Here is a 57,671-nt window from a genome sequence, read left to right on the forward strand (position 1 = left end):
CGCCGCGCCGGCGGGCACCCGCGCCACCATGGGACTCGACCCCGGCTACCGGACCGGTGTGAAGGTCGCGGTCCTCGACTCGACCGGCAAGGTCGTCGCGACCGACACGATCTACCCGCACAAACCGCAGGCCCGTTGGGACGAGGCGACGGCGAAGCTGGAGAAGCTGGCGCGCGAGCACGGCGTCGACCTCATCGCGATCGGCAACGGCACCGCGTCCCGGGAGACCGACAAGCTCGCGGGCGACCTGGTGAAGGCGAAGCCGGAGCTCAAGCTCACCAAGATCATGGTGTCCGAGGCGGGCGCCTCGGTGTACTCGGCGTCGGCCTACGCGGCACGAGAGCTGCCGGACCTGGACGTCTCGCTGCGCGGTGCCGTCTCGATCGCCCGGCGGTTGCAGGATCCGCTGGCCGAGCTCGTGAAGATCGATCCGAAGTCGATCGGTGTCGGGCAGTACCAGCACGACCTGTCGGAGTCGAAGCTGTCCCGTTCGCTGGACGCGGTCGTCGAGGACTGTGTGAACGCGGTCGGCGTGGACCTCAACACGGCGTCGGTGCCGCTGCTCGCGCGCGTGTCGGGCATCGGCACGTCGCTGGCCGAGAACATCGTGTCCCACCGCGACGCGACGGGCCCGTTCCGCGCCCGGGCGGGGCTCAAGGAGGTCGCACGACTCGGGCCGAAGGCGTTCGAGCAGTGCGCGGGCTTCCTGCGCATCTCCGGCGGCGACGACCCGCTCGACGCCTCGGCCGTGCACCCCGAGGCCTACCCCGTGGTGCGGCGCATCCTCGACGAGACCGGCACGGGAATCCGCGAACTCATCGGCAACACGCGGGCGCTCGGCAGCGTCAAGGCCGAGCGGTTCGTCGACGACACGTTCGGCCTGCCCACGATCACCGACATCCTGTCCGAGCTGGAGAAGCCCGGCCGGGACCCGCGTCCGGAGTTCACGACCGCGACGTTCGCCGACGGTGTCGAGACGCTGGCCGACCTCGAACCGGGCATGCGACTGGAGGGCGTCGTGACGAACGTGGCGGCCTTCGGTGCGTTCGTCGACGTGGGCGTCCACCAGGACGGCCTGGTGCACGTGTCGGCGATGTCGCACAACTACGTCAGCGATCCGCGGGAGGTCGTCAAGCCGGGTGACGTGGTGACCGTGAAGGTGCTCGACGTCGACGTGAACCGCAAACGCATCTCGCTGACGCTGCGTCTGGACGACGAGGTGACACCCGCGGGCCAGGACGGCGGCGGGCCTCGCGGCGGCAAACCGCGGCAGGGCGGTGGCGACCGCGGCGGTCGCCAGGGTGGCGGCAAACAGGGCGGCCGTCAGAACCGCCAGGGCGGCGGCAAGCAGGGTGGCGGCAAACAGGGCGGCAACCAGGGTGCGAGCGGCGCGATGGCCGAGGCCCTCCGGAAGGCCGGCTACAGCGGCTGACCATGCCCGAATCACCCGGTTCCACCGCGTGTGACCTCGGCGAACACGGTCGGGGCCGGGTAACACGTGGCGAGGCGGGCACACAACGTCGACAATGTCGTAGATCGCGGCGCGAACGTCGTCGGATCACGTGAGGGAGGACCGGATGACGTCGACCGGAGGCATGAGCGCGAACACCCGTGAGCGCCTCCAGCAGGAACTGGATGCGCTGCGGCAACAGCGCGAGTCCCTGGCTCCACGGTTGGGTGAGGATCCGCTGGGCGACAGCGCCGACCAGGCGGATCTGCTGGAGCGCGCCGAGTCGGTGTCGAAACTCGACCGGCGCATCGCCGAGATCACGGACCTGTTGCACGGCGGCCCGACCGCCGAGCAGAACGAGGGCCTGCTGCCGTCGGGCACACGGGTGACGCTGAAGTTCGAGGACGGGGACACCGAGGACCTGCTCGTGGTCGGGTTCACGGCCGAGGCGGAGGACGAGCTGTCCAGCTTGACGGCCGACAGTCCGCTCGGCCGCGCCATCGCGGGTCACTCGAAGGGCGACACGATCACCTACCGCACGCCCGGTGGCCAGGTGTCGGCGGAGATCGTCGAGCTCACGCTCCCCGAGTGAGCGCTCGTAGGCACGGGTACCGATGATCCGGCCCGGTTTCCTCCGCGCTGACGCGGCGGTGGCAAACCGGGCCGGATCTCACGGCACTCCGGATCTCACAGCATTCCGGATCTCACGGCACTCCGGGCGGGACTCGCCCGCGGGCTCGGTCTCGCGCCTCAGTCGGCGCAGCTCAGGGCCGCATGTCCCCAGTCGGCATAGTCCCCGACGGACGTACCGTCGGCGTCCTCGGCGATCAGCCTGACAGTGTCCGCGCCGTCGACCGCCGCATCGACGGTCACGGCCGCCTCTCCCTGCCGGACCACGCCGCTGCGGTAGACCTCCCGGCCGTCCGCCTCGACGACGAACACGACGTCACCGGATTCGCCGTCCGGGAAGGGCCGCCGCTGTGAACCCTGCGGGATGTTGTCGTCCAGGCCCGCCTCGGCGGTCAACCGCGAGCACCGGCCGCCCGCGTAGATCGTGGCCGAGGCCGGGGCGAGCATGCCGAGGCCGTGGTCGTAGTTCCTGCCGTCGATCCTGATCGCTCCGCGGTCGGCGGGCGCAGGGCCGCCGTTGGTGCGGTCGCGCTCCACCGGACCGTGGGTGTTGCTCTCGCCGAGCAGCGGCAGGGAGGAGACACGGGGATGGCCGCTCGGGGCCTCGGCGACCGCCACGTCCAGCGACGTCTCGGCGATCTGTCGGCCTGCCCGGTCCCGTGCGGCGACGTCGATGCGCGCGGTTCCGGACGTCTCCGGCGCCTGCAGCGTCCAGGTCAGCCGCCTGCGCTCTCCCGACTTGACGGGGCCGAGGGAACGCGTCGTGTCCGACTCGGTCGTCCAGCCGTCCGGCAGGTCCAGTTCGACGGTCGCACCGCCGAGCGCTCCGTTGCCGAGCCGGGCCACCGTCGCCGTGACGTCGACCTGCCGTCCCGGCGCCACCGCTTCCACCGGGGTGTCCGACGTGAGCGTCGTCCGCCCCGCCCGGTCGACCTTCGGCACGGTCAGCTCGTTGATCACCGTCCCGTTGCGCGCGTCGCGCGCACGGACGACCGCACCGTCGGGACCGGTCGTTACCTGGATGTACTGCCGGTTCAGCACCGCTCCGGTGTCGACCGCGGTGAAGCCGTCGGGGTGGCCGCCGGCAACGTGGACCCGGTCGGCCCACCAGTCCTCGCCGATGTCGGCGTGGGTGTGCGACGAGAAGAGCACCGCCTGCGGGTGGTCGCCGAGGATCTCGCGGATCTCCTCCTCCATCAGGTGGTAACGGCCTGCGTCACCGTCCGACTGGGTGACGGTGTTCGACAGCGGGTAGTGCGTGAAGACGAAGAACGGCTTGCCGGTGCGCCCGTGGGCCGCCACGCGGTCGCGGAACCAGTCCAGCTGCCGCTGTCCGATGTGGACGTGGTCGTCGAGGTTCGCGTCCTCCCACCACATCAGCTTGTCCGGGCCGATGCCGATCATCGGAACCCCGTTCACGACACGCTCGCCGTACACCTTGTCGGTTCCGGCGAAGTCGAAGTACGTGCCGTAGAGGTCCTCGGGGGTGAAGCCGTTCGGCCAGCTGGGCTGGCACAACGTCTGCTGGTCGCACCAGGCGGGTGCGTACGCCTCGTGGTTGCCGAACGACGAAAGCAGCGGCTGGTCGCGGTCGTGGGCATCCATGACCTCGCGAACCTCGGCGTACTCCTCGGCGTAGCCGCGGTCGACGATGTCGCCGTTGATCACCGTGGCGGCCGAATCCGGTGCGGCCCTCTCGGCGTCGGTCAGGACCGCGTCCCAGTCGTCGATGTGCCCCTGGATGTCGCTGAAGACGTCGAAGGTGGTCGTGCCCGGGTCGCCGGGCCGATGGTCGGCCGGGACCGGTCCGGCGGATCGCTCGGGTCCGTCGGCCGCGGCGAGGGCGGGCTGTGCCAGCAGGGTCGCGCCTGCGACCGCGACGAGCGCTGCACGCAGCCGGGGCCGGTGTGTGCGGGTTCGGGGAGTGTGTTGCTGGGCAGTGTGTCGCTGGACCATGTGGTCAGCATGGCTAAACAACGGGACCGGTTACCGACATCGAGACGATCTCGCCGCTGCCACCGGGTGAACGAAGAGATTCGTTCCGATCGACCGGTATGCCCGACTGGCACACACGGCCGCGCCCGACCTCGACGGCGACCGTAGACTGCGCCGGTCACGAGGTCTGCACGGTCACGCTGCCCGGCCGAAGCTCCGCGCCGAGAGCCACCGATGCAGCCGCGTCGCCAGGCGCGCGGGCTGGTCGAGCTGGATGAGGTGCCCCGCGTCGTCGACGAGCTCCAGCTCGGCGCCCGGGATCGTGGCGGCGAGCCGGTGGGCCCTGTCGACCGGGATCCACGTGTCCTCGCGGCCCCAGACGACGAGTACGGGCAGGTCGAGTTCGCCGTACCGGGGCTGCACGGCATCGGTGTAGGCCTGGTCGGCCTCGGCCATCTGCCGGTAGAAGGCCCGCCGGCCGACCTCGCCGAGCCACGGTGCCACGAGCGCGGCGAGGTCGGCCTCACGCAGCCCGCGGTGACTCGCTCCGCTGATGTAGGTGCGGACGAGACTCTCGTGAATGTCCGGGGCGAGTGTCGTGAACGCCTCGGGGGTGTCACGCACCTGCCGGAAGAACTCCGACCCCCACGGGGCGAGCGCGACGACGTCGACCAGCGCGAGTGAGGCGTAGGCGGAGCCGTGCAGCAGGTGTGCCCGCAGGGAGACCGCCCCGCCGTAGTCGTGGGTGACCAGGTGCGGGCGGTCGAGGTTCCAGTGCTCGAGCAGGTCGGCGAGCAGCTCACCCTGAACGTCGAGCGACACGGGGTGCTCGGGCAGTTTCGACGACGCCCCGTAACCCGGCATGTCCCACAGGTAGACGGTGAACTCGGCCGACAGCGCGTCCGCGAAAGGCTCCCACAGCCTCGACGACCACGGTGTGCCGTGGCAGAACACCACGGGCGGGCCACTGCCGCGTGAGGCCCAGCGGACGGTGCGGTCGCGCCAGTCGAACGTCTCGGTCAGCTGCATCGGGACTCCTCTTCGAAACCACGGGCCAGCTCGGCGAAAGCGGTGTCCAGCACGGCGCACAGGTCGCTTCCCTGGCCACCGAGCCAATGTTCGTACGCGGCGAGCGCGGTGCCGAGTGCAGCGTGGGCGATCGCCTGCGGGCGCAGGTCGCCGGGGTGCGCGCCGGTCCGGCGTGCGGCGAACTCGGCGACCACCGCGCGCCAGTCCGCGTAGCGCAACGTCGAATGCGCCTGGAGCGCGGGAACCCGCAGGATCAGTTCGAGACGTCTGCGGTGCCGGTCGGTCTCGCCCTCGTCGACCCGGTTGAAGTCGACGACCACCGCGCGCAGCGATTCCATGACCGGCTCGCCCTCGGGCCGGGCGGCGAACCGTTCGCGCATGTATTCGAGGTGGTCGGTGAAGGCGCCCCACACCACGTCGTTCTTCGAGTCGAAGTACCGGAAGAACGTGCGCCTGCCGATGCCCGCGGCCTTCGCGATGTCGTCGACGGTCGTGGCGTCGAACCCGTCGCGGTCGAACAGGCGGAACGCGACCTTCTCGAGTTCGACCCGACTGGTCGAGGGGCGGCGACCCGGCCGTCCGGGTGGACTCGCGGCGGTACTCACCTGACCCCTTCCATTTGACACCGGGTGCCATTAATGTCGTGTGCGCTGTCCCACACAACGACGTGAAAGGTAGCGTGCCATGTCCGAGAACCACACGGTCACCACCGCCGAGGCGGACATCGAGGAGGACCTGCTCGTCGAGGAGGTCTCCATCGACGGAATGTGCGGTGTCTACTGAGACATTCGCCCCGGACCGGCCGTATCGACTCTCCCCGAGTGTCGCTCTGCGGCCGGAACCGTTCGGGGCGCTCGTCTACGACTTCACCACGCGGAAGCTCTCCTTCCTGAAGACCCGACTGCTCGTCGACGTCGTGCACGCGCTGGACGACGCGCCGGACGCACACGCGGCGCTGCGGTCGGCCGAGGTACCCGACGACGACCACGACCGGTACCTCGACGCCCTCGCGGGGCTCGCCTCCGCGGGCACGATCGAAGTCAGAGGTGACTGAATGAAACTCGTCGAGCATTTCCAACACGGGCTCGACGCACCGATCTGCCTGACGTGGGAACTGACCTACGCCTGCAATCTCTCGTGCGTGCACTGCCTCTCCTCCTCCGGCCGCCGCGATCCTCGGGAACTGTCCACAGAGGAATGCAAGGCGGTCGTCGACGAACTGCAGCGGCTACAGGTGTTCTACGTGAACATCGGCGGCGGCGAACCCACCGTTCGATCGGATTTCTGGGAGATCGTCGAATACGCCGTCGACCACCAGGTCGGCGTGAAATTCTCCACCAACGGGGTGCGGATCACGCCGGAACGCGCTCGGTGGCTGGCCGAATCGGACTACGTCGACGTGCAACTGTCGCTCGACGGCGCCACTCCCGAGGTCAACGACCCGGTCCGCGGCGACGGATCGTTCGACACGACCATGACCGCGATGCGCAATCTCCGTGACGCCGGGTTCACCGGATTCAAGATCAGCGTGGTCATGACCCGGCACAACATCGGCCAGCTCGACGAGTTCAAACGCATCGCCGACGAGTTCGACGCCCAGCTGCGGATCACACGGCTGCGTCCGTCCGGGCGGGGCGCGGACACGTGGGACGAGCTGCACCCGCTGCCGGAACAGCAGCTCGAGCTCTACGACTGGCTCGTCGCCCACGGCGAGGACGTGCTCACCGGGGATTCGTTCTTCCACCTCAACGCGCTGGGCTCGACGCCGCTGCCGGGACTGAACCTGTGCGGTGCGGGCCGCGTGGTGTGCCTGATCGACCCGGTCGGCGACGTCTACGCCTGCCCGTTCGCGATCCACGAGGAGTTCCGCGGCGGCAACGTCCGTGACGAGGGTGGATTCACGGGCGTGTGGCGGGGATCGGACCTGTTCTCCCGTCTGCGCGAGCCGCAGACCGGCGGCGCGTGCAGTTCGTGCTCGGCCTTCGACTCGTGCCAGGGCGGGTGCATGGCGGCGAAGTTCTTCACCGGTCTTCCGCTGGACGGGCCTGATCCCGAGTGCGTCAAGGGCAACGGCGAACGCGCGCTCGAACTCGTGGGAGCGGGCGCGCCGAAACCGACGCCGGACAAGGACCACTCCCGCACGGGCAAGAAGAAGCAGACGGGCGTGCCGGTCGCGATCGGCTGGGGGCCGCCCGAACCCGAACGACTGCCCGACCGTGCGTGTGACACGAGTCCGCTGGCCGGCATGCCCGCACCGAGGGAGGTCCGCTGATGGCCAGCACGAAGGACTGGTTCGAAACCGTCGCCGAGGCGCGCGAGCGTGCGCGCAAACGTCTGCCCAGGTCGGTGTTCCTTGCGCTGCACGCGGGGTCCGAGGCGGGCGGAACGCTGGCCGACAACACGGCGGCGTTCGCCGAACTCGGTCTGCGCCCGCGGATCGCCGACCTGCCACCCGAACGGGTGCAGGCGACGAAGGTGCTCGGCAGCGACATCTCGTTGCCGGTGATCGTCTCGCCCACGGGCGTGCAGGCGGTGCACCCGGACGGCGAGGTGGCGGTCGCCAAGGGTGCGGCGCAGTCGGGCACGGCGATCGGGCTGAGCTCGTTCGCCTCCAAGCCCGTCGAGGACGTCGCGGCCGTCAACGACAACACGCACTTCCAGGTGTACTGGCAGGGCAGCCGCGACGACATGCTCGCGCGCATGGAGCGCGCCAAGCGCGCGGGCGCGAAGGCGCTCATCGTCACGCTGGACTGGGTGTTCGCGACCGCCCGTGACTGGGGGTCGCCGCCGATCCCGGAGAAGGTCGACCTGAAGACCGCCGTGAAGTTCGCCCCGGAGGTGCTGCGTAAACCCGGCTGGCTCGGCACGTATCTGCGGTCGGGGTCGCTGCCGGACCTGACGACGCCGAACATCGTGCCCCGGGGGCAGCAGGGACCGGCTTTCTTCGGCGCCTACGGCGAGTGGATGGGCACCACGCCGCCGTCCTGGGACGACCTGGCGTGGCTGCGTAGCCAGTGGGACGGTCCGTTCGTGGTCAAGGGCGTCTACCGGCCCGACGACGCGAAACGGGCCGTCGACATCGGGGCGAGCGCGATCTCGGTCTCCAACCACGGCGGCAACAACCTCGACTCGACGCCCGCGACGATCCGCACGCTGCCCGGTGTCTCGAAGGCCGTCGGCGGGCAGGTCGAGGTGCTGCTGGACGGCGGTATCCGCCGCGGCAGCGATGTCGTCAAGGCCCTGGCCCTGGGCGCGAACGCCGTGCTGATCGGCCGTGCCTACCTGTGGGGCCTCGCCGCGGGCGGTGAGCGCGGCGTGCACAACGTGCTGGAGATCCTGCGCCAGGGCATCGACAGCACGCTCTACGGGCTCGGCAAGAAGTCGGTGCACGATCTGGAGCCGAGCGACGTGGTCGTGCCGGACGACTTCACGCGAGGTATGTGACCCGCCGTGCCGGTCGCGCTGGTGACGGGGGCGGCGCGCGGGATCGGCGCCGCGGTGGTCCGCAGGCTCGCGTCGGCGGGCTGGCGGGTCGTGGCGGTCGACATCGCCGCCGAAGCCGGCGGTGATCCCGCCACGCTGCCCGACGTCACGTATCCCCTCGGCACCCGGGAGCAACTGTCCACTCTGGCCGGCGAGTTCCCCGAGACGGTCGCCGATGTCGTGGCGGACGTGCGCGACGCCGAGGCGCTGCACTCGGCCGTCGCCACCGCCGAGGCCGAGTTCGGCGGGCTCGACGCGGCGGTGGCGTGCGCCGCGGTGATGGCGGGCGGCACGCCGCTGTGGGAGACGACCGACGCCGAGTGGTCGGCGCTGTTCGACACCGGCGTGACCGGGGTCGCCAACCTGGCGAGAGCGGCCGTGCCCGCGCTGCTGCGGTCGCGGCAGGGCCGGTTCGTCGCACTGGCGTCGTCGGCGGCCCACCACGGCCTGTGGCACCTGGCGGGCTACAACGCGGCCAAACACGCCGTCGTGGGGCTGATCAAGGGGCTCGCCGAGGACCTGCGCGGCACGGGTGTGTGCGCGACGGCGGTCTCGCCCGGGTCGACCCGCACCGACCTCCTCGACGCCACGGCGCGCCTCTACGATCTGGGGAGTATGGACGAGTTCGCGAGCCACCAACTGCACGAGCGCCTCCTCGAGCCCGACGAGGTGGCGGCGGTCGTGGCGTTCCTGTGTTCGGCGGAGTCGTCGGCGATCACGGGAACCGTCGTGCACGCGGACGGTGGGTTCCGACCGTGAAGCCCGGCACGCGGTTCACGCTGGACGTCTCCGCCCGCCGCACCGGCGCCGTCGTGATCGGCGGCTCGCCGCTGCGCCTGGTGAGGCTCGGCTCCGCGGGTACGCGGATGCTGGACCGCTGGACCTCGGGCGAGCCGCTCACCGAGTCGCCGGGCCAGCTGCGCCTCGCGCGTAAACTGGTCGACGCGGGCATCCTGCATCCGAAACCGCCCGCCGGTCCGGCGCCCGCCGACGTGACCGTGGTCGTGCCGGTGAAGGACGACGCCACGCGCGTGCGGCGGCTTCGGGAGGCGACGGCCGAGTGCGGCGGGCACATCGTCGTCGACGACGGCTCGGCCGAGCCCGTGCCCGACGCCGACGTCCGTCACGAGACGCCTCGTGGCCCGGCTGCGGCGCGCAACTCGGGAAGCCGTCGCGCGACCACGGAGTTCGTGGCCTTCCTCGACGCCGACACCGTGCCCGAGGCGGGCTGGCTCGAAGCGCTGCTCCCCCATTTCAGCGATCCGTCGGTGGTGGCGGTCGCGCCGCGGGTGCGCAGCTCCCCGGGCGACGGCCTGCTCGCGCAGTACGAACTCGAACAGTCGAGTTTGGACCTCGGCGCCAAGCCCGCCCCTGTCCGCCCGATGAGCAAGGTCAGTTACGTGCCCACGGCCGCGCTCGTGGTGCGTCGCGGCGCGCTGGCCGCGGCGGGTGACTTCGACGAGCAGCTGCGGTACGGCGAGGACGTCGACCTCGTGTGGCGGCTGCTCGACGTCGGCGCGGTGCGGTACGAGCCCGCGTCGGTGGTGCGGCACGAACCCCGCCCGACGGTGCGTTCGTGGCTGCGGCAGCGGTTCGACTACGGCACGTCCGCGGCCCCGTTGTCCCGACGGCATCCGGAACGCCTCGCCCCGGCGCGCGTGTCCGCCGTCACGACGGCTGCCTGGGCGCTGGCCGCCGTGGGGCGTCCGCTGCCGGCGGCCGCCGTCGCGGCGGGCGCGACGGCCCTGTTGGCCCGACGGTTGGCGACGTCCACGCGCGACGTGCCCACCTCCGAGGTCGTCCGGCTCGCCGCCCGCGGCCAGCTCGGCGCGGGCAGGCTGCTCGCGGCCGCGTCACGCCGGGTGTGGTGGCCCCTGCTGTTGCCGACCCGGCGCGGCCGCCGCGTGCTGGCGGCCGCGTACCTGCCGTTCGCCGCGCAGACCGGCTCACCGGGACGGCTGGTGCTGCGCATCGCCGACGACGTGGCCTACGGCGCGGGCGTGTGGACCGGATGCGTGCGACACCGGACGGCCGCTCCCCTGTTGCCCCAGTTCACCGAACGGCCGTTCGCCCAGGGACGCGGCCGGTGACGAACGGTGCATCCGGCGGCAGCGAGCCCGGCGCCGAGCTGGGCCGGGCACGCTGGCCGGAGGTCGGCGGGTCGGTGCTGGCCGTGCCTCTCGGGGCGACCGAACAGCACGGACCGCACCTGCCGTTGGACACCGACACGGCGATCGCGGCCGCGCTGGCGCGTGGTCTCGCCGCGCGGGTTCCGGACGTCGTCGTGGCGCCGGCGGTGCCGTACGGCGCGAGCGGCGAGCACGCGGGGTTCCCCGGCACACTGTCGATCGGCACGCGGGCGCTGGAACAGGTGCTCGTCGAACTGGGCCGGTCGGCGGACAGGTTCCGCGGCGTCGTGTTCGTCAACGGCCACGGCGGCAACGTCGACGCGCTGCGCGCGGCCGTGCGGCTGTTGCGCTCCGAAGGACGCCGAGTTCTCGCGTGGGCGCCGTCGGGGCGGCCGGACGACAGCCACGCGGGCCGCACCGAGACGTCGGTCATGCTGCGACTGCGACCGGACGACGTGCGTCTCGACGTCGCGGAGGCCGGCGCCACCGCACCGCTGCCGGAACTGCTGGACGCACTCCGCGACGGCGGGGTCGGCGCGGTGAGCGCCAACGGCGTGCTGGGTGACCCGGCGGGGGCCTCCGCCGACGACGGCGCCCGGCGCCTCGACGGCTGGTCCGACGACCTCGCGTCCGCCGTGCGCGACTGGCTGACTCACGACGAGTCCTGAACCCGAGCCGGCGCCGCTTCGAGTTCGGCGGCGCGGGTGAGCAGCCGCGTCGCCACGTGCTGCAGGTTGTCGCCCAGCGCGCGCAGTCCGGCTGCGGGCAGCTCCCCGTCGTCCTGATGAGCGCACAGCTCGACGACGGCCTCGCCGACGCGCGTATTGACGGCGGAGAGGTGTACGAGCAGTTCCCTGTCACGACGGATCATCCGGCCCCCGGTTCCTCGGGCCCCGATCCCTCAGCGCCTTCTGGTGCGGCGATCGGGTACGGCGACTCGTCCACGTCGGCGTCGGCACGACGACACGGGCGAAGCCGTGGCAGTTCGGGGCTCAACTTCCGTCGAACACTAACAGAGCGGAGCGACGCGGTGTAGCGCGGCGGACTCCACACGGGTGGCACACCTGCTTGCTCCGGATGCGACGATCACTCCGACGAGGGAGGCGACGTTCCACGGAACCGGACGCCGCACCGAGGCTGAGACGACGGTGGAGGCACAGTGAGCGCAGAACCCGACGACGCGCTGCGCGCGATCAACGAGAGCCTGGACAAGCCCTCCGCGGCTCGGATCTACGACTACTTCATCGGCGGCGAGACGAACTACGCGATCGACCGCGCCTTCGCCGAGAAGGCCCGCCAGCGCATCCCCCAGCTCGGCGAGTACTGCCGCACCAGCAGGCAGTTCCTGGGCCGCACGGTGCGTTGGTGTGCCGCCGAGGCGGGGATGCGCCAGTTCGTCGACCTGGGCTCGGGGCTGCCGACCGTGGGCAACGTCCACGAGGTCGCCGACGAGGCACGGCCGCAGTGCGACACCCGCGTCGTGTACACCGACAACGAGCCGATCGCGCTCACCCACTCGGAAATGCTGCTGGCCGACACGGCCGACAGCGACCGGCACGTGGCGATCGCCGCCGACCTGATGGAGCCCGACGAACTGTGGTCCCGCGTCATGGCCACCGGGCTGATCGAGCGCGAGGAACCCGTCGTACTGCTGGTCAACGCGGTGCTGCACTTCATCAAGGACGAGGCCGGCCCCGACCGGCTGCTGGGCTTCTACCGCAAGCAACTGCCACCGGGCTCGCTGCTCGTGCTGTCGCAGATGACCAACGAGAACCCGGCGAGCGAGGCCGAACGCAAGGCGCTCGACGACCTCGTCGACTACTACGAGAACACGACGAACCCCGGGCAGCTGCGCACGTCCGAGGACTTCGTCCGGTTCTTCGGCGACTTCGAACTCGTCGACCCCGGGCTTGTCTACGCGCCCGCGTGGCGCCCCGACTCCGACACCCTGTTCGCGCAGGTCCCGTCGGAGTCCCGCGTCATCGGAGGCGTCGCCCGCAAGCCCGCCTGACCCCGTCCCGCGCTGTGTTGCGCCCTCACGGGCTCGTGTTGCGGGTTCCGGGGCTCGTGTTGCGCCCGCGGGAGGCCGTGTTGCGGATCCGGGTGGCCGTATTGCAGGTTCCGGTACGCCTCCGTGCCCGCGCTCGGCACCGCAGAGGCGCGAAACCGCCGCGTGAGGGCACGTCCGCCACGCCCCGTTCCTCCGAGTGCATGACGCGAACTGGCAGGGCACGGCTTTCGGGGCCATGATCGGGGTATGCGCTCCAGTGGTGCCGCCGATCCGACGGGGTCCGCACACGCCGAGCTCGCCACCCACAGCGGGTACGCCCGGCGCGTGACAGTGCTGCGCGACGAACTCGCGGCACTGCCGGCCGACGAACCCGTGCGGCTCACCAAGCGCACGTCGAATCTCTTCCGCCCACGAGCCCGGGCGGGGGCGGGACTCGACGTGTCGGCGTTCGACCACGTGCTGTCGGTGGACCCGGTCGCCCGCACGGCCGACGTCGAGGGCATGGTGACCTACGAACAGCTCGTCGACGCCACTCTGCCCCACGGGTTGATGCCGCTCGTCGTGCCTCAGCTCAAAACGATCACGCTCGGCGGCGCGGTCACCGGCCTGGGGATCGAGTCGTCGTCGTTCCGCGCCGGGATGCCACACGAGTCGGTTCTGGAGATGGACATCCTGACCGGCGACGGGGACATCGTCACGGCCACACCCGACGGCGAGCACAGCGACCTGTTCCTCGCGTTCCCCAACTCCTACGGCACGCTCGGCTACGCGCTGCGGCTGCGGATCGAACTCGCGCCGGTGCGCCCTTACGTCCGGCTCGAGCACGTGCGGTTCTCCGATCAGCGGGCGTTCTTCGACCGACTCACCCGCGCCTGCCTCGACCGCGAGGCGGATTTCGTCGACGGCACCGTGTTCTCGCCGAGCGAGCTGTACCTGACGCTCGCGTCGCTGGAGGGTGAGCCCGATCGCGTCAGCGACTACACGTGGCTCGACATCTACTACCGCTCGATCCGCGAGCGCCCCGTCGACCACCTGCCGATCCGCGACTACCTGTGGCGCTGGGACACCGACTGGTTCTGGTGTTCGCGGGCGTTGGGCGCGCAGCACCGCCTGGTACGTCTGCTCGCCGGTCCACGGCTGCTGCGGTCCGATGTGTACTGGCGAGTGGTGAACACCGTGCGGCGCCACGGCCTGCTCGCCCGGTTCTCTCGCGTACTCGGCAGGCCCGAACGCGAATCGGTGATGCAGGACGTCGAAGTCCCGATCGACCGGGCCGGAAGGTTTCTGTCCTTCCTCCACCGGGAAATCCCGCTCAGTCCGATCTGGATCTGCCCGCTGCGGCAACGGGACGATCGGCGGTGGCCGTTGTACGAACTGGACCCGGGCGAGTTGTACGTCAACTTCGGCTTCTGGGGCACGGTGCCGCTCACCGGCGGCGAGGCGCAGGGGTCGCACAACCGGCGCGTCGAAGACGTCGTGACGGCGCTCGGCGGGCGGAAATCCCTCTACTCGGAGAGCTTCTTCGACCCGGACACGTTCTGGCAGCTCTACAACGGGTCCGCGTACCGCGCCGTCAAGCAGCGGTACGACCCCCGCGGGCGATTGCTCGACCTCTACGCGAAGTGCGTGCAAGCGAGGTGATGACACCATGGCGGCGACCCGTCCCCTCTCCGCGGTGCCCGCGCCCGCGCGGGCGTCCGAACGCGGCGGCGCGTCCGGCGCCGGACCACCGTTGACCGCGCTGCTCACCCGGCTGGTCGGCGACGATCCTCCGGTGACCGTGACGGCCTACGACGGCACCGTGGTCGGCGATCCGGAAGCGGAGCTGCGCATCCACGTCCGCACCCCGGAGGCCCTGAGCTACGTACTGACGGCTCCCAACGAACTGGGTGTCGCCCGCGCCTACGTCACGGGCAGGATCGACGTCGACGGCGACGTGTACGCCGTGCTGCGGGCGGTCGACGACATGTCGCTGAGCGTGGCCGACAAGGCGGCGCTGGCGCGGGAGCTGGCCGGTCACGCGCGTGAACTGCTGCGGCCGGTGCCGATCCCGGTCGAAGAGGCGCCGTCTCGGGCGCGCCGCGTGCTGCACGGGCTGCGGCATTCGAAGCTGCGCGACAGCGAGGCGATCTCCCGCCACTACGACGTTTCCAACCGCTTCTACGAGCTCGTGCTCGGTCCGTCGATGGCCTACACGTGCGCCTGCTACCCCGGCGAGGACGCGAGTCTCGAGGAGGCGCAGTTCCACAAGTTCGACCTCGTCTGCCGCAAGCTCGGGTTGCGGCCCGGCATGCGCCTGCTCGACGTCGGGTGCGGTTGGGGCGGCATGGTCGCCCACGCCGCCGAGCACTACGGCGTGGAGGCGCTTGGCGTGACGCTGTCACGGCAGCAGGCAGACTGGGCGCAGCGGGATCTCGCGGCGCGGGGCCTGGCGGGCCGCGCCGAGGTACGCCACCTCGACTACCGCGACGTCACCGAGACCGGCTTCGACGTGGTGTCGTCGATCGGGCTGACCGAGCACATCGGGGCGAAGGCCCTGCCGTCGTACTTCCGATTCCTGTGGTCGAAGCTGCGTCCCGGTGGCCGGCTGCTCAACCACTGCATCGTGCGACCGCACACCTACGATTCGCATCGCACGGGGCCGTTCATCGACCGGTACGTCTTCCCCGACGGCGAACTCGAGGGCGTGGGCACGATCGTCTCGGCCATGCAGGACAACGGGTTCGAGGTGCGGCACGCCGAGAACCTGCGGGAACACTACGGCCGCACCCTCGCCGCGTGGTGCCGCAACCTCGACGCCCGCTGGGACGAGGCGGTCGCCGAATCCGGCGTGCAGCGCGCCCGCGTGTGGGCGCTGTACATGGCCGCCTCGCGCCTGGCGTTCGAACGGCACCGGCTCGAGTTGCAGCAGGTTCTGGGCGTGAAGGTCGGCGAGCACGGCGACGCGTCGATGCCGCTGCGGCCGGACTGGGGAGTGTGAACCGTGCGCGTCCCCGCGCCCGAGGCCGGCGCCGCCGACTACGCATCGGCGTTCCGCGCGAGCACCGACGTGGCGCGGGCGCGGTCACCGCGCGAATGGACGCGCGTCGTGTTCGAGGGTGCACCCGCGCCGCAGGCCGTGTTCGTGCGGTTCGGTTGGCGGCACGTGCTCCGGTTGCGCCTCAGCGACTCACCCGCGTCGGTGGCGGGCTGGCGCCTCACCGATTGCGACGAGGACTCGGCGGTACTCGAAGCGCACTCGCCGCTGCTGGAGGCCCGAAACGTGGCTTTCATCGACGACCATGGCCTCACGTGGGCGACGTACGTGCGGTTCCACGGCCGTCTCGGGCGCGCAGTGTGGACGATCGCCGCGCGTGTGCACCACATCGTTCTGCCGCATCTCCTGCTCCGCGCCGTGCGGCGGACCGAGCGTTCGCTGCGCCGCGGAGGAGTGAACGCGATGTCGGTGCCGTGGGCTACCGTGCGGACGTGATCGAGTACCTGAGCATCCCCACGTCCGCGGGCGTTTTCGACGCGATCGGGGCGGGCCCGCACGACGGTCGTCCGGTGTTGCTGCTGCACGGTTTCCCCGAGGCGGCCGTGGAATGGGAGCACCAGGTCGCACGCCTGGGCGACGAGGGTTACCGCGCCGTGGCACCCGATCAGCGCGGCTACTCACCCGGGGTCCGGCCGGCCGACGTCGCCGACTACGAGATGGACCACCTTGTCGACGACGTCGTCGCGTTGGCCGGCGCGCTCGAGTGGTCGCGGTTCGACCTGGTGGGCCACGACTGGGGCGGTGCCGTCGCGTGGTGGGCCGCCGACCGGCACCCCGACCGCCTGCGCACGCTCACCGCGGTGTCGACGCCGCACCCGCGGGCGCTCGGCGACGCACTCGCGGGCGACGAGGACCAGGCGATGCGCTCGCAGTACATGCGCGACTGGCGCAGCTCCGACACCGAGAAGCGCATGCTCGCCGACGGCGGTGAGCCGCTGCGCCGCATGTTCGAGTGGAAGGTCCCTCGCGGCCGCGTGGACGACTACCTCGCACGGCTGTCCGAGCCGGGCGCGCTGACTGCGGCTCTGAACTGGTACCGGGCGGGCAGCCCGAAAGCCGCGATCGAAGCGGTGACGGTGCCGACCCTCTACGTCTGGAGCACCGAGGACGTCGCGTTCGGCTCGACGGCGGCGCTGGCGACCGAGCAGTGGGTGAGCGGGCCGTACGAGTTCCAGATGCTCGAGGACATCACGCACTGGGTCCCGGAGGAGGCCCCGGAGCAGCTGACCGCGCTGCTGCTGGACCACCTGCACCGGCACTGACAGGCCGTCCCCGTGCCGCCGCCCGGGTGAACCGGGCCGGCTTTCACCCGGCGTACGGCCGATCACGCCGGTTCACCCTTGCGCGACCGGACCCCGACGCCGAGAATTCGAAACTCATTCACGTTTAGTCGGCGGGTGGGTGACGGATGGCGGGTGGGTGACGGATGACGAAACGCGCGTTGGTCCTGGCCGTGGCGTTGCTTCTCGGGGCGTCCTTGCTCACCGCTCCCGCCGGTGCGACCCCATCCGACGGGGAGGATTCCGTGGACGAGGGCTCCGTGGACGCTGCCGAGCCGTACCTCGTGGGACGCGGCATCGCCGACGCGACGGGCGAGATCGCCGAGGTCGGGCTGATGGGCTACGGCCGTCTCGACCAACAGGCCGCGGGTCTGCACAACCGGCAGCGTTCCCGGGCGTTCGTCATCGCCGACCGCGGCACCGGCGAGCGCGTCCTGCTGGTCGTGGTGGACGCGCCGATGATCTTCAACAGCGTGCGCCAGGAGGTGCTGCGCAGGCTGGCGGAGCGCTACGGCGACACCTACACCGAGCGCAACGTGATGCTGACCGCCACGCACACCCACGCGGCTCCGGGGGGCCATTCCCACCACCTGCTGTACAACATCACCACGCTGGGCTTTCACAGGAAGACCTTCGAGGCGGTCACGTCCGGCATCGTCGAATCGGTCGACCGCGCCCACGCCGATCTGGCTCCCGCGTCGCTGACGCTCACCCACGACGAGCTCACCGGCGCGAGCGCCAACCGCTCCCGCGAGGCGTTCGACCGCAACCCTGCCCGCGACCGGCAGCACTTCCCGGACGCCGTCGATCCGCAGACGTCGCTGTTGCGGATCGAACGCGGCGGCAGGCCCGTCGGGGCGATCAACTGGTTCCCGGTCCACGCGACGAGCATGTCCGGCGACAACCGGCTCGTCAGTTCCGACAACAAGGGCTACGCCGCCTACCGATGGGAACGCGACGACGCGGGTGTCGACTACCGCGCCGACCGGGCGCCCGCGTTCGTCTCCGCGTTCGCCCAGACCAACGCGGGCGACCTGACCCCCAACGTCGACCTGACCCCACCCGGCACCCCCGAGGACTTCCAGCGCACCACGGCCAACGGTGAGCAGCAGTACCGCGCGGCGAAACGCCAGTTGGACGCCGACGGCACCGGCCTCGCGGGCGGTGTCGACTCCCGCCTCGTCCACGTGGATCTGTCCGATGTGGAGGTGAGGCCGGAGTTCACCGGCGACGGGCGGACCCACCGCACCTGCAAACCCGCCGTCGGCGCGGCCATGGCCGCGGGCAGCCTGGAGGACGGACCGGGATTCCCCGGCTTCGACGAGGGCGAGAATCCGTTGTGGGACAGCGTTTCCCACTCGGTGCTCTACCGCGCGTCGGCGAAACTCGAGCAGTGCCAGGCGCCGAAGGGGGTGTTCGCTCCGGTGGGTGCGATGAACAAGGTCTACCCGTGGGTGCAGGAGATCGTGCCGGTGCAGGTGGTGGGCGTCGGCGAGCTGTATCTGGTCGGGATTCCCGGCGAGGTGACGATCACCGCGGGGCTGCGGCTGCGGCGAACCGTCGCCGAGGCCGTCGGCGCGGAGCTGCGGAACGTGCTCGTCGCCGGTTACGCCAACTCCTACTTCCACTACCTGACCACGCCCGAGGAGTACGACGCCCAGCACTACGAGGGTGGGAGCACGCTGTTCGGCCGCTGGCAGCTGCCCGCGCTGCAGCAGACCGTGCACGGGCTCGCCACCGCGATGCACGACGGTCGTGACGTACCGCCCGGGAAGCGGCCCCGGGACCTGTCGGGCAAACAGGTGCGGCTCCAACCGGGCGTCGTGCTCGACACTCCCGCGATCGGCAGGCGTTTCGGCGACGTACTGGCCCAGCCTGCCGAGGCCTACTCCGCGGGCGAGCGGGTGTCCGCCGCGTTCGTGGGCGCCCACCCGAGCAACGACCTGCACCGCGGGGGCACGTATCTCGAGGTGCAGCGCTGGGACGGGCGCGCCTGGCGCACGGTCGCCGACGACGGCGACTGGTCGACGAAGCTGCACTGGAAACGCCGCGGGCTGTCGGCCTCGCGCGTCACGATCACGTGGCAGCCACCCAGGCAGGCGGCCGGCACCTACCGGATCCGCTACCGCGGCGACGCCAGGAACGCCCTCGGCCGCATCACCCCCATCACCGGCGTGACGAGAAACTTCACCATCCGCTGACCCGCGTGCCCTGCACTCGCGCACGCGTGTTGCGGATCCCGGGGGCCGTGTTGCGGATTCCGGGGGCCGTGTTGCAGATTCCGGGACGAGAGGTCTTCACCCCCCAGATGCGCCGACGGCCGAAACCGGTCGACGAGGCCCGACGTGAGGCCCGACCACCTCGGCACCGTCGACCGTCAGACCGTGATCGCGTCTGAGACGTCACGCACGAGACTCCCCGCGGAATCGGACCAATGGGAAACGACGACCAGCTCGCGGTCGGGGTCGACCCACAGCAGATGACGGTTGCCGCACCCCCTGGCACACCGCCCCGAAGACGGGGCCTCGGGAAACACGGTCCGCCGGTCGTTGAGCCACCACAGGAAGCCGTAGTCGGGATTGGCGGGACACGGCCGCCAGCTCTCGTCGATCCACTCGGGACTCACAAGCCGCTCCCCGTACCACGATCCACGCGCGAGGATCAGCTCTCCCAACCGAACCAGGTCGACGGCCGAGGCCCACAAGCCGCCGCCCCAGTGCGCTCCGCCCGACACGACCGGAAGCTCCACGCCGTCCACCACGACCAGGGAGTTCCGATATCCGTGCCACGACCAGGTGTCCGAGAATCCCAGCGGCCCGAAAAGTTCGGTGCGGGCCACGTCGTCCAATGGCCGGCGCCACAACACGGTGAGTGCGAGCGCGAGCAGGTTGACCCGGACGTCGTTGTACGCCCATTCGACACCGGGCTCCGCGTAGGCAGCCGAACCGCCGTCACGGAGGCTTTGCGCGTCGACGTCAGCCGGCTTGCCCCAGAGCTCGCCCGCCCATCCACTCGTCTGCTGGAGCAGATGTGTCCATGTCACTCGCGGACCGATTCGGACCGGAAGGTCGGCCGTGTCCGCGACGGGAGTGTCCGCGTCGGGGATCATCCCCCGGTCGAAAGCCACTCCCGCGAGCACGGCCAGCACGGTCTTGGTCAGACTGAAGCACATCTCGGGCCGAGTGCTCTCGCCCCACGTCGTGGCGATGCGGCCCCGGAAGCTCACCGCGCCGCTCGCCCCGTTACCGGGGAGGAGCGGTCCGAGGACCTCGCGATGCGACAGGTCGGCGACCTGCGCCGCGTGGAACGCGGCGATGTCCTCGATTCCGGGCGTGGTGCGACGTTCGGCCTGTCGGACTGCTTCGTGCATCGCATCGAGGTCCGGCGACGGCCGACTCGATCCCATAGCGCCGTAACGTGCCACACCGAGGCCACAACGACAACGCGAAGGCCCACCGCGGGAACGCTCACCGGATCCCCCGCCGGCACCTCGTCCGGAGGCGGGTCGGGCTGACGGGTTCGCGCACCACGAGCCCCGGAACTCGCAACACAGACGCCCGAATCCGCAACACGGGCCCCTGAAACTGCAACACGGACTCCCGGAACCGCAACACGGACGTCCAGCGTCCGCCCGGAATCAGCCGACCGTCAGCACGAGCTTTCCGCGCACGTTGCCCGCCTGGCTCACCCGCCATGCGACCGCGGCCTCGGCGAGCGGATAGGTGCGGTCGACGTGGACGGTCACCTCGCCCGCGTCGGCAAGCTTGCCCAGTTCGGTGAGGTCCTCGGCGCTCGGCCGTACCCACATGTACCGGCCGCCGTACTCGGCCACTCCCGGGTCGGCGACCGAGCCGACATGCGCAGCGTCCTTGGTGACCTGCCGCGACACCTCGACGGCCTCTTCTCCGCCGACGAAGTCGACCGTCGCGTCGACCCCGTCCGGGGCCAATTCCCGCACCCGGTCGGCCAACCCCTCGCCGTAGGACACGGGCTCGGCTCCCAACTCGGCCAGGAAGGCGTGGTTGCGCTCGCTCGCCGTGCCGATCACGCGGGCGCCGAACGCGTTCGCCAACTGCACCCCCAGAGCGCCGACACCGCCCGCGGCCGCGTGGATCAGCACCGTCTGGCCGGAACCGACGTTCAGCCTCCGCAGCGCCTGGAACGCCGTCAGCCCGGCCAACGGCAGTCCGGCGGCCTGCGACCAGTCGAGCGAGGCCGGTTTCGGCGCCAGCAGGCGCACGTTGGCCGAGACCAGCTCCGCATACGACCCAAGTTGGACGTGATCCTTGCGGACGTAGCCGATGACCTCGTCACCGACGGCGTACTCCTCGACATCCAGGCCGACCGCCTCGACGACGCCGGCCACGTCCCAGCCGGGAATCAGCGGGAAGTGGGTCTCCATCATCGCGTCGAGCCCACCCGCAGCGAGTTTCCAGTCCACCGGGTTGACGCCGGCCGCCTTGACCCGCACCAGCACCTCGCCGGGCGCCACCTTCGGGTCCGGCCGGTCGGCCACGGTCAGCTCGTCGGGTCCGCCGTACTGATTGAGAACGATCGCCTTCATGTGACAGGTAACAAGGCCGGCCCCGAGCGGCATTCCTGCCGTCGCCCCACCGGGTGGGCACCGCGAGGCGTCGCTGTGTCGTCGCTGACAGCACGCCGGAATTCTGCACTCGAGTGCAGAATTCCGGGAGCGACGCGAACCCGAGTTCGTCATCACTGCGCAGAACGCCCAGCCCGCCCACGTCTGACGACGCGGACCCGTCCTGCCGTCGGCTCGCAGCGGGTACGCGCACCCATCCGTACCCGCCCGTACCCGCGCCGACCTGCACGTCCGAGGGCATCCACGGGCCCAGGAATACCTCCCGAGCCACAGCCGTTAGGGTTGATAGTTGAACGCACAACTACCTGAGGCAAGGTGACAGCGATGCAGTTCGGGATCTTCTCCGTCGGGGATGTGACCACGGACCCGACCACCGGCACGACACCGACCGAGAACGAGCGGATCAAGGCCACGGTGCGGATCGCGCGCAAGGCCGAGGAGGTCGGTCTCGACGTCTTCGCCACCGGCGAGCACCACAACCCGCCGTTCGCCGCCCCGCCGAACCCGCCCGTGCTGCTCGCCAACATCGCCGCGCAGACCGAGCGGATCATCCTTTCCACGGCGACGACGCTCATCACCACCAACGACCCGGTGCGCCTCGCCGAGGACTACGCCTACCTGCAGCACCTCGCCGACGGCCGTGTCGACCTGATCATGGGCCGTGGCAACACCGGACCGGTCTACCCGTGGTTCGGCAAGGACATCCGCCAGGGCATCCCGCTGGCGATCGAGAACTACGCCCTGCTGCACAAGTTGTGGCGCGAGGACGTCGTCGACTGGGAAGGCAAGTTCCGCACGCCGCTGCAGAGCTTCACCTCGACGCCGCGTCCGCTCGACGGCGTGCCGCCATTCGTCTGGCACGGTTCGATCCGCACCCCGGAGATCGCCGAGCAGGCCGCCTACTACGGCGACGGCTTCTTCCACAATCACATCTTCTGGCCGTTCGAGCACACGCGCCGCATGGTGGAGCTCTACCGGCAGCGCTGGGAGCACTACGGCCACGGCCCGGCGGACCGCGCGATCGTCGGACTCGGCGGTCAGGTGTTCATGCGCAAGAACTCGCAGGACGCCGTGAACGAGTTCCGGCCGTACTTCAACGACGCCCCCGTCTACGGTGGCGGACCGTCGCTGGAGGAGTTCACCGAGCAGACCCCGCTCACAGTGGGCAGCCCGCAGCAGGTCATCGACCGCACCCTGACGTTCCGGGAGAACGTCGGCGACTACCAGCGACAGCTGTTCCTCGTCGACCACGCCGGCCTGCCGCTGAAAACCGTGCTCGAGCAGCTCGACATGCTCGGCGAGGAGGTCGTGCCCGTACTGCGGGAGGAGTTCGCCAAGAACCGTCCCGCGCACGTGCCGGACGCCCCGACGCACGCCTCGCTGCTGGCCGCCGAGAACACCGAGGCCGTCGCGGCGGGTGAGGCCCGATGAAGCTCACGATCGTGTCCGCGGGCACCACGTCGCCGTCGTCGACCCGGCTGCTGGCCGACCGGCTCACCGAGTCGCTCACCAAACAGCTGGGCGACGGCGACGGCGAGGAGCTCGAGGTCCACGTCGTCGAACTGCGCGACGTGGCCGTCGACATCGGCAAGAACATGGTGACGGGCTTCCCGAGTCCGGCACTGCAGGCCGAGCTCGACGCCGTGACCGGGGCCGACGGCGTGATCGCCGTGAGCCCGATCTACAGCGCGTCCTACAGTGGACTGTTCAAGTCGTTCTTCGACGTGATCGACGCCGGCGCCCTGACGGGGATGCCCGTGCTCATCGGAGCGACGGGCGGCACACCCCGCCACTCGTTGGCCCTCGACCACGCCCTGCGGCCGCTGATGTCGTACCTGCGTGCCACGGTCATGCCCACCGGCGTGTACGCGGCCTCGCAGGACTGGGGCGGCGAGGACGCGGGCGAGCTGCACTCCCGCATCGACCGCGCTGCGGGCGAGCTGGCGGGTGCCATGGCCGGAACGCCGAGAAGCCGCCGCGCCGGCGACGGCTTCTCGGACTTCGTCCCCTTCGAACAGCAGCTGGCGGATCTCGGTCAGCTCGACGTCTGAGCGAACTCGGCCTGCCCGCGCCCGGCAATCGTCGCGGGCAGGCCGGGTTCGCCGAAGCTCCGAGTGACGGTTCGCCCTACCGAGGGCTTGCGTGCTCGTCGACGAACTCGTCGACGTAACGCCACGTCGTGCTGCGAGCACGGCGGCCGGTGAGGACACCGAGGTGTCCGCCGGGCGCGGTACGGAACCGCGTCTCCGGCGTGTTCTCCAGCAGGTCCACCAGCCGCTCCACGGCACGGCGCGGCGCGATGCTGTCGTTCTCCCCCGCGACGACGAGAGTCGGAATGTCCAGCTTGGACAGTGTGATGGTGCGGCCGTCGAGTGCGAAAGTGCCTGCGGACAGATCGTTGGCGCGGAAGAACCGGTGGTAGATCTGCCCGAACGTGCGTCCCGGGTACGCGAGCATGTTGGCCATGAAATGGTCGACGGCCTCGATCTGCGCCAGGTAGTCGCGGTCGTCGAGGTTGCGCAGGATGGCCAGCGGTTTGGTGATCTCCTTGTCGATCCCCGTCGCGCGGAACACCTGCGTCACCACCGCCGACGGCGCGCCGCCGAGCAGGCGGTAGAACGGCGTCAGAATGTGCCCGCCGGTGAACTCCACGAGCGGCCGGAACGGGGCCACAAGCGGGATCGCGGTGTAGTCGAACGGCGAGGCGATCGTGGTCAACGACCCGATCGGCAGCTCGGGCCGGTCGGCGGCCGTCAGCACGGAGAAGATGCCGCCGAGGCACCACGCGACGACGTGCACGGGCCTGCCGCCCGCATCCTCGCTGACCTTGCGGATCGTGCGCGGCAACACCTCGTCGATCCAGTGCTCGATGCCCAGATTGCGGTCGGCGAACGCGACGCTGCCGTAGTCGACGAGATAGGTCGGCCTGCCCGCGTCGGTGAGGTGCTCGGCGAGGCTGCACCCACGCCGCAGGTCGAAACACAGCGCCGGCGCTGCCAGCGGCGGCACCAGCAACACCGGATCGCCGGAAGGGGTCACCCGCTGCCCCGTCATCCGGTAGACCGAACGGTTCGGACCGCGGTCGATCAGCACCCGCGGCACGGGCCGGAGGTCCGCCACGCCGCCCTTGGCGACCTTGTCGGCGACGTTCGCGGCCACCGAAGCCAGCTGTGACGGAATCGCGATCACCGGGACCTCCAGCCGGCTCGGGTTCAGCTCGTGAGCGTCAGGATACGCGGCCCGTCCTCGGTGATCGCGATCGTGTGCTCACTGTGCGCGGTGCGCGAGCCGTCGGCCGATCGGATCGTCCAGCCGTCCGGGTCGTAGACGATACGGTCGGTACCCGCGGCGAACCACGGCTCGATCGCGATGGTCAGCCCCGGACGCAGCGGCATCCCTCGGCCGGGGCGGCCCGCGTTCGGCACGTGCGGCTCCTCGTGCATCGTGCGGCCCAGACCGTGTCCGCCGAACTCGGTGTTGACCGGGTAGCCGTATCGCGACGCGACGCCGCCGATCGCCGCCGAGATGTCACCGAGCCGGTTGCCCGGCCGCGCCACCGCGATCGCCTCGTCGAGTGCCCGCTCGGTCGCCTCCACGAGCCGCACGTCCTCGCGCCCCTGGTCACCGGGGCGCGGGGTGCCGACGATCACGGTGCGCGCCGAGTCGGCCACCCAGCCGTCGATCGACACGGCCATGTCCATCGTGAGCACGTCGCCGCCGCGCAGCTCGTAGTCGTGCGGTAGCCCGTGCAGCACGGCGTCGTTGACGGCGAGGCAGATCACGTTGCGGAACGGCCCCTTGCCGAACGACGGCGCGTAGTCCCAGTAGCAGGACTCAGCGCCCCGGTGCTTGATCATGTCGCGGGCGCGGTGCTCGAGGTCGAGCAGGTTCACGCCGGGTTCGGCGCGCTGCGCCAGATCGCCGAGCACCTCGGCGACGAACGTGCCGGTCACGCTCATCGCCTCGATCTCGCCGGGGGTCTTCAGCTCCACCATCGCCTGCATCCTCCACCGCGGACCCGCATGCCCGCCGCCGAACCCGAATACTTATACCGGTATTTCTATCACGCCTGGTCGGCCGCGGCGACGCACCCACGGGCAGGCCTCATTTCAGGCCGAGCTCGCGCGCGATCAGCATCCGCTGAACCTCGCTCGTCCCCTCCCCGACCTCGAGGATCTTGGCGTCCCGGTAGAACCGGCCGACCGGGAACTCGTTCATGAACCCGTAGCCGCCGAAGATCTGCGTCGCGTCACGCGCATTGTCCATCGCGGCGTTCGACGACGCGAGCTTGGCGATCGCCGCCTCCTTCTTGAACGGCTCACCGCGCAGCATCTTCGCCGCGGCCTGGTAGTAGGCCAGCCGCGCCGAGTGGACCCGCGCCTCCATGTCGGCGATCTTGAACTGAATCGCCTGGTAGGCGCCGATCTTGTTGCCGAACGCCTCCCGCTCACCCACGTACTGCAGACATTCGTCGACACAGCCCTGGGCGAGACCGACGCTCAACGCCGCGATGGCGACCCTGCCCTCGTCGAGGATACGCAGGAACTGCGCGTAGCCACGGCCGCGCTCGCCCAGGAGGTTCTCCACCGGCACCCGGCAGTCGTCGAAGGCCAGCTCGTGGGTGTCCGAGGCGTTCCAGCCGACCTTCGAGTACTTCGGCGCCACCGTGAACCCGGGCGTGCCCGCCGGCACGAGGATCGCCGAGATCTCCTTGCCGCCGTCGGGCTTCGTGCCCGTGACGGCCGTGACGGTGACGACGCCGGTGATGTCGGTACCGGAGTTGGTGATGAACGACTTGCTGCCGTTGATCACCCACTCCGCCCCATCACCATCGACCGTGGCTCGGGTCTTCGTCGCCCCGGCGTCCGACCCGCCGCCCGGTTCGGTGAGCCCGAAGGCGCCGAGCGCCTCACCCGTGCACAGCGACGGCAACCAGCGGCGCTTCTGCTCCTCGGTACCGAATCGGTAGATCGGCATCGCGCCCAGCGACACGCCCGCCTCGACCGTGACCGCCACCGAGGAGTCCACCCGGGCCAGCTCCTCGAGCGCCAGGCAGAGGGCGAAGTAGTCGCCGCCCATGCCGCCGTACTCCTCGGCGACGGGCAGGCCGAACAGGCCCATCTCGCCCATCTTGGCGACGATCTCGTAGGGGAACTCCTCGCGGATGTAGAAGTCCCCGATCACCGGCTTCACCTCGGACTGGGCGAAGTCGTGGACGGTCTTGCGCAGCGCTTCGTACTCGTCGTCGAGCCGGAAGTCGATCATGATGTCTGCTCCTGAGGGGTCACCAGTGCGAGTTTCTCGTCGAGCGCGACCTGTTGGCCCGCCCGCACGGGGAGTTCGGCGACGACGCCGTCGACGGGTGCGGTGATCGTGTGCTCCATCTTCATCGCCTCGACGACCAGCAACGGCGTTCCCGCCGTGACCTCGTCGCCCTGGGCGGCCTTGACGACCAGCACGGTGCCCGGCATCGGGCTCGTCACCGGTCCCGCGTCGACGTCGTCGGCACGCGCGGCGAGCAGATTCGGCCGTTCCCCGAACGCCAGTCCGACACCGTCGCGGCTCAGCCACACGGCGCCGTCGGGCGCCTCCGCCCGCACGTAGCGCTGGTACTCCGATCCACAATGGACGTCGAGACCCGTCGCGGCCCCGGCCGGGCCGAGCACCCGGCGAGCGGACGCCTCGACCGGTTCGGCGTCGCCGACCGTCACGCGCGCGCCCGAGGCGGGCCCTTCGACCCGCACCAGCCGTTCCGTATCGCCCGTGCGGAGCAGGAACTCCACCCCGGCTGCGGCGCCCATCCGCCAGCCGCTGGGGACCTCCCACGGATCCACGACCGGACCGGTGGGTTCCAGCGCCAGCAACCGGTCGAGCGCCGCGGCGACGAAGAACCCCTCGGCCACACCCGCGTCGGTGAGCTCGTCGAGCTTGCGCTCCACCATGCCCGTGTCGAGGTCGCCCGACCGGACGTCCTCATCGGACACGAGCCGTCGCAGGAACTCCACATTGGTCTGCAGCCCGAGCACGGCGGTGTCGGCGAGTGCCCGGTCGAGCCGGTGCAACGCGGAGCCGCGCTCGGGGCCCCAGGCGATGACCTTGGCGAGCATGGGGTCGTAGTCGGACCCGACACGCGTGCCCTCGGCGACACCCGAGTCGACCCGCACGTGCGGCCCCGACGCCTCGACCAGTCCCAGCACGGTGCCGCCGGTGGGGACGAAGCCGCGAGCCGGATCCTCGGCGTAGACCCGCGCCTCCACGGCGTGCCCGTCGAAGCGCACGTCGTCCTGTCCGAGCGTGAGCGGTTCGCCCGCGGCGATCCGCACCTGCCATTCGACCAGGTCGACGCCCGTGATCGCCTCGGTCACCGGATGCTCCACCTGCAGCCGAGTGTTCATCTCCATGAAGAAGAACTCGTCGGGGTCGGTCGCGGACACGATGAACTCGACCGTGCCCGCGCCGACGTAGCCGACCGAGCGTGCCGCCTCGACCGCGGACGCGCCCATACGCGCCCTGGCGTCGACGTCGAGCAGCGGCGACGGCGCCTCCTCGATGATCTTCTGGTGCCTGCGCTGCAGGCTGCACTCGCGCTCGCCGAGGTGCAGCACCGTGCCGTGCGCATCGGCCAGCACCTGGATCTCGATGTGCCGCGGCGTGTCGACGAAGCGCTCCATCAACAGCCGGTCGTCGCCGAACGCGCCGCGTGCCTCGCGCTGCGCGGCCTCGACGGCGGCCGCCAGTTCGCCGGGCTCGGTGACCAGCCGCATGCCCTTGCCGCCGCCGCCCGCGGACGGTTTGAGCAGCACCGGATACCCGACCTCCTCTGCGGCCGCGGCGTAATCGACCACCTCGGACTTGCCCGGGACCACGGGCACACCCGCCGCCGACACCGTGGCCTTCGCGCGGATCTTGTCCCCCATGGCGTCGATCGCCGAGGTCGGCGGGCCGATGAACACGATGCCCGCATCGGCGCAGGCCGCCGCGAAGTCGGCGTTCTCCGCAAGGAACCCGTAGCCGGGGTGGACCGCCTGAGCTCCGGTGTCGACCGCCGCCTTCACGACGTCCGGGACGGACAGATAGCTCCGAGTGGCCTCCGCGGGACCGATGCGCACGGCCACGTCCGCTTCACGGGTGTGCCGGACGTCGGCGTCGGCGTCGCTGTAGACGGCCACCGAACGGATCCCCATGCGCCGCAGCGTCGCGATCACGCGGACGGCGATCTCGCCGCGATTGGCCACCAGAACCGTGTCGAACATGCCTGTCGAACCGTCCTCTCTCACATCCGGAAGACGCCGTAGCCGACCGGCTCCAGCGGTGCGTTGGCCGACGCGGACAGCGCCAGGCCCAGCACCGTCCTGGTGTCGGCGGGGTCGATGACGCCGTCGTCCCACAGCCGCGCGGTCGAGTAGTAGGGGTTGCCCTGCTCCTCGTACTGCTCGCGGATCGGCTCCTTGAACGACTCCTCCTCGTCGGCCGACCACTCCTCGCCGCGAGCCTCGATGGTGTCCCGCCGCACGGTCGAGAGCACCGACGCGGCCTGCTCGCCGCCCATCACCGAGATGCGCGCGTTCGGCCACATCCACAGGAACCGCGGCGAGTACGCACGTCCGCACATCGAATAGTTGCCGGCACCGAACGAGCCGCCGATGACCACGGTGAATTTCGGCACCCGCGCACAGGCCACCGCGGTGACCATCTTCGCTCCGTGCTTGGCGATCCCGCCGGCCTCGTAGTCCCTCCCGACCATGAAGCCCGTGATGTTCTGCAGGAACACGAGCGGGATCGAGCGTTTGTCGCACAGCTCGATGAAGTGGGCGCCTTTCATCGCGGACTCGGCGAACAGCACCCCGTTGTTGGCGATGATCCCGACCGGATGCCCGTGGATGCGGGCGAACCCGGTGACGAGCGTGGTGCCGTATTCCTTCTTGAACTCGGCGAACCTGCTGCCGTCCACGACTCGGGCGATCACCTCGCGCACGTCGTACGGTGTCCGCGAGTCGGTGGGCACGACGCCGTAGAGCTCGCGCGGGTCGGCAGCCGGCTCCTCGACCGGTGCGACGTCCCACGGCTTCGGTTCCCGCGGCCCCAGGGTCGAGACGATCGAACGCACGATGCGCAGCGCGTCGGCGTCGTCGACTGCGAGATGGTCGGTCACCCCGGACTGTCGCGAGTGGACATCCCCGCCGCCCAGTTCCTCGGCCGTGACGACCTCACCGGTCGCGGCCTTCACCAGCGGTGGCCCGCCCAGGAAGATCGTTCCCTGATTGCGGACGATCACGGCCTCGTCGCTCATCGCCGGCACATAGGCGCCGCCCGCGGTGCACGAGCCGAGGACGGCGGCGACCTGCGGGATGCCGCGGGCCGACATCGTTGCCTGGTTGTAGAAGATGCGGCCGAAGTGCTCCCGGTCGGGGAACACCTCGTCCTGCCGTGGCAGGAACGCTCCTCCGGAGTCGACGAGGTAGATGCACGGCAGGTTGTTGTGCAGCGCCACTTCTTGGGCACGCAGGTGCTTCTTGACCGTCATCGGGTAGTAGGTGCCGCCCTTGACGGTGGCGTCGTTGGCGACGATCACGCATTCGCGCCCGGAGACCCGGCCAATGCCGGTGATGATGCCTGCGGCGGGCGCCTCGTCGTCGTAGAGCCCCGTCGCCGCCAGCGGCGAGAGCTCGAGGAACGGCGACCCCGGGTCCAGCAGCGCGTCGACTCGGTCGCGCGGCAACAGCTTGCCGCGTTCCACATGCCGGGAGCGCGCCTTCTCCGGGCCGCCCAGCCGAGCGGCGGCGAGTCGCTTCCGCAGATCTTCGACCAACTCACCGTGTCCTGCGACATTGCGGGAGTACGCCTCGCCGTTCGGGTCAGCGTGACTGGCGAGCGCCGGACCGTCCATGACACACCTCAGGGTTAGCAGCCGTTAACACCGGATTCGATGTTAGAGGCTACTAACCCTGAGGTCCAGCCGTGCAGCGGGGAAATCCCCACCCGATCGACGTCAGCCCGCGGCACCCTCCAGTGCCGGCAGGTAGCCGTGCTGCTGACCGGCGGCGTTGGGGTGGTACGACTCGTCGACCGGCCACGTCACGCTGTGCAGCCACCAGTCGCCGGAACAGATCTCGTGCCCGTCGAAGTCGTCCCGGACGTCGACGAACGTGAAGCCCGCGGCTTCGGCCCGCTCGGAGATCGTGGCCGCGAGGGCATCCGCACCCGAGTTGATGGCGGTCCGCTTGGTCTCGCTCAGACCGCCGTTGCAGGATCCGCCGATCTCGTAGAACTGCGGGTAGCCGAGGACGTACACCTCGGCGTTCGGCGCGTTGGCCTTGATCTTGTCGTACACGCCGTCCAGCCGGCCGGGCAGCGTGGTCTCGACATAGTCCTTGGCATCCTCGACCCGGTTGACGCACCCCTGGTCGAAGCTCGTCGTGCAGTCGATCATGACGTCGACGAAACCGGCGTCGTTGCCGCCGACCGACACCGTGACGAGGTCGGTGTCGGCGGAGAGTGTGTCGGCCTGCACGAGCACGTCGTCCGTGCGCGCCCCCAGGCAGGCCGCGAAGTCGAAGTCGCCGATGCCGTTGGAGTTCGCGTAGAGCTGCGGATAGGCGTTCGCGCTGCGCTTGCAGCCACCCGAATCGCCGTAGTCGCCCGCGCCGACGCCGCTGGAGTAGGAGTCGCCGAGGGCGACATAGCTGTCGTAGGCGGTCGTCTCGACCGCTCCTGCCGTCGCCGTGCCGCCGACCATCGCCAGTGCGGCCACGGCCGCCGCGGTGACGATTCGGGAACCTTTGACCATCTCGGGCCGCCTTTCCGTTTGCCGTTGGCCGGTCAGACGAATACCAGCGGCGACGGCCCGAAAAGGAGGGAAAGTTCCCGAGTTACCTCGCATGGATCAAATCGGAAGTCGCACAGGAGGTTAGCGTTCACTAACTTCGTCCCGTACAGTGACATCATGATCCCCAGTGCCGCGTCGGGCTCCGCAGCAGGGTCCGCAGCTTCGCCGTCGGGAGCGTCGCCGTCGGGCGGAGGGAAGCCGTCCCGGCGGGATCAGATCCTGGCCGCGGCCGCGGAACTGTTCGCCCAGCACGGCTTCCGCGGGGTCGGGATCGACGACATCGGCGCGGCCGTCGGGATCACCGGTCCGGCACTGTACCGCCACTTCCGCAGCAAGGACGCCATGTTGGGCGAAATGCTGACGGGTATCAGCGAGTACCTGCTCGCGGGCGGCACCGAACGCGTCGGCCGGACGGGCGAGGCCGACGAGATCCTCGCGGGCCTCGTACGGTTCCACGTCGACTTCGCGCTGCAGCAGCCCGCACTGATCACCGTCCACGAACGCAGCCTGGCGAGCCTCGCCGACGAGGACCGCAGGCGCGTCCGCCGCCTGCAGCGGCAGTACGTCGAAGTGTGGGTCACGGCGCTACGCACGGCTGTCCCCCGCCTGGACGAACCTCACGCCCGATCCGCGGCGCACGCGGTGTTCGGACTCATCAACTCCACCCCGCACAACCGGCACCTGCCCCACGAGGACCTGGCAGAACTGCTCACCCGCCTCGCGCTCGGAGCGCTGTACGCGGCGAAATGACGCGCCCGTGGCCGGCGTCGCGACGACGATCACCCCTGCGGGCGCGCGACGATCACGGTACGTCTGGTGTTTGATGACACCCGTGCACGAGGAAGGTACGCCGTCACGGCTCGTCGAAACCGCGCAGCGGGCGCTGCTCGCCATGCGCCTGGGCGACGACGCCGGTGCGATCGAAGCGGCGGCGCTCGAAGCGCTCGCCACCGACGACACACGCGCGCTCATGCTGCTGTTGTTCCGCACCTGCAGCGAAATGGTCACCACCCTCGGCGACGGGGGCGCCGCGCCGGTCAAGGTCCAGGTGTTCGACTCCGAGGGCGAAGAGGTCACGATCGACGACGCCGAGCCGCCCGTGCGCACCGCCGTCCGCACCCTGCTGGCGGAGGTCCACGGCAACACCGACGACGCGAGCGAGCAGCTGGAGATCGCACTCGCCAACGCCTCGCCGGACGAGGTGGAGAGCCTGGTCGTACAGGCACTGCGCTGGACGATGCGACTGTCGACCGCGTGCCTGGAACGGGACCTGCCCGTCGAACCGTGGATCGCCGAGGCCCTTCTGGACTGATTCACTGGGGGCTTTCGCGGGTCGATGTCGACGTCGGGCGCGGGCCGCGGCGGTATGCTCGCCGGCCATGACCAGCAGCACTTCCGGCAACCGATGATCACCGTCCGCACGGTCGTCGACCGGGTGGGGCCGACGCTGCTGCACGCGCTGCACCTGCCGGACGAATCGGCCGCTGTCACCGACGTCGTCATCGCCGAACCCGCGGCCACCACCCCGGGCGCTGGTGATCTGGTGCTGGGCGTCGCCGTACCGGACGCCGACGCGGCCGTGGCCCTGCTGAAGGACTCCGCGCGGCGCGAGGCGACGGCGGTGCTGATCAAGGCACCGGTCGCGCACGAGCCGGCGGTCCGCGGGGCCGCCAGGCGCGCGGGCATCGGCCTGATCGAGGTGCACGAGGCGACCGCGTGGGCCCAGCTCGTGTGGCTGCTGCGCACCGTGCTGGACGCCGAGGCCGACGAGTCCGACACGCTCGAGGCGGACCCGGCGGCGGGCGACCTGTTCCGGCTCGCCGATGCGGTGGCCTCGGTCGTCGACGCTCCCGTGACGATCGAGGACACCAACTCGCGCGTGCTGGCCTACTCCGCGCGGCAAGACCTCACCGACCCCGCGCGAGTGGCCACGATCGTCGGCAGGCGCATCCCCGACGACGTGCTCGCACGGTTCCGCTCCCGTGGCGTCTTCCGCGACCTCACGCGCGGCAGGCAGACGATCTTCGTGCCGGGCCAGAAGGACGGGACACTGCCGCGGCTGATCGCACCGGTGCGCATGGGCGGCGAGCTGCTCGGCTCGATGTGGGCGGTCGTGGACGGCCCCGTGCCGGACGAACGGGCCGCCGCATTCGCCGACACGGCCCCGGTCGTGGCGCTGCACCTGTTGCGACGGCGGGCCCATTCCGACGTCCGCCGCCGCGCATACGCCGAGGTGCTGCGGGAACTGCTGCACGGCGAGGCCGGGCCGCGCAAGGCCGTCGCGGAACTGGGCCTGACCGAGCAGCCGCACCGGGTCGTCGTCATCGACACGCCCGGAGGCGACACGCTCGACGGCGAGGGCATGCGGCTGGCGCTGCTCGAACGGTTGTCCCAGGGCATCGGCAGGCAGCCGGTGGCGGCCGAGCACGCCGGTCTGCTCTACGCGGTCGTCCCGGAGACGGGCGGCGCGGGAGCCTGGCCGGAACTGCGGTCGGCGCTCGAGGACATGCAGTCCGGGCCGAAGGCCGGCGAGGTCCGCGCAGCAGCGGGCGGTGCGTACGAGCTGGGTGAGCTGCCCGCGTCCCGCACCGAGGCGGACGAGGCGCTGGGGCTGCTGCGGGCGGGCATCGTGCAGGGACGGACCGTCACGTTCGACGAGGTGTGGACCCCGCTGACGCTGCATCGCACGGCAACGGCCGCCCGTTCCGCGAACGTGACCGCGCTGGGCCCGCTGCGCACGCTCGTCGAGCACGACCAGGCACACGGCACCGAGTACGTCGACACGCTGTACCACTGGCTGCGCCATCCCGGCGATCCGCGCAGCGCGGCAGCGGCCCTGCAGGTGCACCCGAACACCCTGCGGTACCGCATGCGCAAGCTGTTGGAACTCGCCGGTCTGGACCTCGACGACCCCGACGTCCGGCTTGCCCTCGTCGCACAGCTACTCACGCTGCGGTGGTCGTGATCACCACGTCCCGACGACGACGGGGCGGGGGTCACCGGCGGCGCCGGGCCGCGAGGAGCGCCGCGGTCATGTCGGCCGGTTCACGGCGAGCAGGGTCTTGCCCGCCGTGGACCGGGCGTCGATGGCGGCGTGGGCGTCGGCGGCACGTTCCAGCGCGTGGACCGCTCCGATCCGCGGCCGCAACCGTCCTGCCGTCACCTCCGCGAGGGCGTCGCGCGCGCAGGCGTGCAGCGTCTCGGGCGTGGCGTCGAGCCCGCCCGTGACGACGACGCCCCGCGCCTCGGCCTCCTCGGGGGAAACGTCGGTCATGGCGCCGCTCGCCATCCCGTGGACGACCATGCGGCCGCCGGAAGCGAGGAGGCCGAACGCCGCGCGCCCGATGTCGCCGCCGACCCCGTCGTAGACGACGTCGACCTCGCCGACCGCGTCCCGCACGGCGTCCGCCCACCGCGGGTCGCCGTAGTCGACGGCGTGTGACGCGCCCGCTTCCCGGGCGAGCCTGCCCTTGCGTTCGCCGCCCGCAGCTGCGATCACGACCGCCCCCTCCTTGACCGCGAGCTGCACGAGCAGACCACCCACGCCGCCCGCGGCCGCCTCCACGAGCACCCGCTGCCGCGGCCGCGGCGCGGCGGCGCGATGCAGCAGCATCGCGGTCCGCCCGTCGGCCAGAACCGCCACCGCGTCCGTCATCGCGAGTCCGTCGGGCACGGGCAGGATCCGGTCGGCCGCGGCGACCGCCTGCTCGGCGTAACCGCCGCTGCCCGACAGACCGCTCACCACGCGGGTACCGACGAGCGCGGGATCGACACCGTCACCGGTCCGCGCCACCACGCCCCCGACGCCGTTTCCCGGGATGAGCGGCGGCTCCCACGCGAACGGCCCGCGCCCGGCACGCAACTGCGTCTCGACGAACGTGACCCCCGCGTACTCGACGTCGATCAGCACCTCGCCGCGGCGTGGCTCCGGGCTCGCCGCCTCGCCAGGTCGCAGTACCTCGGGGCCGCCCGGCTTCGTCCACCACACCGCTCGCATGGCGATCACCCTGCGACCTCGAGTCGACTGGAGGTCAAGGGTTGTCACTCAAGGACCACTCCGCCCGCCGATGATTGTCGTAGCAGCACGATGACACCGCCTTCCGGGTGGTTCACGGTGGTCGGAGACACCATTCCCACAAGGAAGCGCCAAGCGGCGCCCGTTCCGCCGACAGGTGGGCGCCACCGAGGAGGAAGCCGTGCGCATCGCCGTCCCGAAGGAAGTCAAGAAGCACGAGTACCGGGTTGCTCTGACCCCGGCGGGAGCTCACGAGCTGACCGCGCACGGCCATCAGGTTTACGTGGAGGCCGGCGCCGGCCTGGGCTCCGCGATCAAGGACGAGGAGTACGTCGCTGCGGGCGCGAAGATCCTGCCGACGGCCGACGACGCCTGGTCCGAGGGCGACCTCGTGCTGAAGGTCAAGGAGCCGATCAGCGAGGAGTACGGCAGACTGCGGTCGAACCAGGTGCTGTTCACGTATCTGCACCTGGCGGCGGACCGGGCGCTGACCGAGGCGCTCATGACCGCGGGCATGACGTCGATCGCGTACGAGACGGTGCAGCTGCCCAACGGTTCGTTGCCGCTGTTGGCTCCGATGTCGGAGGTCGCGGGCAGGCTGGCTCCGCAGGTGGGCGCGTACTCGCTGATGCAGCCCGGAGGCGGCCGTGGCGTGCTGATCGGCGGCGTTCCCGGTGTGCACCCGGCGCGGGTCGTCGTCGTCGGTGGCGGTGTGGCCGGCCTGAACGCAGCTCGGATCGCGCTGGGCCTGGGCGCCGACGTCGAGGTGCTGGACACGAACGTGGACCGGCTGCGGCAGATCGACAGCGACTTCGGCGGGCGGATCCGCACCGTGACGTCGAACGCGTTCACCCTCGAGCAGGCCGTGCTCGAAGCGGATCTGGTGGTCGGCGCCGTGCTGGTGGCGGGCGCGAAGGCGCCGAAGTTGGTGTCGAACGACCTGGTGTCGCGGATGAAGCCGGGCAGCGTGCTGGTGGACATCTCGATCGACCAGGGCGGTTGCTTCGCGGATTCACGTCCGACGACGCACGACGAGCCGACGTACCGGGTGCACGATTCGGTGTTCTACTGCGTGGCCAACATGCCGGGTGCCGTGCCGCGGACGTCGACGTACGGCCTGACGAACGTCACGTTGCCGTACGTGCTGCGGCTCGCCGAGGACGGCTGGGAGGGTGCGCTGCGTGCGGATCCGAACCTGGCGAAGGGGCTGAACACGCACGCGGGCGCGTTGACGAACGCTCCGGTCGCGACGGCCCACGGCTTGACCTACACGCCGGCCGACCTGTGAGCCCACTGCCGCGGGGCGTGGCCGGTCCACGGCGACGCCTGCCCCGCTCCGCGACCGCGCACCTCCGCGATCACGCACCGTGCAAGCGGCCACGCCCGACCGGACCGAGACACGTGCCCGCAGAAGCCCGATGAATCGGCATTCACGACGAGGCGATCCCGGAGTCAGCGGCGCGCTGAGGCTCTGCCACCGGCGCCGCTATGCGGGCCACTGGAAACAGTTGAATAGGGGCGGCCCGCTCAACCAGCCTGGGGGTCACCGGGAGCGGGCCGCCACGTACCAGCTTAAGTCGTCGCTCGGTGGTTCGCCGCCCCGGGGTCGGCAAGTCGTGGGGTTTTTTGTTCACGAATCTCTGTTGTTTCCGGGCAACTGTCGACCTCGGTACGGCGGATTCCGGCATCGACACACAGAGTGACCGTTCTCGGGCGCCGGGCCGTCGCCGGGCCTCGAATCGCCGACCTCCCCATCCTCGGCGCGGGACATGGGGCAGGATGGCGACCGCCACAGTGACGGACACCGCGTTCGCTGGTGCCGCGGACCGCTCGGCCGCTCTTCGCGGAGCCGGGAGTGCATCGCCGTCACGTGGTGCGACCGCACGTCAAGCGCGGTCGCAGGGGCCACGGCGCACCAATGGGGACAGCGCCCCGAAAAGGGACAGCGCACCAAAAGGGGATGGACAATGCACGACGGCAGTGGCCGCATCGCGGTGCAGAACCTCACCAAACAGTTCGGGGCCGTGACGGCGGTCCAGAACCTGAGCTTCACCGTGGAACCGGGCTCGGTCACCGGGTTCCTCGGGCCGAACGGTGCGGGGAAGACGACGACCCTGCGCATGCTGCTCGGGCTGGTGACACCGACATCGGGTGCGGCGACGATCAACGGACGCCCGTACACGCAGCTCGGCAACCCGGCACGGGTCGCCGGGGCTGTGCTGGAGAACGAGGGCTTCCACTCGGCCCGCACGGCGCGGAACCACCTGCGGGTGTACGCGGCCGCGATCGGTGTTCCGGATCAGCGCGTGGACGAGCTACTCGGCCTGGTGGGCCTCACGCCCGCGGCGGACCGGCCGGCCGGGAGCTACTCGCTGGGTATGCGGCAACGGCTGTCGCTGGCCACGGCGCTGCTGGGCGACCCGCAGGTACTGGTGCTCGACGAACCGTCGAACGGCCTGGACCCGGAGGGCATCGCGTGGTTGCGCGGGTTCCTGCAGTCGTTCGCGAAGCAGGGCCGCACGGTGCTGGTGTCGAGTCACCTGCTCTCCGAGGTGGAGCAGATGATCGACCAGGTCGTGATCGTCAGCGCGGGAATGACGCGCTACTACGGCCCGCTCGAACAGTTGCGTGCCTCGCAGCGTTCGCGGGTGCTGGTGCAGCCCGCCGACGCGAACGCCCTCGTCACCGCGTTGCAGGAAGCGGGTGTCGGCGAGGTGCAGCCCGCCCACGACGGCCGGGTGGCCGTGATGAACGCCACCGTGCAGCAGATCGGTGACGTCGCCGCGAAGGCGGGCGTGGCGGTCTACGGCATGGAGGAGGAGAAGGCGGACCTCGAGCAGCTGTTCTTCCAGATGACCAGCCCGCAGTACGCCGGCGGCCCGTTGCCACCGGGCCAGCCTCCCCAGCAACCTCCCCAGCCGCCACAGCAACCTCCCCAGCCGCCGCAGCAACCACCGGGTCCGCCACCCGGGTTCCCACCGGGACCGCCCGCGGGGCAGCCGCAGAATCCGTACCAGGCTCCGGGCTACCAGCAGCCGGGCCAGCAGGGCTGGGGAGGTGGCCAGTGATGGGCAACCTGATCAAGGCCGAAATGCGCAAGATCATCACCACCAAGAGCTGGTGGGCGCTGCTGATCCCCGCGTTCTTCGCCTCGCTGCTGTTCGCACTCGGTTGGGGTGCGTTCACCAACGAGGTCGGTGAGGTCCTCAGCAGCCGGGAGACCCAGACGATCACCGGGGCGCTCGGTATCGAGACCGGCGAACTACCCATGGGCCTGCTCGCCATCGGTCACGGCATCAACGTCGGCCTGCTGTTCGCGGTGATCCTCGGCGTGCTGGCCGTCGCAGGTGAGTACGGCAAGAAGACCATCACGACGACGTTCCTGACGGCGCCGAACCGCCCGATGGCGCTCGGCGCGAAGATGCTCACCTACAGCGGCTGGGGGGCACTGTACGGGCTGGTCGTATCCGCGGCCGCGAGCCTCGGCATCGCGTTCGTCGTCGACGGCGAACGAATGCCGTCGAGCGGGCAGTGGCTGGCCGTCATCGGCACCTCGCTGCTCGCGGGCGTGCTGGCGACGCTGTTCGGCATCGGTGTCGGTGCCCTGTGGAAGAGTGTGGCGGGCAGCGTCGTCACGCTCACCATCTACATGCTGCTGATCGAGAACGTGTGGGTCTTCGTCAGCTTCGGGCTGTGGCAGGAGAACGTGGCCTGGATGGGCGGCGTGCTGCCGAACGGCACGCTGAACGGCATCGTCGGTGCGATCGGCGCCGAGGCGTTCGGCGCCGCCGGGGTGAAGATCCCGGGTCTCGAATACGAGACCGCGTGGCTCCTGCAGTACACGGCGGGCGCGCCGGGGGCATTCTCGTGGTGGGCCTCCGCGCTGATCTTCTTCGGCTGGACGATGCTGTTCTTCGGCGGCGGCTGGGCGGTCAACCAGAAGCGCGACATCACGTAGCAGGCAGGCGACGAGGAGGAACCGGAAGTGTCGGGGCGGATCGGCAGCGCGGAGAGGGACACCGCGACCAGCACCGATCCGCCCGGCACTCCGGGGCCGCCCGGTACGCCGGGGCCGCCCGGCCGGGGCGGCTGGGTGCGACGCATCGCCGCGGCGTGCTGGCGGCACCCGGCCCTGGTCGTCCTCGCGTTCGGCGCGGCCGTCCTCGGCGTCGGCGTCCAAGCGGTGAGCCCGCTGCTGATCCGCGAGGGCGTCGACGGCGCCGTCGCGGGCTCGACAGCGAACCTGCCATGGCTCGCCGTCGCGCTCCTCACGTTGCATCTGCTGGCGTTCGGCGCCGCGTTCGGCAGGCGTTACGTCGGCGGCAGACTCGCACTCGACGTCCAGCACGACCTGCGGCGTTCGGTGTTCGCCGCGGTGTCGCGGCTCGACGGAGGCAAACAGGACTCGCTGCGCACGGGTCAGATCGTCTCGCGCGCCATCACCGATCTACAGCTCGTGACCGGGTTCCTGATGCAGGTGCCGCTGTCGGCCGGGTCGATCGTGTTCGCGGTGCTGGCGCTCGGGGCGATGCTGTGGATGTCGCCGCTGCTGACCGTGATCGCCCTGATCGTCGGCCCGGCGGTCGCGATCGTCCTCGCGGTGAGCAGACGCAAGCTGTTCCCCGCCACGTGGTCGGCCCAGCAGCGTGCCGCCGAGATCGCCCAGCACGTCGAGGAGACGGTCACCGGCGTGCGCGTGGTCAAGGGCTTCGGCCAGGAGAGGCGCGAGACGGGCAGACTCTCCGGCTCGGCGCGCAGGCTGTTCGCCGAACGTCTCCGCGCCGCGAAACTGTCGGCCGTTCCGACCGCGACCACCGGCGCACTGCCCGCGGCGGGCCAGATCGCCGTACTGGCGGTGGGCGGCATCCTGGCGCTCAGGGGGCAGATCAGCCTCGGCACGTTCCTGGCGTTCGCCACGTACGTCTCGTCCCTCACCGGGCCGGCACGCATGCTCGCGAGCCTCGTCGTGCAGGCGCAGCTCACGCGCGCGGGTGCGGAACGTGTGCACGAGCTCATCGACGCGCAGCCCGAGGTACGTGAGCGGGCCGATCCGGAACCGGTCCCCGACGGGCCGCTGGACATCGAGCTGGACGACGTGCGGTTCGGCTACACCCTGTCCGAACCCGTACTCGACGGATTGTCCCTGCGAGCCAGGCCCGGCGAGACCCTCGCACTCGTCGGTACCGCCGGTTCCGGCAAGTCCACGATCTCGCTGTTGCTCCCCCGCTTCTACGACGTCCACGAGGGCGCGGCGCGCCTCGGCGGCGCCGACGTCCGCGATCTCGGCCTGACCGAACTGCGCCGCACCGTGGGCGTGGTGTTCGAGGAGGCGTTCCTGTTCTCGACGTCCGTGCGGGACAACATCGCCTACGGCAGACCGGACGCCTCCGACGCGGAGGTGATCGCGGCAGCGAGGGCGGCCGAGGCCCACGAGTTCATCGCCGCACTGCCCGACGGGTACGACACCCAGGTGGGCGAGCGCGGACTCACTCTGTCCGGCGGGCAGCGGCAGCGCCTCGGCCTGGCGCGTGCACTCCTCACCGATCCGCGAGTACTGATCCTCGACGACGCCACGTCAGCGGTCGACACCGCTACCGAGGCCGCCATCCACGACACACTGCGCGACGTCATGCGCGATCGCACGACGCTGCTGATCGCCCACCGTCGCTCCACCCTCGCGCTGGCCGACCGGATCGCGGTGCTGGACGCGGGCCGGGTCGTCGACGTCGGCACCGCGGGGGAGCTCGAGGTGCGCTGCCCGCTGTACCGGGAGCTGGTGTCCGGCCCCGGCGACGACGCCGAGGAGCCCGGCCACCGCGTGCCGCCCCAGCCCGGTGAGGGCGGCATCACCCCGGAGTTGTGGCCCCGTACCCACACCGACCGGGCGAACACCGACCCGGCCGAGGCCGAGACCTCGCCGAGACCGGCAGTATCGACAACCGCGCCGGCCACGGGCCGCGGAGGCGGACCCGGCGGGCACGCCTCGCTCGACCTGCCGCCGACACCGGAGCTCCTCGACCGCGTCCAAGCCCTCCCGCCCGCCACGGACCGGCCCGATCTCGGTGACCTCGACCCCACCGCGCCCGACCCGCGGTTCCGGCTCGCGAGCCTGCTGCGGCCTGTCCGGGGACTACTGGCCGCGGTCATCGCGTTCGTGGCGATAGACGCACTGGCGACGATCGCCGTGCCCGCTCTCTACCAACGCGGCGTCGACGACGGCGTACGCACCGGCGCCGAGTCCGTCGTACTCGTCGCGGCCGCGATCGGCCTCGTCGTCATCGCGTTCGACTGGCTCGCGATCGCGTTGCAGACCCGACTGACCGCCCGCACCGGCGAATCGGTGCTGTACCTGTTGCGGGTGCGCAGCTACGCCCACCTGCAACGGCTCGGACTCGACTACTACGAGCGCGAGCTGTCCGGGCGGATCATGACGCGGATGACCACCGACGTCGACGCGCTGTCGACGTTCCTGCAGACCGGCCTCGCCACGGCCGTCGTCAGCGTGCTGACCCTCGTGGGCATCAGCGTGGCGCTCGTCGTCACCGCACCCGGGCTGTCGCTGTACGTGTTCGCCGTGCTGCCGGTGCTCGTCGTCGCGACGGTGCTGTTCCGCAGACGTGCCTCGGCCGCCTACACCGAGGCACGCGAACGAGTCAGCGCCGTGAACGCCGACATGCAGGAGAACGTCAACGGGCTCCGCGTCGCCCAGGCCTACACGCGTGAGGAGCGCTCGGCCCGCGACTTCGCCTCCCGCAGCGACGCCTACCGCCGCTCCCGCCTGCGCGCCCAGCGGTACGTCGCCACGTACTTCCCGTTCGTGACGCTACTGTCCGGCGTCGCGGAGGTCATGGTGCTCACGGCGGGGGCGAGTGGAGTGGCGAGCGGCGAGCTCTCACCCGGCGTGCTGATGGCGTTCCTGCTGTACCTCGGGCTGTTCTTCTCGCCGGTGCAGCAACTGTCGACGGTGTTCGACGGCTATCAGCAGGCGAAGGTCGGCCTGCGGCGAATCGGCGACCTGCTGCGCACGCCGACGTCCGTGCCGCCGCCCGATCGCCCGGTCGCCGTTCCCGAGCGGTTGCGCGGCGACGTCGGGCTCGACGACGTCGGCTTCCACTACCCCGGCGCCGAGACACCCGCACTCGCCGACGTCTCGCTCGTGGTGCCCGCGGGCACCACGGTGGCGTTCGTCGGCGCGACCGGTGCCGGCAAGTCGACGGCCGTCAAGCTGCTCGCACGGTTCTACGACGCCACGACCGGCACGGTGCGGATCGACGGTGTCGACGTGCGGGACTACGACCCGGCCGCACTCCGCGCCCGCGTGGGCGTCGTGCCGCAGGAACCGCACCTGTTCGTCGGTTCCGTGGCCGACAACGTCCGCTACGGCAGGCCCGCCGCCACCGATGCCGAGGTGGAGGCCGCCGTCCGTGCGGTGGGCGCACTCGAGGGCGTCGCCGCGCTGCCGGACGGGTTCACCCAGCAGGTCGGCGAACGTGGGCGCTCGTTGTCGGCGGGCCAGCGACAGCTCGTCGCGCTCGCCAGAGCCGAGCTCGTCGACCCCGACGTGCTGCTCCTCGACGAGGCGACCGCCGCACTCGACCCCGCCACCGAGGACGCCGTACTGCGCGCCACCGACCGCATCGCGGCCACGCGCACCACCTTCGTCGTCGCCCACCGACTCGCGACGGCCGCACGCGCCGACCGCATCGTCGTGCTGGACCACGGCCGGGTCGTCGAGGACGGCTCCCACGCCGAGCTGCTCGCGGCCGATGGGGCGTACGCCAGGCTGTGGCGCCTCGGCGACGGCGCGGCGACCGACACGCCTGCCGGCGAAGCCCCTGCAGCCGGGTCACCGCCGGCAGGCACGCCCCGATCCGGCTGAACGACCGCGACCGACTCTCACGAAAACGGGATGACCCCGGTCACGAAAACCTGCGCCGGTCGCCGGGGTCGGCGAGGGTCGGGTATACGCCCGACGACCGGTATCGATTCAGTGATAAATCCGGGCTGCCCGACGCCGGCGGATCCGGCGTCAAGTGCGAGTTCGGTGACCGAGCCGGCAGCACGGGGGTTAGCCTGGTACGCGCGTAATTGGCACATCGAGACAGATAGAGGCGAGTCCAAGCCGTGTCCAGCAGCAGCCCTGCGTCACAGTTCGGCCCCAACGAATGGCTCGTCGAGGAAATGTACGACCAGTTCCTCGCCGACCCTTCTTCCGTCGACTCCGCGTGGCATGAGTTCTTTGCCGACTTCTCCCCCACGCAAGAGCGAAAGCCGGACACGACGGCAGCCGACCCGTCGGCCAACGGCCAGACGCAGGCTCCGGCGCAGGCGCAAGGTAATGGCCGTGCCACCCGGTCGCAGACCCCGAAGCAGGCGGCGTCCTCTGCCCAGAAGTCCACTGCCGAGGCGCCCGCGAAGGCCGCCCCCGCGAAGCAGGCTCCCGCGAAGGCCTCCGCTCCCGCGTCCGAGGCCCCTGCCACCGGCGACAAGAAGGCCGGCGGCGCCGCGAAGAGCGACAAGGCGGCCGCCGGCAAGGCCGAGAAGCCGGAGAAGAGCGAGCCCGAGTCGAAGGTGCTCCGCGGCCCCGCCGCGGCGATCGCGAAGAACATGGACGCCTCGCTGAGCGTCCCGACGGCGACCAGTGTGCGTGCGGTGCCGGCGAAGCTGATGGCCGACAACCGCATCGTCATCAACAACCACCTGAAGCGTTCGCGCGGCGGGAAGATCTCGTTCACGCACCTCATCGGCTACGCCATGATCCGCGGGCTGCACGAGTACCCGAACATGAACCGGCACTACAAGGTGGTCGACGGCAAGCCGCACGCCGTCACGCCGGAGCACGTCAACATCGGCCTGGCGATCGACATGCCGGGCAAGGACGGCGCCCGCAACCTCGTCGTGGCGTCGATCAAGAACTGCGAGAGCATGACGTTCCTGCAGTTCTGGCAGGCCTACGAGGACATCGTCCGCAAGGCGCGGGGCAACAAGCTCACCGCCGACGACTTCGCGGGCACCACGATCTCGCTGACCAACCCGGGCGGCATCGGCACGAACCACTCGGTGCCGCGGCTGCAGTCCGGCCAGGGCACGATCATCGGTGTGGGTGCGATGCAGTACCCGGCGCACTTCGAGGGCACGAGCGAGAAGACCCTCATCGACCTCGGCGTCAGCAAGATCATGACGCTCACGTCGACCTACGACCACCGCATCATTCAGGGCGCGGAGTCGGGCGAGTTCCTCAAGCGCATCCACGAGCTGTTGCTGGGCGCCGACAGGTTCTACGACGACATCTTCACGTCGCTGCGGATCCCGTACGAGCCGGTGCGCTGGGTCTCGGACATCCCCGAGGGCGAGATCGACAAGACCGCACGGGTGCTCGAGCTCATCGAGTCGTACCGCATGCGCGGCCACCTGATGGCCGATACCGACCCGCTGAACTACCGCCAGCGCCGCCACGAGGACCTCGACGTCCTCTCGCACGGCCTGACGCTGTGGGACCTGGACCGTGAGTTCGCCGTCGGCGGGTTCGCGGGCCAGGAGAAGATGAAGCTGCGCGACGTCCTCGGTGTGCTGCGTGACTCGTACTGCCGCACGGTCGGCGTCGAGTACACCCACATCCTCGACCCGGACGAACGCCGTTGGATCCAGGACCGCGTCGAGATCCCGCACGACAAGCCCGAGCCCACGGTGCAGAAGTACGTGCTGAGCAAGCTCAACGCGGCCGAGGCGTTCGAGACGTTCCTCCAGACCAAGTACGTCGGCCAGAAGCGGTTCTCGCTCGAAGGCAGCGAGACGGTCATCCCGATGCTGGACACGCTGCTGGACAAGGCCGCCGAGCACAGCCTCGACGAGGTCGTCGTCGGCATGCCGCACCGCGGCAGGCTGAATGTGCTGGCCAACATCGTCGGCAAGCCGATCTCGCAGATCTTCCGCGAGTTCGAGGGCAACCTCGACCCGGGCCAGGCGCACGGCTCCGGCGACGTGAAGTACCACCTCGGCGCCGAGGGCAAGTACTTCCGCATGTTCGGCGACGGCGAGACGCGCGTGTCGCTGACGGCCAACCCGTCGCACTTGGAGACGGTCGACCCGGTGCTCGAGGGCATCGTCCGCGCCAAGCAGGACATCCTCGACAAGGGCGGCGACGTCGACGGCTTCACGGTGCTGCCGGTGCTGCTGCACGGTGACGCCGCGTTCGCGGGCCAGGGTGTGGTCGCCGAGACGCTGAACCTGTCGCTGCTGCGCGGCTACCGCACCGGCGGCACCGTGCACGTGATCATCAACAACCAGGTCGGCTTCACCACCGCGCCCGAGCACGCGCGGTCGTCGAAGTACGCCACCGATGTCGCCAAGATGATCGGCGCGCCGATCATCCACGTGAACGGCGACGACCCGGAGGCCGCCTACTGGGTCGCGCGGCTGGCGGTGGACTACCGCCAGGCGTTCAACAAGGACATCGTGATCGACATGATCTGCTACCGGCGGCGCGGTCACAACGAGGGCGACGATCCCTCGATGACCCAGCCGGGCATGTACGACATCATCGACAAGAAGCGCAGCGTCCGGAAGACCTACACCGAGGCGCTCATCGGCCGCGGCGACATCTCGATGGCAGAGGCCGAGGCCGCGCTGCGGGACTTCTCCAGCCAGCTCGAGCACGTCTTCAACGAGGTGCGCGAACTCGAGAAGCACCCGGTCACGCCGAGCCCGTCGGTCGAGGAGGAGCAGCAGGTCCCGGCGAACCTGCCGACCGCCGTCTCCCGCGAGACCGTCCAGCACATCGGGGACGCGTTCGTCAACGTGCCCGAGGGCTTCACCCCGCACCCGCGCGTCAAGCCGGTCATGGACCGTCGCGCCAAGATGGCTCGCGAGGGCAGCATCGACTGGGCCTTCGGTGAGCTGCTGGCCTTCGGGTCCCTCGCGCTCGAACAGCGACTCGTGCGGTTGTCGGGTCAGGACTCGCGCCGCGGCACGTTCACCCAGCGCCACTCGGTGCTGATCGACCGCGACAGCGGCAGGGAGTACTCGCCGTTGCAGCACCTCGCCGACGAGCAGGGCCGCGTCATGATCTACGACTCGGCGCTGTCCGAGTACGCGGCGGTCGGTTTCGAGTACGGCTACTCGGTGGCCAACTCGGACGCGCTGGTGATGTGGGAGGCGCAGTTCGGCGACTTCGTCAACGGCGCCCAGTCGGTCATCGACGAGTACATCTCCTCCGGCGAGGCCAAGTGGGGCCAGCTCTCCGACGTCGTGCTGCTGCTGCCGCACGGCCACGAGGGCCAGGGGCCGGACCACACCTCGGGGAGGATCGAGCGCTTCCTGCAGCTGTGCGCGGAGGGGTCGATGACGGTGGCAGTTCCGTCGACGCCCGCGAACTACTTCCACCTCCTGCGCCGCCACGCCCTCGACGGCGTGAAGCGTCCGCTGATCGTCTTCACGCCGAAGTCGATGCTGCGGAACAAGGCGGCCACGTCGAACGTCGAGGACTTCACGGGCGACTCGAAGTTCCTGTCGGTCATCGACGACCAGGCCGTCGACCCGGCGAAGGCCCGCAAGGTGCTGCTGACCTCCGGCAAGCTGTACTGGGAGCTCGTGGCCGAGCGGACCAAGCGCGAGATCGACGACGTCGCGATCGTGCGGGTCGAGCAGTACTACCCGCTGCCGAAGAAGAAGCTGGCCGAGACGCTCGGCCGGTTCACCGGCGCCCAGCAGGTCGCGTGGGTGCAGGAGGAGCCGGAGAACCAGGGCGCCTGGCCGTACTTCGGCCTGAACCTGCCGCGCAAGCTGCCCGAGGTGCTGGGCAACCTGGACGTCGTGGCGCGCAGGCCGATGGCCGCCCCGTCGGCCGGCTCGTCGAAGGTGCACGAGGTCGAGCAGAAGGCGCTCATCACGAAGGCGTTCGAGTAAGCCGAGAATCGCGAAGAGCGGCCCGGCGGAGTCCGAAGCTCCGCCGGGCCGCTCTTGTCGTGCCACTCCCCCGTAGCAGGTATCCACGACGCGGTCTGACCCACGACGTTTTCACGGGTGCACCCGGCCGGGGGTGCCAACCGGGTGCGACGCGTCAGGCCGGTCTCACAGGGTGAGGGTCCAGCTGTTCAGCGAACCGGTGTCCCAGGAGTAGGCGTCGGTCACGCGCAGCGTCCATTCGCCGTTCGGCTCCGAAACGCCCGACAGGTCGACCGTGTACGTCTCGTCGATGTCGTTGCCGGAGTCGTACGCCGCCGACTTGAGGTTGTACTCCGAACCGTCCGGGGCGACCAGATCCAGCGCGATGTCGCCGCGGTAGGAATGGGTGATGTCCACGGCCACGGTGGCGTCGGCCGACGCGGCCTCACAGCTGGAGATCGAGACCGTGCTGGTCATCGAGCCCGCATCCGGGATGGCGGCCGTCTCGTTGTTCGTGACGGCCTCGCAGGTGCCCGGCTCGGGGTCCGGCTCGTCCGGCGGCGTGGAGCCGTCGGCGACCACGTTCAGAAGAACGTTCGGCGAGCCGCTGCCCGGGTTGGACACGACGCCCTCGGAACCGCCCGCGACCAGCGCGTCGCCGACCTGCTGCGGGGTGGCGTCCTGGTTCGCGGACAGGTAGACCGCGGCCGCACCCACGACGTGCGGGGTCGCCATCGACGTGCCGGAGATCGTGTTCTCCGACGTGTCGCTGTCGATCCACGCCGAGGTGATGTCGCTGCCCGGGGCGAAGATGTCCACACAGGACCCGATGTTGGAGAAGCTCGAACGGGCGTCGGTGTTGGTGGTCGAACCGACCGTAATGCCCTCCGGGGTACGGGCGGGCGACGAGTTGCACGCATCGGCGCCGTAGTCGTTGCCCGCGGCCAGGCCGTAGGTCACGCCGGAGGCGATGGAGTTCTGCACGGCCTCGTCGATGGCGGCCGAGGCGCCGCCACCGAGGCTCATGTTCGCGACCGACGGGCCCGACGCGTTCTCGGTGACCCAGTCGATGCCCGCGATGACGCCCGCGTTGGTGCCGCTGCCCTGACAGTTCAGCACCCGCACACCGACCAGGTCGACGTTCTTGGCGACGCCGTAGTCGGTGCCGCCGACGGTGCCGGCGACGTGCGTGCCGTGGCCGTTGCAGTCGGTCGCGTCGTTGTCGCCGTCGACCGCGTCGTAGCCGTGCGAGGCCCGACCACCGAAGTCCTCGTGGGAGGTGAGGATGCCGGTGTCGATGATGTAGGCCGTGACGCCGTCACCGTCGTTCGGCGACGAGTAGTTGTCGTCGAGCGGAAGTTCCGGCTGGTCGATGCGGTCCAGACCCCACGACGGCGGGTTCGCCTGGTCCGCGGCGGTGTGCACGGTCTGCACCTGCTCGACGTAGTCGACGGCCGGGTCCGCCGCGATGCGCTCGGCCAGCGCCTCCGACATCTCCGCCGAGTAGCCGTTCAGCACACTCGAGAACGTGTGCGTGACGTCGCCGCCGAGGTCGGCGGCCGTGGTCATGACGCCGTCCTTCAGCTTGACGATGTAGTTGCCCTCGACTGCGGTCTCTGCGTTGGCACCGAGGATGGTGCCCTCCCCGGGCGCGGCGCCCGCGGTGCCCGCCATGCCCAGCACGAGTGCCGCGGCGGCTGTGCCCACCCCGACGGCCGTGCCGGCCTTTCGCTTATCGCTACGCACGGTTTCCCCTTCCGTTCGAACTTTGTCCGGAATGGGCCGAACAGTAAGCGAGAAAGCGGCGAGATCACATCAAGGAGAAATTTCCTGAAATAGCGACGAAAGTAGTATTCCTGCTCCGTTCGACGCAGTCACGGCGGCGCAATGGTCTATACGTTCCGGGATAATGCGTTCAAACTGTGACCAGCAGGTGCAATTCACGTTGCACCGACTCAGCAAGAACCATCGTTCAGCCCCCGACGAAGGTCTGGGACCAAGGTCGCACCCCTACCGTCGTGCGGCGGGGGGAGAAATCAACGGTCTCCGGCCTGCACCAGGAACTCGCCGGCAATATCGGCCGGATTGCGTTTCCGCTCCGAGAACTCGACGTTCAACGCCGTCAGTTTCTCGGTTGTGAGGGCGGCCGATACGCGGTCGAGCGCATCGCGTTCGCGTTCCGACAGCGCTCCTTCGACGGCGAGCGGAACGATGTTCTGCGCGGGGAACATGTCGCGATCGTCTTCCAACGGCACGAACCCGTTGGCATACACGGACGCCGACGTGCTGAACATGTTCGCCACCTGCACCTCGCCGGACCGCAGCGCCTCCACCGTCACCGGTCCGCCCGTGTCCGTCGTGCGGATCTCCTTGAACTCGCAGCCGTACAGCTGACGGATCTCCCGACGCCAGCGCTCGCCCCATTGGCCCGGCCCGCCGAACACGAGCCGGTCGCAGCGCGGAGCAAGATCCGAGATCGTGCGCACGCCCTGTGCGGCCAGATCCTCCCGCACGACGAGCATGTCGGTGTTCTCCGCCGGGGACTGGTCCAGCACCTCCAGTCCCTCCGGCAGCGCACGGGGCAGCTCCCGGTAGACCTCGTCCGACGTCGTCGCGGACGTATCCTGGTCGAAGTAGCGGAGTAGATTGCCGCTGTAGTCGGGCGCGAGCGTCAGCGAGCGGTCCTGCAATGCCTGGACCAGCACCTCACGACCACCGACCGGTGGCCGCACCGTGACATCATCGGCCCCCGCGCCGCGCAATGCACCAGCGTAGATCTCCGCGAGCAACAGACTCTCGCCGACGTCGGAGGCGCCGATGACGATGCGCCCGTCGTCGCCGCCCTCGGCCCCTCCGCGCAACGGGTTGCCGCACGCGGTGGCCAACACCAGTACCGCGCACACGGCGATGATCCGTCGCCATCGACCGACGACCCCGTGGCTCGACGCACCGATCATGCGGGCCCCTTCGACGTCGTGAGTTCGGCCAACCGCACGCCGCGCGGCACCATGATCCGCTGCAACCCAGCCAGCAGCAGATCCAGCACCACGGCGAGCGCCGCGGTCAGCAATGCACCGGCGACGACCTCGGCATAGTCGAGAATGGCCAGTCCGTCCATGAGATAACGGCCCAGTCCGCCCAGTCCGACGTACGCCGCGACCGCGGCCGTCGCGACGAGCTGCAACACCGCGTTGCGCACCCCGCCGAGCACCATGGGCAGTGCGATGGGCACCTCGACCTGCCACAGCCGTTGCATCCCGCGCATACCGACCCCGCTCGCCGCGTCGACGACGTGGGCATCGACCGACTGCACGCCCGCGTACGTGCCCGCCATGACGGGTGGCACCGCCAGCACGACCAGGCCCACGACTGCTGCAGGGGTGCTTTCGGCCAACAACAGGAAGAACAGCGTGACCACACCGAGCGTAGGCAGCGCGCGCACGATGTTGCCGGCTCCGACCAGCAGCACGGCACCTCTGCCGGTGTGCCCCACCAGCAATCCGACGGGAACGGCGAGGACCAGTGCGATGGCCAGTGCCAGGGCGACATAACCCACGTGTTCGAGCACGCGCGCCGGCACGCCCCCGGGGCCGCTCCAGTTCGCGGCGTCGCCGAACCACGCGACAGCCTCGGCGATCATGCTGCGACCTCCGCGTCGGTACGACTCGTGGGAGTCGGCCGCTGCCACGGGGTGAGCACCCGGCGCAGCAGCACCAGCAACAGGTCGACCACAAGTGCGAGCAGGAGGGTCAGTACGACACCGACGACGATCGGCGCGTAGTACTCGCGCTGGAAGCCGTCGGTGAACAGCCTGCCGAGCCCGCCCACCCCGATGAGCGCACCGACGCTGACCAGGCTGATGTTGCTGACCGCCGCGACCCGGACACCCGCGGCGATTACCGGCACGGCGAGCGGGAGTTCGACACCGAAGTACCGGCGTGCGGGGCGGTATCCCATGGCTGTGGCGGACGCCGTCACGGCCTGCGGCACGGCGGCGAGGGCGTCGAGCATCGGGCGTACCAGCAGTGCAGCCGTGTACAGCGACAGCGCGACGACGACGTTGATGCTGTCGAGGATCGTCGTGCCGATGACGCCGGGGATGACGACGAACAACGCCAGCGACGGGATCGTGTAGACGAGGTTCGCCACGACGGCGAGCGTTCCGCGTGCCGGCGGCCACGCCTGCCCCAGCCACCCAGCACCGACGGCCAACACGACACCGAACAGGATCGGCAGCAGGGCCAGGTAGCAGTGTTCGGCCAGCGCCGCCCACAGCTGGGCGCGGGTGTTCGCGCTGCCGAGGTAGGTGCCGAGCTCATCGGTGAGACTCATGTCGCGATCACGCTCTCGCGGTGCGGCTTGTCGCGGTCACATTGGCGGTGCGGCTTGTCGCGGTCACATTGGTGGAGTGCCGCTCGATCACGTCGAGCACGTGGCGCGCAGTGACGACCCCGATGGCCGCGCCGTCGTCGTCCACCACGACGCCGAGGCTCGCCGGCGAGGACAACGCGGCATCGAGCGCACCGCGCAGGGACGTGCCCCGCCGGTACAGCGACCCGCCCGCGACGAGATCCGCCTCAACCAATGGTCCGTCCACTGTGGAAGCGGGTGCGAGCCAACCGCGTGGCCTGCGCTCGTCGTCGATCGCGAGCCGCCATTCGCCGGATTCTCCGGGCACCGAACCGATCTCCACGGTCGAGACCTCGCCGACCTCGAGGGCATCCGCCGACAGGAACGACAGTCCCCGGTAGCCACGGTCCTTGCCGACGAACTCCGCGACGAAGTCGTCGACCGGGTGCCGCAGTACGTCGGCCGGCGTGCCGTACTGCGCCAGCCTGCCTCCTACCCGCAGGACGGCGACCCGGTCTCCGAGCCGGACCGCCTCGTCGATGTCGTGGGTGACGAACACGATCGTCTTACCGAGCCGCCGCTGCAGGTCGAGCAGCTCGTCCTGCAGCCCCTCCCGCACGACCGGGTCCACGGCCGAGAAGGGTTCGTCCATGAGCAGCACCGGTGGATCCGCAGCGAGAGCGCGCGCGACCCCCACCCGCTGCTGCTGGCCCCCGGACAGCTGGGCCGGATACCGCGAACCCAGCTCGGCGGGCAGGCCGACCGTGTCGAGCAGCTCACCGGCCCGGCGTCGCGCCGACCTCCTGCTCCACCCGGACAGCATCGGCACGGTCGCGATGTTGCCCAGCACGGTCCGATGTGGAAACAGACCCGCATGCTGGATGACGTAGCCGATCCCGCGCCGCAACTCGGCCGGATCGATGTCACGCACGTTGCGCCCGTCCAACAGCACGTCGCCGTCGGTGGGCTCGACCATTCGGTTCACCATGCGCAGCGAGGTCGTCTTACCGCATCCCGAAGGGCCGACGAACACGGTCATGCTTCCGTCCGGCACGGTCAGCGACAGCTCGTCCACCGCGGCGACCCCGCCCCCGTACCGCTTGGTGACGCCGCGGAACTCGATCGTCATGGTCGTCTCCCTGCTGCTCCCTCGGCACCGACACCGGCACCGACACCGGCACCGGCATCTGCACCGGCACCTGCCAGGCGTACCCGTGACGCTGCGTACCCGTGACGCTGTGACACGGACCTGCGACACGGACCCTGTGACCCGGACCTGTGACCCGGGTGACAGGTCTGCACGACGGTAACCGAGGAGGCCGACAGAATCGCGCCTTCGAGGTCGGCCGGGCGTCCGCTCCGCTGCTCAGGGCCTCTAGGGTAGGCGCCATGAATTCGGTGCGTCAGGTGTTCGGCGTGGACGCGAAGTCGCTGCGATACGCCATCGCATTGCTGGCCGAGCGCAGCTGGCAGTTCGACGACCTCGTGCGCGAACTGGCCGCTCCCCGGCGCACGGTCGAGGAACTGCTCCAGGCCCTCGGCGACGACCTCGAGCGCGACGGCGACCGCGTCCGGCTACGGCCCGACGTCGTCGACGCCCACCGCGAGGGGGCGGGCAATCCGCACGCCACCGACGGGCTCGAAGCGGAGGTGGCGCGCCACATCGCGCACGTACCGCCGCCGCTGCCCGCGCTCGACCACGTGCAGGCGACCGCCGACACCGTGGTGCGCCGCGCCCGCTGGCTCGACGAGCACTACGACCTGCGCACCACGCGTCTGACGTTCCTCGGCGACCACGACCTGACCTCCCTGGCGGTGCGGGCCCTGCGCCCCGAGTCCGACCTGACCGTGATCGACGTCGACGACCGCATCCTCGATTACGTCGACCGGCAGAGCTCCCGCACGATCAGGACCGTGCACGCGGACCTGCGGTTCGGCCTTCCGCTGTCGGTGATGGGCAAGGCCGACATCGTGTTCAGCGACCCGCCGTACACCCCTGAGGGCATGGCGTTGTTCGCCACACGTGGGCTCGAATGCCTCGCCGACCCGCCCGCGGGCCGCCTGGTGCTCGCCTACGGCTACAGCCCCCGCCACCCCGCGCTCGGCCACCGCACGCAGCGGGCGTTGGTCGGGCTGGGCCTCGCCTTCGAGTCGATCGTGCCCGGCTTCCACCGCTACAGCGGAGCGCAGGCGATCGGCAGCGCAGCGGACCTGTACGTCTGCCAGCCCACGACGAAGGCCCGCAAAGGCGGAAGGAAGACCAGCAAGCAGACGATCTACACGCGCGGCGCCCAGTCACTCGAGGCCGGCGAGACCACGAACGAACTGCTGACGGCACTGCGGAGCATCGCGGGGCAGAACGGGCTGAACGTCGAGGAACGCGGCGCCGACTGGACGAAACCGGTCACGACCAAGCCGGGGACGGCCGTGGCCGTCGACCTCGGAGCGGACCCCGGACCGTGGCTGCTGCGCACGCTGCTGGCCGTCAACGCCGATCGAGTGGCGGTGCTGCTGCCCAACTCGCACCCCGATCTCGCCGACGCCGTGTCACAACGCGGCCTCACCGAGCTGATCGGGCCGAAGTATCGCCTCCGTCTGCTGCGCAGCACGCCGGACAACACACATGCGGTGGTCGTGGCCGAACCGCCCGCCACCGCTACCGGTCACACCGATGCGGCGGCCCGTGCCGTGCTCACGCGGGCACACGGGCGGCTGGGCAACATCTGGCCGGACGCCCCCGACGACGTGTCCGACGACCGGCTCATCGACCTGCCGCGCCACCGCGTCGCCGAGGTCCGGCACGAGCTCGCCGACTGACTCTCCCGGCCGACTGCGAGGGCCCCGTCACCGGCGTGGAACGCCGGGCACGGGGCCCTCGCAGTTGTGAGAACGTGACCGACCGGCCCTCAGCCGACGACGTCGTCATCCTCCGCGGCCTTGGCGACGGCCGTGGCGACCTCATCGGCCACCCTCGGATCGAGCGGGCTCGGCACGATGCGGTCGGCCGACAGCTCGTCGGCGGCCACCGACACGATCGCCTCGGCCGCCGCGAGCTTCATGTTCTCCGTGATCGCCCGAGCACCGGCGTCCAGTGCGCCGCGGAACACACCCGGGAACGCCAGCACGTTGTTGATCTGGTTCGGGAAGTCGCTGCGACCGGTGGCCACGACGGACGCGTATTTCGCCGCCACCTCCGGGTGAACCTCCGGATCCGGATTGGACAGTGCGAACACGATCGGTTCCGGCGCCATCGTCGAGAGCAGGTTCTCGTCGATCGTCGCGCTCGACAGGCCGATGAACACGTCAGCACCGGCCATCGCCTCGTCGATCCCGCCGCGCAGACCCGCCGTGTTGGTCGTCTCGGCGAGCTCGGCCTTGATCGCGTTGAGGTTGTCCCGGCCCGCGTGGATGATCCCGCGCGAGTCGAGCATCGTCACGTCGCCGACGCCCGCGGCCTGCAGGATCTTCGCGCACGCCACGCCCGCGGCGCCCGCACCGGAGATCACCACACGCTGGTCGGCGATGTTCCGACCGGCCACCAGGTTCGCACCACGCAGCGCGGCGAGCACCACGATGGCCGTGCCGTGCTGGTCGTCGTGCATGACGGGGCAGTCCAGCGCTTCCTTGAGCTTGTCCTCGAGCTCGAAGCACCGCGGCGCCGACACGTCCTCCAGATTCACCGCACCGAACGACGGGCGCAGCCGCACCAGGGTCTCGACGATCTCGTCGACGTCGCTGGTGTCCAGCACGAGCGGGATCGAGTCCAGCCCGGCGAACGTCTTGAACAGAACCGACTTGCCCTCCATGACCGGCAGCGATGCGCTCGCGCCGATGTCACCGAGTCCGAGTACCGCCGTGCCGTCGCTGACCACTGCCACGAGCCGGTCGGCCCACGTGTACCGCTTCGCGAGCTCGGGCTGCTGCTCGATAGCGCGGCTGACCTTCGCTACCCCGGGGGTGTAGGCGATGGACAGGTCACGCGCCTGCGTGATGGGCCGGGTGGCCGACACGGAGAGCTTGCCGCCCTCGTGTCCGCCGAAGATGTCGTCGTCACTCACCTGAGCTTGGGACACGTCTATCTCCAGGGCTGAAAAGGGAAATCACCGACGGAGCATCCCGTCGGCTTGTGTGGGCTCCTTGGGCCCGGCGACTCGGCGCGGTAGCACCGTCTGCCGGCAAGGTGTCCGTCATAAGGCCCTTGGTTCAGGCGTAGCCGCGGACGCGGCGGTTCGACCAGTGTGACATCTTCCGGGGCGATCGGCCGTGCCGGTGCGGCCCGGATCACAAAGATCGACCCGTTTCCGCAGGTCACGCCCCCAATAGCAAGACGGACGTCCGACTTGGGTGGCGGGTGAAGCCCTCCTCGGGGCAGGCCCGAATCCACGTCGCCCGCCACCACCCGACCGGACCCGCTCGGCGGGGCTGCATAAGATCCCGACATGCACGCCCGCACGTTGGCCGTTCCGCACGCCGTGGAGTTCACCCCGCCCGTTTTCCCCGACCACCGCGGGCTGTTCACCGCCCCGTTCCAGGAACCGGCGTTCCTCGAAGCCGTCGGGCACCCCATGACGGTGGCGCAGACGAACCACAGCGTGTCGCGGCGCGGCACGATCCGCGGGATCCACTTCACCGACGTGCCACCCGGCCAGGGCAAGTACGTCTACTGCCCCAAAGGCTCGCTGCTGGACGTCGTCGTGGACCTGCGCACGGACTCGCCCACGTTCGGCGCATGGGACGCGGTGACCCTCGACGGCCACGCCTTCCGAGGGGTGTACATCGCCGAAGGACTCGGCCACGGCTTCATCGCGCTCGAGGACGACACCGTGATGTCGTACCTGTGCTCGACGTCGTACAACCCGTCCGCCGAGCACGGCATCGACCCGCTCGACCAGGACCTCGGCCTGCCCTGGCCCGACGGCGTCGAGTACGTCCTCTCCGACAAGGACCGCGCGGCGCCGTCGCTCGCCGAGGCCCGCGACTCGGGCCTGCTGCCCCGCTACGAGGACTGCCTCGCCCGCTACGCTGAGCTACGCGCGAACGCACCCGCCTGACGTCCGGGGTGCCCCAAGGGCACCTGGGGGAACTCAACGCCACCACAGTGCCCTGTCACCCCGGCTGTCGGTCACCGGCTGTGACGGCGGTCAGCGGCGGATGTCCTCCGCGAGGACGCGGTCGACGTTGCGCTCGGCCAGGGCGGTGATCGTGACGAACGGGTTGACGCCGGTGCTGCCGGGGATCAGCGACCCGTCGGTGACGTAGAGGTTGTCGTAACCCTTCACACGTCCGTACAGATCGGTCGCCTCGCCGAGGACGGCGCCGCCCAGCGGGTGGTATGTGAACCGGTTCTCGAACGGCCGCGTGTCGCCGAACAGGTCGTGGCGGTACACCGTGTTGTTGACGCCGTTGATGCGGTCGAAGTGCACCTTCGCCGCGTCGATCGAGGCCTGCCCCTGCTCGGCGGTCCAGTGCAGCTGCGCCGAATCGGATGCCGCGTCATAGGTGAAGTGCCCGCGTGCGGGGTTCTTCGTGATCGCGAGGTACAGGCTCACCCACAGTTCGACCCCGGCCGGCATCGGCGCGATCTCGGCGAACACCGGGTTGTCGGGGTCGTCCCAGGCGTCGATCCCCAGCGCGGGCATCCCCGACTGCAGCGGGCCCGTCAGGTCCCACGCGTGGTTGGCGCGGCCCACCATGACATTGCCGTTCGGGCCCCAGCCCTGCCCGATCTCCCCGCCGAGGCGGGGCAGTGTGCCGGTGTCCCTGGCGCGCAACAGCAACTCGGTGGACCCGATGCTGCCCGCGCCGAGGAACAGGTGCCGCGCACCCATCTCCCGCCGCGCGACGGTGCCGCCCGTCTCATCGAGTTCCCGCACGGTGAGCCGGTACGTGCCGTCGGCGCTCCGGCGGATGCCGCGCACCTCCTGCAACGTCTTGATCGTGACGTTGCCCGTACCCAGTGCGGCGGCCAGGTACGTCTTGTCGAGCGAGCGTTTACCGTGGTTGTTGCCGA

47 protein-coding genes (2 of these 47 cut by a window edge) are annotated in these 57,671 nt (G+C 70.3%); 27 read left to right on the forward strand and 20 right to left on the reverse strand.

Going from position 1 to position 57,671, the window contains the following annotated elements; translation table 11 throughout:
* Positions 1-1,432, forward strand: partial view of a Tex family protein gene (locus tag FHS23_RS15915; RefSeq protein WP_183656208.1) — the 3' portion only. The gene continues 983 nt to the left of window position 1, outside the view; the window shows 1,432 of its 2,415 coding nt (coding positions 984-2,415); its start codon lies off the left edge, out of view; its stop codon occupies positions 1,430-1,432.
* A 145-nt stretch (positions 1,433-1,577) separates the two neighbouring features.
* Positions 1,578-2,042: a GreA/GreB family elongation factor gene (locus FHS23_RS15920; RefSeq protein WP_183655674.1), complete on the forward strand. Its 465-nt coding sequence runs from the start codon at positions 1,578-1,580 to the stop codon at positions 2,040-2,042.
* 158 nt (positions 2,043-2,200) lie between these two features.
* Here FHS23_RS15920 and FHS23_RS15925 read toward each other — a convergent pair whose 3' ends face one another.
* From FHS23_RS15925 to mftR, 3 genes are all read right to left on the reverse strand, one after another.
* Complete coding sequence (locus tag FHS23_RS15925; protein WP_183655677.1) at positions 2,201-4,036, reverse strand: NPCBM/NEW2 domain-containing protein; 1,836 nt, start codon at positions 4,034-4,036, stop codon at positions 2,201-2,203.
* Positions 4,037-4,210: 174 nt separating this feature from the next.
* The gene (locus FHS23_RS15930; protein WP_183655680.1) at positions 4,211-5,044 is read right to left on the reverse strand and encodes an alpha/beta fold hydrolase; all 834 of its coding nucleotides are present in this window, start codon (positions 5,042-5,044) and stop codon (positions 4,211-4,213) included.
* The gene (mftR, locus tag FHS23_RS15935; protein ID WP_183655683.1) at positions 5,035-5,649 is read right to left on the reverse strand and encodes a mycofactocin system transcriptional regulator; all 615 of its coding nucleotides are present in this window, start codon (positions 5,647-5,649) and stop codon (positions 5,035-5,037) included. Before mftR ends, FHS23_RS15930 begins: the two co-directional genes overlap by 10 nt.
* 79 nt (positions 5,650-5,728) lie before the next feature.
* On the opposite strand from mftR, the gene mftA reads away from it, so the two are divergent.
* The 7 genes from mftA to mftE are packed head-to-tail and all read left to right on the forward strand — an operon-like array spanning position 5,729 to position 11,324.
* Complete coding sequence (gene mftA / locus FHS23_RS23300) at positions 5,729-5,827, forward strand: mycofactocin precursor MftA (protein WP_183655698.1); 99 nt, start codon at positions 5,729-5,731, stop codon at positions 5,825-5,827.
* Positions 5,817-6,098, forward strand: coding sequence for a mycofactocin biosynthesis chaperone MftB (gene mftB / locus FHS23_RS23305; RefSeq protein WP_183655711.1), 282 nt, complete (start codon positions 5,817-5,819; stop codon positions 6,096-6,098). The genes mftA and mftB overlap by 11 nt, the downstream gene beginning before the upstream one ends.
* Positions 6,099-7,316: a mycofactocin radical SAM maturase gene (gene mftC / locus FHS23_RS15950; RefSeq protein WP_183655725.1), complete on the forward strand. Its 1,218-nt coding sequence runs from the start codon at positions 6,099-6,101 to the stop codon at positions 7,314-7,316.
* Positions 7,316-8,488 (forward strand): pre-mycofactocin synthase MftD, encoded by a 1,173-nt coding sequence (mftD, locus tag FHS23_RS15955; RefSeq protein ID WP_183655730.1) that lies wholly within the window; start codon positions 7,316-7,318, stop codon positions 8,486-8,488. The genes mftC and mftD overlap by 1 nt, the downstream gene beginning before the upstream one ends.
* 6 nt (positions 8,489-8,494) lie before the next feature.
* Positions 8,495-9,286 carry a mycofactocin-coupled SDR family oxidoreductase gene (locus FHS23_RS15960; RefSeq protein WP_183655733.1) on the forward strand — a complete coding sequence of 264 codons (792 nt, stop codon included), beginning with the start codon at positions 8,495-8,497 and terminating at the stop codon, positions 9,284-9,286.
* A complete protein-coding gene (gene mftF / locus FHS23_RS15965) occupies positions 9,283-10,617 on the forward strand; it encodes a mycofactocin biosynthesis glycosyltransferase MftF (protein WP_183655736.1) in 1,335 nt (444 codons plus the stop codon). Before FHS23_RS15960 ends, mftF begins: the two co-directional genes overlap by 4 nt.
* Positions 10,614-11,324, forward strand: coding sequence for a mycofactocin biosynthesis peptidyl-dipeptidase MftE (gene mftE / locus FHS23_RS15970; RefSeq protein WP_343053988.1), 711 nt, complete (start codon positions 10,614-10,616; stop codon positions 11,322-11,324). The genes mftF and mftE overlap by 4 nt, the downstream gene beginning before the upstream one ends.
* Here mftE and FHS23_RS15975 read toward each other — a convergent pair.
* Positions 11,309-11,527, reverse strand: coding sequence for a hypothetical protein (locus FHS23_RS15975; RefSeq protein ID WP_183655741.1), 219 nt, complete (start codon positions 11,525-11,527; stop codon positions 11,309-11,311). The two genes, mftE and FHS23_RS15975, sit on opposite strands and share 16 nt — an antisense overlap.
* A gap of 288 nt (positions 11,528-11,815) precedes the next feature.
* Between FHS23_RS15975 and FHS23_RS15980 the strand changes: the two genes are divergently transcribed.
* The 6 genes from FHS23_RS15980 to FHS23_RS16005 all read left to right on the forward strand — a co-directional run bounded on the left by FHS23_RS15980 (position 11,816) and on the right by FHS23_RS16005 (position 19,185).
* A complete protein-coding gene (locus FHS23_RS15980) occupies positions 11,816-12,667 on the forward strand; it encodes an SAM-dependent methyltransferase (RefSeq protein WP_343053989.1) in 852 nt (283 codons plus the stop codon).
* A gap of 246 nt (positions 12,668-12,913) precedes the next feature.
* The gene (locus FHS23_RS15985; RefSeq protein ID WP_183655744.1) at positions 12,914-14,308 is read left to right on the forward strand and encodes an FAD-binding oxidoreductase; all 1,395 of its coding nucleotides are present in this window, start codon (positions 12,914-12,916) and stop codon (positions 14,306-14,308) included.
* 7 nt (positions 14,309-14,315) lie between these two features.
* Positions 14,316-15,647 carry an SAM-dependent methyltransferase gene (locus FHS23_RS15990; RefSeq protein WP_183655747.1) on the forward strand — a complete coding sequence of 444 codons (1,332 nt, stop codon included), beginning with the start codon at positions 14,316-14,318 and terminating at the stop codon, positions 15,645-15,647.
* A gap of 3 nt (positions 15,648-15,650) precedes the next feature.
* Positions 15,651-16,139, forward strand: coding sequence for a DUF2867 domain-containing protein (locus tag FHS23_RS15995; protein ID WP_183655750.1), 489 nt, complete (start codon positions 15,651-15,653; stop codon positions 16,137-16,139).
* Entirely contained in the window at positions 16,136-16,966 is an 831-nt protein-coding gene (locus FHS23_RS16000; protein WP_183655753.1) for an alpha/beta fold hydrolase, read from the forward strand. Before FHS23_RS15995 ends, FHS23_RS16000 begins: the two co-directional genes overlap by 4 nt.
* A 164-nt stretch (positions 16,967-17,130) precedes the next feature.
* The gene (locus FHS23_RS16005; RefSeq protein ID WP_183655756.1) at positions 17,131-19,185 is read left to right on the forward strand and encodes a neutral/alkaline ceramidase; all 2,055 of its coding nucleotides are present in this window, start codon (positions 17,131-17,133) and stop codon (positions 19,183-19,185) included.
* Positions 19,186-19,361: 176 nt separating this feature from the next.
* Here FHS23_RS16005 and FHS23_RS16010 read toward each other — a convergent pair whose 3' ends face one another.
* Positions 19,362-20,354: a serine hydrolase domain-containing protein gene (locus FHS23_RS16010; protein WP_221219547.1), complete on the reverse strand. Its 993-nt coding sequence runs from the start codon at positions 20,352-20,354 to the stop codon at positions 19,362-19,364.
* A gap of 267 nt (positions 20,355-20,621) precedes the next feature.
* A complete protein-coding gene (locus FHS23_RS16015; RefSeq protein ID WP_183655759.1) occupies positions 20,622-21,548 on the reverse strand; it encodes an NADP-dependent oxidoreductase in 927 nt (308 codons plus the stop codon).
* A gap of 363 nt (positions 21,549-21,911) precedes the next feature.
* Between FHS23_RS16015 and FHS23_RS16020 the strand changes: the two genes are divergently transcribed.
* On the forward strand, positions 21,912-23,018 hold the full coding sequence (locus FHS23_RS16020; RefSeq protein WP_183655762.1) for an LLM class flavin-dependent oxidoreductase: 1,107 nt from the start codon (positions 21,912-21,914) through the stop codon (positions 23,016-23,018).
* Positions 23,015-23,638, forward strand: a complete 624-nt coding sequence (locus FHS23_RS16025) for an FMN reductase (RefSeq protein ID WP_183655764.1) — start codon at positions 23,015-23,017, stop codon at positions 23,636-23,638. The genes FHS23_RS16020 and FHS23_RS16025 overlap by 4 nt, the downstream gene beginning before the upstream one ends.
* Positions 23,639-23,714: 76 nt before the next feature.
* Here the strand turns inward: FHS23_RS16025 and FHS23_RS16030 are convergent, their stop codons facing one another.
* The 6 genes from FHS23_RS16030 to FHS23_RS16055 all read right to left on the reverse strand — a co-directional run bounded on the left by FHS23_RS16030 (position 23,715) and on the right by FHS23_RS16055 (position 31,374).
* Positions 23,715-24,776, reverse strand: a complete 1,062-nt coding sequence (locus tag FHS23_RS16030; RefSeq protein ID WP_183655767.1) for an alpha/beta fold hydrolase — start codon at positions 24,774-24,776, stop codon at positions 23,715-23,717.
* Positions 24,777-24,799: 23 nt separating this feature from the next.
* Positions 24,800-25,582: a type I methionyl aminopeptidase gene (gene map, locus FHS23_RS16035; RefSeq protein ID WP_183655770.1), complete on the reverse strand. Its 783-nt coding sequence runs from the start codon at positions 25,580-25,582 to the stop codon at positions 24,800-24,802.
* 109 nt (positions 25,583-25,691) lie between these two features.
* Positions 25,692-26,852, reverse strand: coding sequence for an acyl-CoA dehydrogenase family protein (locus FHS23_RS16040; RefSeq protein WP_183655773.1), 1,161 nt, complete (start codon positions 26,850-26,852; stop codon positions 25,692-25,694).
* A complete protein-coding gene (locus tag FHS23_RS16045; protein ID WP_183655777.1) occupies positions 26,849-28,840 on the reverse strand; it encodes an acetyl/propionyl/methylcrotonyl-CoA carboxylase subunit alpha in 1,992 nt (663 codons plus the stop codon). Before FHS23_RS16045 ends, FHS23_RS16040 begins: the two co-directional genes overlap by 4 nt.
* 20 nt (positions 28,841-28,860) lie before the next feature.
* Entirely contained in the window at positions 28,861-30,474 is a 1,614-nt protein-coding gene (locus tag FHS23_RS16050; RefSeq protein WP_183655780.1) for a carboxyl transferase domain-containing protein, read from the reverse strand.
* 102 nt (positions 30,475-30,576) lie between these two features.
* Entirely contained in the window at positions 30,577-31,374 is a 798-nt protein-coding gene (locus tag FHS23_RS16055) for an SGNH/GDSL hydrolase family protein (RefSeq protein WP_183655783.1), read from the reverse strand.
* Between the two features lie 156 nt (positions 31,375-31,530).
* Here FHS23_RS16055 and FHS23_RS16060 point away from each other — a divergent pair, with 156 nt between their 5' ends.
* The 3 genes from FHS23_RS16060 (at position 31,531) to FHS23_RS16070 (ending at position 34,378) form a co-directional block, all read left to right on the forward strand.
* Positions 31,531-32,163: an SACE_7040 family transcriptional regulator gene (locus FHS23_RS16060; RefSeq protein ID WP_183655786.1), complete on the forward strand. Its 633-nt coding sequence runs from the start codon at positions 31,531-31,533 to the stop codon at positions 32,161-32,163.
* A gap of 73 nt (positions 32,164-32,236) precedes the next feature.
* Positions 32,237-32,725, forward strand: a complete 489-nt coding sequence (locus tag FHS23_RS16065) for a hypothetical protein (RefSeq protein ID WP_183655789.1) — start codon at positions 32,237-32,239, stop codon at positions 32,723-32,725.
* A gap of 93 nt (positions 32,726-32,818) precedes the next feature.
* Entirely contained in the window at positions 32,819-34,378 is a 1,560-nt protein-coding gene (locus FHS23_RS16070) for a PucR family transcriptional regulator (protein ID WP_183656218.1), read from the forward strand.
* A gap of 66 nt (positions 34,379-34,444) precedes the next feature.
* Here the strand turns inward: FHS23_RS16070 and FHS23_RS16075 are convergent, their stop codons facing one another.
* Positions 34,445-35,410 carry a zinc-binding dehydrogenase gene (locus tag FHS23_RS16075; RefSeq protein WP_183655792.1) on the reverse strand — a complete coding sequence of 322 codons (966 nt, stop codon included), beginning with the start codon at positions 35,408-35,410 and terminating at the stop codon, positions 34,445-34,447.
* A gap of 199 nt (positions 35,411-35,609) precedes the next feature.
* Between FHS23_RS16075 and ald the strand changes: the two genes are divergently transcribed.
* The 5 genes from ald to FHS23_RS16100 all read left to right on the forward strand — a co-directional run bounded on the left by ald (position 35,610) and on the right by FHS23_RS16100 (position 47,332).
* Complete coding sequence (gene ald, locus FHS23_RS16080; RefSeq protein ID WP_183655795.1) at positions 35,610-36,716, forward strand: alanine dehydrogenase; 1,107 nt, start codon at positions 35,610-35,612, stop codon at positions 36,714-36,716.
* A 679-nt stretch (positions 36,717-37,395) separates the two neighbouring features.
* Complete coding sequence (locus FHS23_RS16085; RefSeq protein WP_183655798.1) at positions 37,396-38,496, forward strand: ABC transporter ATP-binding protein; 1,101 nt, start codon at positions 37,396-37,398, stop codon at positions 38,494-38,496.
* Positions 38,496-39,386, forward strand: a complete 891-nt coding sequence (locus FHS23_RS16090) for an ABC-2 transporter permease (RefSeq protein WP_183655801.1) — start codon at positions 38,496-38,498, stop codon at positions 39,384-39,386. Before FHS23_RS16085 ends, FHS23_RS16090 begins: the two co-directional genes overlap by 1 nt.
* Positions 39,387-39,521: 135 nt before the next feature.
* Positions 39,522-43,307 (forward strand): ABC transporter transmembrane domain-containing protein, encoded by a 3,786-nt coding sequence (locus FHS23_RS16095; RefSeq protein ID WP_183656221.1) that lies wholly within the window; start codon positions 39,522-39,524, stop codon positions 43,305-43,307.
* A gap of 245 nt (positions 43,308-43,552) precedes the next feature.
* Positions 43,553-47,332 (forward strand): multifunctional oxoglutarate decarboxylase/oxoglutarate dehydrogenase thiamine pyrophosphate-binding subunit/dihydrolipoyllysine-residue succinyltransferase subunit, encoded by a 3,780-nt coding sequence (locus FHS23_RS16100; RefSeq protein ID WP_183655804.1) that lies wholly within the window; start codon positions 43,553-43,555, stop codon positions 47,330-47,332.
* A 165-nt stretch (positions 47,333-47,497) separates the two neighbouring features.
* On the opposite strand, the gene FHS23_RS16105 is transcribed toward FHS23_RS16100, so the two are convergent.
* The 5 genes from FHS23_RS16105 to FHS23_RS16125 form a co-directional block, all read right to left on the reverse strand.
* Positions 47,498-48,985: a S8 family peptidase gene (locus tag FHS23_RS16105; protein WP_183656224.1), complete on the reverse strand. Its 1,488-nt coding sequence runs from the start codon at positions 48,983-48,985 to the stop codon at positions 47,498-47,500.
* A gap of 362 nt (positions 48,986-49,347) precedes the next feature.
* Entirely contained in the window at positions 49,348-50,268 is a 921-nt protein-coding gene (locus tag FHS23_RS16110) for an ABC transporter substrate-binding protein (protein WP_183655807.1), read from the reverse strand.
* The gene (locus tag FHS23_RS16115) at positions 50,265-50,951 is read right to left on the reverse strand and encodes an ABC transporter permease (RefSeq protein ID WP_183655810.1); all 687 of its coding nucleotides are present in this window, start codon (positions 50,949-50,951) and stop codon (positions 50,265-50,267) included. The genes FHS23_RS16110 and FHS23_RS16115 overlap by 4 nt, the downstream gene beginning before the upstream one ends.
* The gene (locus FHS23_RS16120) at positions 50,948-51,643 is read right to left on the reverse strand and encodes an ABC transporter permease (RefSeq protein WP_183655813.1); all 696 of its coding nucleotides are present in this window, start codon (positions 51,641-51,643) and stop codon (positions 50,948-50,950) included. Before FHS23_RS16120 ends, FHS23_RS16115 begins: the two co-directional genes overlap by 4 nt.
* Before the next feature lie 7 nt (positions 51,644-51,650).
* The gene (locus FHS23_RS16125; RefSeq protein ID WP_183655824.1) at positions 51,651-52,790 is read right to left on the reverse strand and encodes an ABC transporter ATP-binding protein; all 1,140 of its coding nucleotides are present in this window, start codon (positions 52,788-52,790) and stop codon (positions 51,651-51,653) included.
* 260 nt (positions 52,791-53,050) lie between these two features.
* Here FHS23_RS16125 and FHS23_RS16130 point away from each other — a divergent pair, with 260 nt between their 5' ends.
* Positions 53,051-54,478 carry a bis-aminopropyl spermidine synthase family protein gene (locus tag FHS23_RS16130; RefSeq protein ID WP_183655827.1) on the forward strand — a complete coding sequence of 476 codons (1,428 nt, stop codon included), beginning with the start codon at positions 53,051-53,053 and terminating at the stop codon, positions 54,476-54,478.
* A gap of 89 nt (positions 54,479-54,567) precedes the next feature.
* On the opposite strand, the gene FHS23_RS16135 is transcribed toward FHS23_RS16130, so the two are convergent.
* Positions 54,568-55,734: a malic enzyme-like NAD(P)-binding protein gene (locus FHS23_RS16135; protein ID WP_183655830.1), complete on the reverse strand. Its 1,167-nt coding sequence runs from the start codon at positions 55,732-55,734 to the stop codon at positions 54,568-54,570.
* A gap of 366 nt (positions 55,735-56,100) precedes the next feature.
* Between FHS23_RS16135 and FHS23_RS16140 the strand changes: the two genes are divergently transcribed.
* Complete coding sequence (locus tag FHS23_RS16140) at positions 56,101-56,712, forward strand: dTDP-4-dehydrorhamnose 3,5-epimerase family protein (RefSeq protein WP_183655833.1); 612 nt, start codon at positions 56,101-56,103, stop codon at positions 56,710-56,712.
* 90 nt (positions 56,713-56,802) lie between these two features.
* Here FHS23_RS16140 and FHS23_RS16145 read toward each other — a convergent pair whose 3' ends face one another.
* Positions 56,803-57,671, reverse strand: partial view of a GMC oxidoreductase gene (locus FHS23_RS16145; RefSeq protein ID WP_183655837.1) — the 3' portion only. It continues 766 nt past the right edge of the window; the window shows 869 of its 1,635 coding nt (coding positions 767-1,635); the start codon falls outside the window, past its right edge; it ends in the stop codon at positions 56,803-56,805.

Origin of the sequence: Prauserella isguenensis (assembly GCF_014191605.1) — a bacterium.
In the GTDB taxonomy this organism is placed as follows: domain Bacteria; phylum Actinomycetota; class Actinomycetes; order Mycobacteriales; family Pseudonocardiaceae; genus Prauserella; species Prauserella isguenensis.

Coding starts and splice junctions, on each gene's coding strand:
- FHS23_RS16025 (WP_183655764.1), top strand. CDS start 23,015: ATGAAGCTCACGATCGTGTCCGCGGGCACCACGTCGCCGTCGTCGACC.
- map (WP_183655770.1), bottom strand. CDS start 25,582: ATGGTGGAGCTGAAGACCCCCGGCGAGATCGAGGCGATGAGCGTGACC.
- FHS23_RS16065 (WP_183655789.1), top strand. CDS start 32,237: ATGACACCCGTGCACGAGGAAGGTACGCCGTCACGGCTCGTCGAAACC.
- FHS23_RS16055 (WP_183655783.1), bottom strand. CDS start 31,374: ATGGTCAAAGGTTCCCGAATCGTCACCGCGGCGGCCGTGGCCGCACTG.
- FHS23_RS15925 (WP_183655677.1), bottom strand. CDS start 4,036: ATGGTCCAGCGACACACTGCCCAGCAACACACTCCCCGAACCCGCACA.
- FHS23_RS16005 (WP_183655756.1), top strand. CDS start 17,131: ATGACGAAACGCGCGTTGGTCCTGGCCGTGGCGTTGCTTCTCGGGGCG.
- FHS23_RS16085 (WP_183655798.1), top strand. CDS start 37,396: ATGCACGACGGCAGTGGCCGCATCGCGGTGCAGAACCTCACCAAACAG.
- FHS23_RS16140 (WP_183655833.1), top strand. CDS start 56,101: ATGCACGCCCGCACGTTGGCCGTTCCGCACGCCGTGGAGTTCACCCCG.
- mftD (WP_183655730.1), top strand. CDS start 7,316: ATGGCCAGCACGAAGGACTGGTTCGAAACCGTCGCCGAGGCGCGCGAG.
- FHS23_RS16125 (WP_183655824.1), bottom strand. CDS start 52,790: ATGACGATCGAGTTCCGCGGCGTCACCAAGCGGTACGGGGGCGGGGTC.
- FHS23_RS16105 (WP_183656224.1), bottom strand. CDS start 48,985: ATGGCGGGCACCGCGGGCGCCGCGCCCGGGGAGGGCACCATCCTCGGT.
- FHS23_RS16045 (WP_183655777.1), bottom strand. CDS start 28,840: ATGTTCGACACGGTTCTGGTGGCCAATCGCGGCGAGATCGCCGTCCGC.
- mftC (WP_183655725.1), top strand. CDS start 6,099: ATGAAACTCGTCGAGCATTTCCAACACGGGCTCGACGCACCGATCTGC.
- FHS23_RS16120 (WP_183655813.1), bottom strand. CDS start 51,643: ATGAGTCTCACCGATGAGCTCGGCACCTACCTCGGCAGCGCGAACACC.
- FHS23_RS16075 (WP_183655792.1), bottom strand. CDS start 35,410: ATGCGAGCGGTGTGGTGGACGAAGCCGGGCGGCCCCGAGGTACTGCGA.
- FHS23_RS15985 (WP_183655744.1), top strand. CDS start 12,914: ATGCGCTCCAGTGGTGCCGCCGATCCGACGGGGTCCGCACACGCCGAG.
- FHS23_RS16020 (WP_183655762.1), top strand. CDS start 21,912: ATGCAGTTCGGGATCTTCTCCGTCGGGGATGTGACCACGGACCCGACC.
- FHS23_RS16110 (WP_183655807.1), bottom strand. CDS start 50,268: ATGATCGGTGCGTCGAGCCACGGGGTCGTCGGTCGATGGCGACGGATC.
- FHS23_RS15930 (WP_183655680.1), bottom strand. CDS start 5,044: ATGCAGCTGACCGAGACGTTCGACTGGCGCGACCGCACCGTCCGCTGG.
- mftA (WP_183655698.1), top strand. CDS start 5,729: ATGTCCGAGAACCACACGGTCACCACCGCCGAGGCGGACATCGAGGAG.
- FHS23_RS16050 (WP_183655780.1), bottom strand. CDS start 30,474: ATGGACGGTCCGGCGCTCGCCAGTCACGCTGACCCGAACGGCGAGGCG.
- FHS23_RS16010 (WP_221219547.1), bottom strand. CDS start 20,354: ATGCACGAAGCAGTCCGACAGGCCGAACGTCGCACCACGCCCGGAATC.
- FHS23_RS16040 (WP_183655773.1), bottom strand. CDS start 26,852: ATGATCGACTTCCGGCTCGACGACGAGTACGAAGCGCTGCGCAAGACC.
- FHS23_RS15975 (WP_183655741.1), bottom strand. CDS start 11,527: ATGATCCGTCGTGACAGGGAACTGCTCGTACACCTCTCCGCCGTCAAT.
- FHS23_RS16130 (WP_183655827.1), top strand. CDS start 53,051: ATGAATTCGGTGCGTCAGGTGTTCGGCGTGGACGCGAAGTCGCTGCGA.
- FHS23_RS16090 (WP_183655801.1), top strand. CDS start 38,496: ATGGGCAACCTGATCAAGGCCGAAATGCGCAAGATCATCACCACCAAG.
- FHS23_RS16015 (WP_183655759.1), bottom strand. CDS start 21,548: ATGAAGGCGATCGTTCTCAATCAGTACGGCGGACCCGACGAGCTGACC.
- FHS23_RS15920 (WP_183655674.1), top strand. CDS start 1,578: ATGACGTCGACCGGAGGCATGAGCGCGAACACCCGTGAGCGCCTCCAG.
- FHS23_RS16070 (WP_183656218.1), top strand. CDS start 32,819: ATGATCACCGTCCGCACGGTCGTCGACCGGGTGGGGCCGACGCTGCTG.
- FHS23_RS15990 (WP_183655747.1), top strand. CDS start 14,316: ATGGCGGCGACCCGTCCCCTCTCCGCGGTGCCCGCGCCCGCGCGGGCG.
- FHS23_RS16115 (WP_183655810.1), bottom strand. CDS start 50,951: ATGATCGCCGAGGCTGTCGCGTGGTTCGGCGACGCCGCGAACTGGAGC.
- FHS23_RS16060 (WP_183655786.1), top strand. CDS start 31,531: ATGATCCCCAGTGCCGCGTCGGGCTCCGCAGCAGGGTCCGCAGCTTCG.